We start from the raw sequence: 57,671 nt of genomic DNA, 5'->3' as shown, positions 1-57,671 counted from the left end.
TGGGTGAAAAATATCTGTGGTCGTGTTATAATACTTACCCCTTTGGTAAAATGAAGTGTTCGAAAATGGGGGGATAGTAAGTTGCTGAAATCCAAAATGGTTTTCTTGCAAAATGTAAAGGCCAAAATCTCGGCTGACATCGATACTGCCGGGTTGTTGCTCTTGTTGGTCTTGGGCTTCCTTTAGCTTCTCTGCCAGAAAGCATTTTCCATCACAGTGCAGTTCCGGTTTGTCCCTGTTGATGCATAGGTTTTCGGCGATGTACTCCTTGTTGAGGACATAGTCCATCTGGATCACTGAAAACACCATACTGTTCAGGACCACGATCATGGAAAGCCATATATGAAACAAGGATTTCAGCATTTGCGCACAAAAATAAGGATAAATTCTCTAAAAAGAAGCAGCTCTGGGGTTAAGATGGGATTAAAATCAACTAAAAGCCCAGGCCTGTCTGCAAACAAACCTGGGCCAGCACCAAATTGGGCTGTCAGAAAACGAAAAACTTGGTGTGTTTTTCCGGGATAGGGGTTGATTTATGGTGTATCCATTGCCGTTTAAATAGCTTTGCTGAAGACAAAGGTTTGGGATTTCTTACTTTTCATTCTATGGTCAAAGGCCGAACAAATATTGCGGATAAAGGCCCTTCCCAATGGCGTGACGATGATGCGGTTTTCACGCATGCTGAGCAGGCCATCTTCCTGCAGTTCGTTGAGCAGCTTGAGGTTGTCCATTTTCCAAATGATACTGGCTTCTTCTGTCGTGCCGGTGCAGATCAGGTCCAAGATGGTTTTTCGTGTTTTGATGTCCTCTGTAGTCATCAGGTGACCTTTGGAATGGGAGAAATGGCCCAGCATGCTTTGTTCCTCATACAGTTCGATGTTTTTGGTATTTTGAGCGTAGGCGTAATAAACATCACTGATGGCACTGCTGCCCAAACCGATCAACATGTGGGAACTGAAATTGGTATATCCCATGAAATTTCGATGGAGTTTTCCCGTGGCCTTGGCGGTGAGCAGCTCATCTCCCGGCAAGGCAAAATGGTCCATGCCGATTTCCTCATACCCCATGGCCATGAGCTTTCTTTTGCCGGTTTCATAAAGCTTTCGCTTTGCTGACTTTAAGGGTAGGTGCTGCTCAAAACTTTTTTGCGCCTGAAAGACCGAGGGTACGTGGGCATAGCTGTAAAAGGCAATCCGGCTGGGCATGAGCTTACTGATTTCATCCAAGGTGGTTTCGATGGTTTCTTCAGTTTGGTGGGGCAAACCATAGATCAAGTCAAAATTGATCTGTGAGAATCCTGCCAATTGAGCATGATAAGTAGCTTCTCTCACTGTCGATAGCGGTTGGATCCTATGGATGGCCTGCTGCACCTTCAGGTTCAAATCCTGAATGCCATAACTTACCCGTTCAAATCCAACTTCCTTTAAGGTCAACAGGTGTTCCAACGTGGTATTGTTCGGGTGGCCTTCAAAACTGAACTTTGCCTTTGGAACCACATCGGATGTCCCACAAATGTATTTGATCAAAGATCTTAGGTTATCAGCAGAGAAAAACGTTGGGGTGCCCCCTCCCAAATGGATGGTCGCGAGCTTAGGGCGTGCCGGTAACATTTGAAGATACATGTCCCACTCCCTTTTCAATGCCTCCAAATAGGGCACTTCCTTTTCATGGTTTCTGGTAATGTATTTGTTGCAACCGCAGTAGGTGCACAGGCTGTCGCAATAGGGCAAATGGATATAGAGGCTTATGCCTTCTTTTTGCCCAAATTGCTGATAGGCTTTTAGGACATTGTTTTTCCAAGTGGGGGCGTCCACATTGTTTTCCCAAAGCGGTACCGTCGGATAGCTCGTATAACGGGGTACAGCGACGTCATATTTAGCGATCAGGTCAGCAGAAATCTTCATAAAATCATTCGATTAATGACACAAAGCTATTGAATGCGACGACGATTAGGGGTGACGGAGGTCAGGTTGAAGACTGATAAATGTCAGTCCAGGTTGGTTTAAGGTGAAAAATAACTAAAACAGGTATTAATTTATTTTTATTGGTGATAATGTGTTTGTATTAGAATGATACAAGTAAATATCACATGAAAAATGTATATGGTAATGGCTGTTTTTGTGATAATCACCATGCTTTTTATCAGCATTTTCCTTTGTCAAGACATGCTCAAAGCATACGTCATAAGTACTACTAAATGGATACGTTTTCTTGTCTAAAAAGTAATGCCTTCAAAGGAAAAAATTGACGATGTTTTCCCATTCTTCTTCTAAGCTACAAGAGGGTTTGGTTTTTCCGGCATTACGGTACCAATATGCGGCATTCCATTCATCTCCTTCCTTTCGGTGGAGGTAGGCATGGACGTAGGCGGCATCTTGGCCACCCAAGTCATTCACAAGGTCGTGTGCATGCTCCCAATTTCCTTTTCCGTCGTACCAAAGCGCCTCCAGCATGATGCTGATGCCAGCAGGTGGTTGGGGTTGGGAAAGACTCTTTTTAAAAAAGGCAAGATCCATAGTTTGGGGATTGATAGGTGAAAAGCAAAGTTATAAAATCAGGAGAGAAATTCCAGGTGATGGCCAAGGGCAATGGTGGAAGATATGGTGTTAACGAATTTTAAGATGCTGTGCAGCAGCTTTTTGGAAAAAATCCATTTATTTGAGATATGAAGTTTTCGATGATTTTTTGGATGATTGGCTTGGCCTTGAGTGGGCCTAAAGGGTTCCACGCGATTGAGGTACCGTATGTATATGGGAAACCGGAATGGGGATGGGGCAGAATTTACTATGCGTACGGCGCTCCCTATGATTCCTCCAAACCGACTGTTTTGGTGGTTTCTGATGCCATTACCTCAATTACAGCAGATGATGCGTGGCCAGCTCCCCTTCGACTCAAATTCAACGTCGTCAGGGTAATGGGGAGGGCGGAGCAGTTTGGCTTTGGCGAAAAGCTATGGCAAAAGGACCGTATCGACTGGTCCATGGCTTACCGCGTGTTTGAAGCCGACCAACTGGTAAATGACCTGGAAGCGGTGAGGGATGCGGTGGCCAATGGCCAAAAAGTCACCTTGTTTGGGGTTTCATCTTCCGCTGAGTTGTTGCACCGATATGTCGCCAGATATCCTAAACGGGTGGATGGAGCCATTAGCATCGATCCGCTGTTGCTGGAATTACAGCATTCCATGGGGATAACCCCTAAAAAAGCCCCTGAAAGCATCTTTTCCAACATGAAGGCAGCGGCAGGCGGAAAAGCCACAGCAGTGGCGGTGGCCATCCGGTGTTTTGAGCATTTATTTGCCTTGCAGCCTATCGGAAAAGAAAGTGAGTACCCGCCCAAAAATACCGGATGGATGGGAGAAAAGGCCCTCCCGGTAATGAAGGCGTATTCACAACGTCCATTTCAGGTAAAAGGCATTCATTACGATCAGGTGGCTACGTTTGAGGGAAAATCGGTGGTTTTTTCAGGTGTGCAGGACAGTTTGACGGACCAAAGGGTGGATCAGGTGTTGGCGGCACATTATCGGGACGGAGATTTTTTTCTGTTTAATGATGGCCATGGTTTACCACATTATCGGCATTATCCTGCCTTTGTCAGGTTTGTTCAGGCATTTTTGGAAGGGGATATTGCCCAAAAGCAAGCGGTTTATAAAGTACTTTGGGACCAAGGAATGATCTATCCGAAGGAAGATCCGTGGGCGTTTTAAAAATGAAATCTTCCCATAAGGCGTGCAAGGGAAGTAGATGTTGGGCTTGCCTGAACGCGGCGCTAGCGGGTGGCCTTTGACCGCTGTCTTTGGGAACTTCTAGTCATATTTGGAATAAGTTTTTGTATCTTTTGAGGTGTTATTAAAATACAAACCGCTTATGAACGCATCATTTTGGCGCCCACTGCTTTGTTTGGGCCTGCTTCTGCAATGCTCCGTTTTAGTTGCCCAGACACCCAAAAGACCGCCCAACATCATTGTGATTTTTGCCGATGATCTGGGGTATGGCGATTTGGGTTGCTATGGCCATCCCACCATCCAGACCCCATATCTCGACCGGATGGCCAAAGAAGGGATGCGCTTCACGCAGTTTTATGTAGGAGCGGATGTGTGTACGCCCAGTCGTGCAGCACTGCTTACCGGCAGGTTGCCCATTCGCTATGGCATGGCGGGGGAGGAGCGGGGCGTTCTTTTCCCGGATTCTTCCAAAGGCCTGCCCCACACGGAGGCAACCATGGCTTCTGCCTTAAAAGCGGCCGGATACAGGACGGGCATTGTGGGCAAATGGCACCTCGGCCACTTGCCGGAATATCTTCCGACCACTCACGGTTTTGACTTCTATTTTGGGATTCCCTATTCCAATGATATGCGGCCCAATCCTCACAACCATGTACCGCCATTGCCGCTATACCGTAACGAAGAGGTCATTGACCTTGACATCGACCAACGTCAGCTGACCAAACGGTATACTAAGGAGGCGATCAGGTTTATAGAAGAAAACCAGGAAAGGCCTTTTTTCCTGTACTACCCCAATAATTTCCCCCATGTGCCTTTGTACGCTTCGTCGGATTTTGAAGGAAAGAGCAAGCGTGGAATTTATGGGGATGTGGTATCGGAACTCGATTGGAGTGTGGGAAGAATATTGGAAAAGTTAAAGGCCTTGGACCTTGCAGAAAACACTTTGGTGATTTTTACCAGTGATAACGGCCCATGGCTTTCTCAAAAGGAAAAGGGAGGATCAGCAGGGTTGCTCTTTGAAGGCAAGGCTTCTACCTATGAAGGGGGAATGCGCGTGCCGGCAATTGCCTGGTGGCCGGGCACCATAAAGCCCAATCAGATCAGTACCGCTTTGGTGGCATCCATGGACCTATATCCTACTTTTTTGACCATGGCCGGGCTGAATATGCCTCAGGATAAAACGTTGGATGGGGATAATATTTTGCCTATTTTGAGGAACGAAACAGATGAAGTACGTGAAATAATGTTTTATTATCACCGCAATAAGCTTCATGCTGTCCGAAAGGGACCTTGGAAGGCTCATTTTACAACCAAGCCCTCCTACAGTCGTGAAAAGGCTCAGGACCATGAAATTCCATTACTTTATAACTTGGAAGAGGATCCTTCAGAGCAATATAATGTAAACGAAGAATTTCCGGCAATAGTAGCCTCACTTACGGAAATCTATCAGAAACATGTGAACAGTTTCACCCCGCCTCCCTCCATCATGGAGGAACGTATAAAGTGAGTGGGTCTGATAGGTTATTTTTACCAAATACTGATACTAGTGAGCATAAGTTGTCGTTGAAATATTAAGGATTTGGAAATCCATAAGACAATAAGTCCTGATCTGGCTCAGCAAGGTAAACTAGCTTTGGAGACAGGCCAGATTGGGCACCAACTAGAAAAGGCGTTTTGGGGACGCCTTTTTTTTCGATAAAACAGGTCAAACGATGTTTCGGATCAAGCCGAAAAGTTGGGGCATTTTATACCATAATGAAAATTGGTAGTTCCCCCAGGGCAAACACTTTTAAACTGTTAATAAAGAGATGTCAGCCTGAATTAAAGAACTTCAAGGGGCTAAAAGCGATTTCCCTGATGGTTTGTCAAATGTGGCAAACGCATTTAATAATAATTTCGTGTAGATGAGCTATCATCCGTGCCGCTGGCACTCCTTCGGGAAGTTGAGGAGCGCTTAAGTTCCTGCGGATGAATCCGCAGGTTACATAATTTACCGTGCCGCTGGCACTTTGCCACGATTTGTACATTGGAAACTGCAGTAGCCTATTGTGCCGAATGGCGGAATAGGCTGAAAGAATGATTAGTTGATTTGGATCGTACAAGCCGTCCCAGCTATCTGCTCATGTATTGTGGTTGGTTTGGTTGAGGTTAAACCCTGGATATGCGCTGGTAACTGAGCATCTTGCCTAATCAGCCTTTGGCGGAGGGTCATATAGAAGGTGCAGGTGACTACCTGCACCAAAAATGATTATACACAAAGGGTGAGTTCCGTAGGAACGGCAGATATAAATGCAAATAGGAACATTTTTTTTAAAGCTTTTGCCCTATATTATCTCCACAAATTTCCTAGGCTTATCCTTTCCAGGGATGCGTCCATCCGTCCCGGTAATTCCGTTTCAGTAGGGAAGTGGCTTCTGGGTCATTTTTGATGATTTTTTTGATCGGATCATAGGAAACCGGCCTGCCCAATTCCATAGAAAGATTGGCCAGGATGCATGAAGCCGAAGAAATATGGCCTTCTTCAATATCGGCAATCGGCTTGGAATTGTTTTCAATTGCTTGTAGAAAGTTTTTGAAATGGTTTCGGGTAGCGGGAGCAGCATGCAATTCTATTTGCTCTTCGTTGAGGTCTTCAGGATACTTTTCCTTTTCGTAGACCACATCACCATGAATCGGGGATCCCTCATCATGTGGAATAAAGTCATATTGCATCACACTGCCTTTGAGGGTGCCTTTTTCGCCATGGAGGATAAACGCCCAAGGGTATTCAGGATCATCTGGATTTCCCCAAGTACGGTGCTGCCAGACACAGTTGAGTTCAGCATATTCGAAGATGGCCGTTTGGGTGTCCGCGATGGTCGATTTACCGTCTTTCTGTACGTAAATGCCCCCGGTGGAAGAGACTTTTTTGGGCCACCCGAGGTCCAGCATCCACCTTACAGTGTCCAGCATGTGTACACACATATCGCCCATGATTCCATTACCATATGCCATAAAGGTTCGCCACCAACTGCCGTGCGGGAGCTTATCGTAAGGACGAAGTGGGGCAGGGCCAGTCCAGTTTTCATAATCCAGATAATCCGGAACCGGCTGGGTGGGGGGATTACCATTGGCGCGCATGTGGTAATAGCAACACATTTCCACGTGGGAAATCTTTCCGAGCAGGCCTTTGTCCACAATTTCCTTTTTGGCCTCAATGAGGTGCGGGGTACTTTTACGCTGCGTGCCTACTTGGACGGTTCGATGGTGTTTGCGTGCAGCGGCGAGGATGGCTTCTCCTTCGAGTACGTCCACACTGATGGGTTTTTGGAGGTAAAGGTGTGCACCCGCTTCGATGGCAGCGATGGCCTGCAAGGCATGCCAATGATCAGGTGAGCCGATCAGGACGATGTCCAATTTATTTTCATCAAGCAGTTGCTGGTAATTGCTGTAGAGCTTAGGGGTTTTGCCGGAAAGCTGCCGCTGACGAACCAGTTCACCCGCCTCCCTGAGGCGAATGCGGTCCACATCACAGAGGGCCACCACTTCCACTGGAGCCACTTGGATCAGTTTAAACAGGTCGCTTTTGCCATACCAACCTGTTCCGATAAGGGCTACACGGTAGGTTTTATCAGTATTTGCAAGACTAATATTAAAGGCTCCTAACGAAGCAAGGGCAAGAGAAGCTCCAGCACCTTTGATAAAGTGGCGGCGATTGATGGTGTTGTTGGTTATCATGGTTTAGGTTTTAATAGGTTTATGCAATCAATGGAGAAAATAGGGGAAAATGGGCAGATTTCACAGATATTCATTGATTTTGTTATGGAAGGCGGCGTGGACGGGGGTAAGAAGGGAAAAATATTATCTTTAGCTATAAAATCAATATAAACTATTGAAAATAAGGCGAAAAATGAATAGAAAGATGATTTTACGTACACTGTTATTGTTGTTGGCTGGATAAAACTTACAGCAGGTTATTCACAAATGACCTCTGACCACATCGACCACCTTGTGGACGATGCCAGGACAAGGCTTGATTTTCCTGGTATTGCGGTGGGGGTAGTAAAAGACGGCGAAGTGGTTCATGTAAAAGGTTATGGTGTCAGTTCGTTGGCTTCAGGGAAGAGGGTGGACCGACATACCCAATTTACCTTGGCATCTGTTTCCAAAGCATTTACCACTACAGCCCTGGCCATTTTGGTCGATCGGGGAGAGATTTCCTGGAAGGACCGAGTCATCGATTATATCCCCGAATTTACCATGTACAATAGCTATGTCCTAGACAATTTTATCATTGAAGATCTGCTGACCCACCGGAGTGGGCTGGGACTGGGAGTAGGTGACCTGATGTTCAAACCGGATGATAATGATTTCACCATTGATGATATTTTGGCCAGTTTTCAGCACTTTGAGCCTGTGTCAGCGTTCAGGACCCAGTATGATTATGACAATTTGCTGTATATCGTGGCAGGGGAGCTGATCAAAAGGGTGACTGGCCAGTCGTGGAAGGTATTTGTCAGGGACAATATTTTAGTTCCACTGGAGATGGACAATTCCTTTTCGGAAATTTCCCTGATTACGGACAAAGGCAATTTGGCATCTCCCCATGTAGAAAAGGATGATGCTGTTTTGGAGCCCATCGAAAATTTCAAACGAACCGGCAATGGTGCTGCCAGTGGGATTTTTTCGAATGTGGACGATTTTTGCAAATGGATGCTGGTGCATTTGAACCGGGGCAAATATGGCAATGATCTGGAAAAGGAACTTTTTAGCGAAGAGCGACAAAGGGAAATGTGGAAACCGTACATCTCCTTTGTGTCCCATCCCACTGAGCCGTACTTTGTGAATTTCAGCGGCTATGGACTAGGTTGGGTGCTCACTGATGTCCAAGGCCACTTTGTGGCCTATCACAGTGGAGGCTTGCCGGGCATCAGCACACAGATCATGTTGGTTCCCGATATGGATTTGGGCATTGTGGTTTTGGCCAATCGCGGTTGGAGCGTCGAACCTATTTCCTTTGCTATTTTGGACAGTTATCTTGGTGTGCCCGACCAGCATTGGGTAGCTAAAATGGCAGAAGGAATGAAAGGAACCCAACAGAAAACGGATAGTGTCTCCCAAAACGTGTGGAAAACAGTGGCCATTTCTGCCACAGACCGACCAGATCCTAAAAACTTTTTAGGGATTTATGAAGACCCTTGGTTTGGAAAGGTAGCCGTATTTGAGAAAGGAGAACTTTTGTGGATCAAATCCTACAGAGCCCCAAAACTCAATGGGGAGCTGCAGTACTATAAGGGCAGTACCTTTGCTGTAAAATGGGAATACCAAGACATGAATGCAGATGCGTTCGTTCACTTTATATTGGATGAAAAGGGGATTGGCCAAAAAATCAGCATGGAAGGAATCTCACCTGATATCGACTTTAGTTTTGACTTTCAGGACCTTGATTTTAGTAGATGTGAATAACTTCGAAATATGCCTTAATCGGGATAAGGCAAACGCATTTAGAAAATCCAGTTTACGGCCATTCTCGAATTTGCCGTGTCCAAGTATGTGCTAATTGCAGTATAAGGGAAATTATCTCCTGTAAGGGAACTCATATAAGCCCAATGCAACACATAGGGACAAATAAACGGGTAATGACCATTTGCACCCTGTAAGTGCAGTAAAAAAATGATATGCTTAAATTGGGACGTTGCGGCAAAAAAGGTGAGCTGGGCTTTCAACCTGTTGGAGGCAATGGGACTGGGAAATACCCCAAGGCATTGCCTTGGGCTAAGGTCAGTAAGGCTTTCAGCCTTTGGCTTCTGGTGGTGTTTTGGGATAAAAACCAGGCTTGAGGACACCATCAGGCTTAGAAACCAAAATGGGGATGATTTCTTTAAATGTGTTTGCCCTGAGTATAGGGATAAAAGGTATGAACACAGATTTAGGCTTTTGAAAAGGTAAATCCGTGGTACTTGTGGCTGCGGAAGACCTTTGTCCATTCAGGATTAAAATAACCTTTCCCCACAGAATGTTGCTTGATCCGTATATTTAACCCTAGGATTGGAAATGGGTTTTAGCGGAAATTTGTGGGAGGTAGGAAAATATCTCCGGCTAAAACCAATGGTTTAGCAATGTGGCGTTTACCATGGACGATGCCCATGGCTATGATGATGATGCCCTTTCAGGGCTTGGGGTGTTTCGCTTGGATTATATTAATTTAACCCGCTTTTTGCATTAGGAATCGTTATGAGAGCTGAAACTGCAAGAAAATCAGGCTGTTTGGAGATAGAATCATCCGCCGCGGATGGTGAACCTGTCTGCCGCTAGTTAGAATCGAAAACAGCAGTTAATCGACTGATTTTGAAGTAGTTTCAGGTTTCTGTACTTGTGCACCGTGGTGTAGATAGGCTAATGCATAATGAGGGTTTAACTTTTCCGGAAAAACTTAGTACCTTTGAGACTTGGTGGCTATGTCAAATAACAAATTTTCGTCCCCCTTAACAAAACGGCATTGAACCCGCGATAAAAATAACCACACCTATCGAAAACGGAATGTCCTTCTTCCTATATGTTCTTCTTTTGATTTTATAAACAGATGAAAAAATTTGGAATATTTTTTAGTAGGGGGAGGCTTTTTCTTAATTTTGGCTTTGGGTATAATTAGAAAACAAAGGAAATAGGGTTGCCAAGATGAAATTAAAGCAAAAAAGGAAGCTGGTAAGGTATTTGGATATTTTGGACCAACCCGCCCGCTTCAACCCGTTTGTATTTAGCCGGACATTTTTACTTTGGGCCTTTCTGGGGCTGATAGGTGGAATTATAGCGGGAGGATATTGGATTGGGCTTGAATTTCTGATGCACAAGTTGGCCTATTTTACTGGCTGGCAGGTCATTCCTTTGATGGCCATCTGTGGCTTACTGGCCGGTTTGGTCATTCATTTTATCGGTGACCCTGGAGAGATCCACCTGATCGTGAACAACATTCGGTTTAACAAAGGCAAGCTTGATCCTAAAAACAACCCCTCGATGGTGCTTTCTTCCTTGCTGTGTGTGGCATCGGGTGGCAGCCTTGGACCAGAGGCTCCGCTGGTGCAAGTGACCGGTTCCACGGGGACTTGGTTGGGCAAGATGCTGCGCTTGAAGGGTGAAGAGTTAAGGTCGCTGAGCATTGCTGGAATGGCTTCTGGTTTTACGGCATTGTTTGGGGCTCCTTTGGGAGGAAGCTTGTTTTCATTGGAAATACTCCATCATAAGCATGCTGTCGAATATTACAAAGCCATTATTCCGGCATTTGTGGCAAGCTGCTTTAGCTATTTGGTGTTTGCCCTGATCGTTCATTTGGGCCTGGGGCCGACATGGGATTTGTCAGCATATGAATATTCCGGGGTATTTGATTTTGGATTTGCCGTACTGTTTGCCATCATCGGGGCAGCGGTAGGGTGGCTGTTTATTTTTTGTACAAAGTTTCTTAAATCCGCTTTCGAAAGGAAACCGATCCCGATTTATATCAAGACGTTGATGGGAGGTTTTTTGCTTGGCGTTATTGCATTTTATTTTCCGATTACACGGTATTTTGGCCATCATGAAATAAATGAACTGTTGTCAAGTGATTTTTCGTTGGCCTTATTGTTCGGGATTTTGGCCTTCAAGATCATTGCCATCGTGATCACCGTGACTTCGGGCTGGAGAGGGGGATTTATCATTCCCTTGTTTTTTGTCGGGGCTACGATGGGCCTTATTATTTACCAATTGTTTCCGAGCATCAACTTGACCTTGGCAATTGTAAGCTGTATGGCGGCCATCAACGCGTGTGTTACCCGTACGCCTATGAGCACCACCATTTTGCTGGCTACTTTGACTGGTTTTGGCCACTTTATTCCCATATTGTTTGCGAGCTTGACGGGATACTTTCTGGCTCCAAAAATACCGTTTATCGGTTCACAGATGGTCAAGGAATGAAACTCCCGTTGGTCATTTAATATGGCTGATTAGGGATGAAGTAAACTTTTTTTGCTTCCTGCCGTTGGGAGATTATAAATGACAAATGACGTGGAAAAAGAGCGAAGCAATCGGCAGGGGCATCCAATCACCATATTGACGTTGGTGGTGCTTTTGCTGTGCTCCCCTTGTAATGTTAGAAATGCCCTTCAGCAGGCGATAGGCACTCCACAGACCCAGGTGCTCAACAAGAGCAAAACTGTTCAGCCTTCCCCTTCCTGTCATGCTGCTCAAGAGCATCTTACGGTACATGAAGGGGTGGAGGTAGCCTTTGAATACACACCTGTATTGCCTGTGACGGCGGCATTGCCAATGATGACGTGGAACGGGCAGCAACAGTCTTCCATATATTCACCACATAATTTTGGGGCTGTATTGACGGTTCCCTTTTACATTTTGTACCAAAACCTGAGGCTCCACCTCTAAGGCATTTTTTAGTCATCTAAGCCTTTCGGGAAATGTATCACTTCCATTCCAGGAGTTGATGTGGCATTTTCTGTTTTTCCCACTTCCCATTTATCGACCCTTCATGTTATAGAAGGGCATTAAACCGTTGGGTTCAGGTCAAAAGCACTCTTTTAGCCATGACTCGAGCATCTATACGGTTTTCTCAAAAGGTTTTGATGACCAGTGGGTTTTGATCTAAGCCATTTTTAAACACCCTGATGCAATTGTATCTGGGGCATTCAAAAAAACTATGAAAATGAAACTTAAAATTGCCCTTTTGGCCATGGTATCTCTAATGCTGGCCGGCCAAGTGGAGGCACAAAATCACTTTAAAGAAAAGTCAAATTACTTTGTGCTGACCAGAAATATTAAACAACTGCAACCCATTTTGCTAACGGCTAAAACATTGGCCGCGTCAGACGGAGAGCAGTTTGGGGAATTTCACGTGGTTATTTGCGGCAAAGCCGTAAAAGATCTTTTGGACGAGAAAGCCTTAAGCCCCATTCTGAGCAAGGCGAAAAAATACAAGGTAACCTTATTGGCTTGTGGCTTTTCATTGCAGAAGTTTGATATAAATCCCGATGAACTGCCACTTGGAATCAGTGTCACCGAAAATGGAATCCTTTATGGATTCCAATTGCAAAAAAGAGGATTTTACACCATTACCCTTTAAAAAAGACCATTATGCTAAAAACGAACATAAAACATGATGCTGGCCTGATGTCGCTGGCACTAAGATTGGTGGTGGGTTGGACTTACTTTTCAGCCCTTTACCGGAGGACTATTTTAGCCGATAAACTTGATCCGGAAATCAGCGGATACATTGGAGAGAAGTTCAATCATTTTTTGCCCCATGCCCTTGGCATCAAGCCGATCATTCAGTATTTGGTAACCCATCCCGATCTACTCTGGTGGGCAATGGTGACCTTTACGATAGTGGAAGGGATCGTGGGCTTCATGATCATGATGGGGGCTTTTACCCGTTTGATGAGTGTAGGGGTCTTTGGTTTGGCCATGGGGATATTGCTCGGATCAGGATGGATAGGCACCACTTGCTTGGACGAATGGCAAATTGGAGTCCTGGGCATTGCGGCCGGATTTGTGCTTTTTTTGACCGGAAGTGGGAAGTATTCCATGGACCATTACGTGCTTCAGCAGCAACTGCCATTTACGAGAAAACGATGGTTCCCGTGGGTAGCCTCTGGGGAATTGCCCGTAAAGGCAGGTCATTACCCTAAATTGGTGCTTGCTGGTTCGCTGGCCATATTGGGCATTACCCTGATGACCAATCAAGTTTTCCATGGAGGTTTATGGGGGCCATTGCATAACAAGTCAGTGAAGCCAAAACTGGAAATTTCAGCAGGAAAGTTTACCCAGAAAGGGCTTGAATTTGATGTTTTCAGAACTGAAGGTGTGGATGTTTACGGTGCTTGGATCATTGGCATGGAGATAAAAAATGACACCGGAAAAGAAATCTACGCCTTGTCCAATAAAGCTATGTCCAACATGGATCCCTCCGCCATCACGAATCACTATGTGGCAAAGGTAAAACCAGGCAAGCACAGTTTGGTGGTGCCCCTTGGAGCCAAGGCAACCATTGCCCTTCGAGCACCGGCTTTGGAAGGGATAGAAAGGGGATCATACACTTTGAAAATCACAGATATCAGCGGAGCCAGCTGGAAATATCGAATGCGAAAGGAATAAGGTTGTGTTCTTGAACAAAGAAAGGACAGCGCATGGTTTAAGCGCTGTCCTTTTACTGTAAAGGCTCACCATGGGGTCCATGCCTATTTTTGTCAGGATAGAAACTAATTTTAGCGGATATTGCATATATTTTCTCCATTGCTTGCACTTGCCCCCGAACCAAGCTTAACTTAGGAGGACAAACCGTTTTTTAGTATTTATTAGTAATCGAAATTTCATGAAGTATACCAAACACTTTGGGGACAAGTTCCCAGGTCTAAAAGTCGGCACGTTCTTAATTGGAGCAGCAGTTATGTTGGGGAGCTGCCAAGAAAATAAGGATACGGTCACCATAGAAGTGAAAAATCCCGCTGCGGTGGCCAAAAGTGCTGCTACCGTGGAAATCCCAGTAAAAAAACTGCAATCGTTGATCGAAAAATACGGTACCGAAAAACTCGTAGTTACCGATAGCGAAGGCGGTACCCTGCTGAATCAGTGGGTGGATCTCGACGGAGACCAAACCATGGACCAGTGGTTGTTTCAAGTGGATTTGGAAGCAGGAGCATCAGGCCAGTATACTGTTCGTCCCTTGAAGGAAGGGGAGGTGCAACCTAGCTCCAAGCAGCAGACCTTTTCTCGATTTGTGCCTGAGCGGACGGACGATTATACTTGGGAAAATGATCGGGTAGCCTTTCGTACTTATGGACCTGATGCTCAGCGCAGGATAGAGCAGAACGAACCGGGAGGAACTCTTTCGAGTGGTATGGACTGCTGGCTAAAGCGTGTGGACTATCCGATAATCGATAAATGGTACAAAGAAAACGAAGAGAACGTCGGCGCCTACCACGTAGACACAGGAGAGGGGTATGATCCCTATCATGTAGGGTCCAGCCGTGGTATTGGCGGGATCGGCATTTGGGAAAATGACTCCCTTTATACTTCACGGAACTTCGTGGACTACAAGCGCATTGCTGTGGGGCCGATCAGGACTATTTTTGAGCTGACCTATGCTCCTTGGGAGGTAAATGGAAAAATGGTTTCCGAAACCAAGCGCATCAGTTTGGACTTGGGCAGTAACTTAACCCATTTTGAATCGACGGTGAAAAGTGATGCACCGGTACCCAATGTCACCATTGGCATTACCTTACACCAAAAAGAAGGGGAAGTCTCCATCAATGATGAAGCGGGCATTTACCGTTACTGGGAGCCCATGGACAACAGTGAACTTGGCTTGGGTGTGGTAGTCGATCCTGCTAAGGTAACCGCTTCCAAAGACCATCGAGTGGACTACCGAGATGGTAGCCAATTGTTGGTGATGGCCAAACCTGCCGAAGGGAAAGTCAGTTATTATGCTGGATTTGGCTGGAAGAAAAGTGGCCAATTTGCCAATGCTGCTGAATGGGATGCCTATTTGGAGGATTTTGCAAAAGGCCTGGAAAAACCATTGGAAGTAAGTGTAAAGTGATGGATGGTATATAAAGGAGAGATAAGAGCCAAGAGCCATGTATCACTTTACAAATACTGGTTTGTGCCGATCTCTGGGTTGTGCTGGGTCTCTGCCCCAGCACTTGCAAGTTTTGAGTCTCTGACCCAATTAAGCTGTTCCAGATTTATAACGCTCCCAGTTATTACCATAATAGGCTAATGCATTTTCCGGGGAATACCATTAAAATTGTCAAATCAAACGGCATTAATTTCGGAAATATGCCAAGCCTTGACCAGACTGTGTGGGTTTCTTTTCTCGCGAAATATGTTAGTTTTGTTTTCCAGAGACGCAAAAATAGCAGGCCCATGCTGGACAATTGCATTATTGCTTGTTTCTCTATTCTTTTTGCGGATAAGCTGAAAAGGGATATAGGAAAATGAAAAAGATTGTTTTGGTCACTTGGGTAATCGATTGCACAAGCTACATAAAAGTGAAAAAATTATTTTCTAATTATATAAATAAACAATTAACATGCATACGAACATCGTAACCAGATACGGAGCACATCCTGATGATGTCAAGAGCTATGACACCCAAAAGCTAAGGGATCATTTTTTACTTGAGAATATCTTTCAGGACGATAAGATCACCGGCGTTTATTCCATGTTTGACCGCTATATTGTTGGCGGAATTGCACCTGTAAACAAAGCCTTGGAGCTGGAAACCGTAGATCAGCTAAAAGCCGACTACTTCTTGGAGCGTCGTGAGCTAGGTGTGATCAATGTAGGTGCCCCTACCTTGATTACCGTAGATGGTACCGATCATAAATTAAATACGCGGGAAGCGCTTTATGTGGGACGTGGTGTAAAAGAGGTGATTTTTAATCCATCCTCAGAAGGCCAGGCATTCTTGTACTTCAATTCTGCGCCAGCGCACACTTCATATCCCACCAAAAAGGTAGGACTGGAAGATGCCGAAAAAGTAGAACTCGGATCCATGGAAGAGTCCAATCATCGCGTGATCAACAAGCTGATCGTAAACAGTGTCGTAAAATCCTGCCAGTTGCAGATGGGCATGACCCAACTTAAGCCAGGAAGTGTATGGAATACCATGCCGGCACATACGCATGACAGACGTATGGAGGCCTATTTCTATTTTGATCTTGCCGAAACAGCAGCTGTGTGCCACTATATGGGACAGCCGCATGAAACACGTCATATCTGGATGAAGAACCATGAGGCAGTGCTATCTCCAGCTTGGTCTATCCACGCAGGTTCAGGTACTTCAAACTATACCTTTATCTGGGGTATGGCGGGCGAAAACCTTGATTATGGCGATATGGACAAAGTGGCTGTAACCGATATGAAGTAAGGGGACGGAGTGCGACAGTCCCTAAGGCCGCTTGACAATGCTGATAGCAGTGGACGTTTTAGCAAATAACACCCTATCCAAATAACTATTAACCAATAAGCAAACATGAAGGAATTATTTGATCTATCAGGAAAAGTAGCGCTAGTGACGGGCGCCACTCATGGCCTAGGAATGGCCATGGCGAAGGCCCTTGCCAAAAGCGGCGCCACCCTGATTGTAAATGGACATACTCCGGCCAAGATGGAGAAAGCATTGGAAGAATATGCTGCCGATGGCATCGAAGCACACGGTTATCTTTTTGATGTCACCAATGAAAAGGAAGTCGATGAGAAGCTATCTGAAATAGAAGGCAAATTCGGCACGGTGGATATTCTGGTCAATAACGCCGGCATGATCCAGCGAACTCCTGCCATGGAAATGGAAGTGGCAGATTTTGCCAAGGTAGTGAATATGGACCTTGTTTCCCCTTTCTTGATGTCCAAGCGCGTAGCCAAAGGCATGAAGGAAAAAGGTGGTGGCAAGATCATCAATATCTGTTCCATGATGAGTGAACTCGGTCGTAATACCGTTTCTGGATACGCAGCGGCCAAAGGTGGCCTGAAAATGCTGACCAGAAACTTGGCCACGGAATGGGCAAAATACAATATCCAGGTAAACGGCATTGGTCCGGGCTACTTTGCCACGGAGCAAACCGCTCCCATCCGTGTGGACGGCCATCCGTTCAATGACTTTATCATCAACAGAACGCCTGCAGGCAGATGGGGAGACCCAGAGGACTTGCAGGGTACGATGGTCTTCTTGGCCAGCCAAGCCAGTAACTTCGTTAATGGACAAATTGTATACGTAGACGGAGGTATCCTTGCCTCGATTGGCAAACCACATGGCGAAGAATAAACAATTGAAAATTAACTGATGAGAGGCCTTCCCGGATGTATTTCTGGGAGGGCTTTTTTAGTACTTAAAATGCAGGACATGCTTCCCGGCATAGCGGGGAGGTTTGGTGCGGTTTTTAGTGGAAGAAGAAAGGGTACAAGAAGAATTTTTCATAAATGATCACGACTCTTGCCATAACCAAGAAAACCATTGCCTAACCCTTTTGACACTAATCAATTACATCTCCAATCAAACTTAGGCAGGAGCATATTTAAAAGTCGCTTTGACGATGCCGTGGTCGTTTGTACCGGTATTTTTATGGTCTTCATCTGCCAAGTGGTCATTATAAATTTCCATACCATCAAAGGCCCAAATCCGCTTTCGGGAGTTGTCATAAAATTCTTGGGAAACCAAAATATGGTCAAGGGATTCCCGGATATTTTGATAGATATGGGTATAATAAACGTCTCGGAGACTCCGGTATTCCTGAAGGGTAGCCACCGTGTAAAGATCCACATCCCCGCCTCCTGCATAGAGTCCATGGAGATAGCGCGGTTGGCCCGTCATGATGTTCAATGTATCGCTGAGTTGGGAATTATTGAGATCGCCTAGAATGATCACAGACTGATCGGTATCCTTAAGTTTGTCCAGGAGGATCATTCGCAGGGCCGCTGCTTCTGCGGATCTCCTAATGGTAGAAAGGGTATATCCGAGCGTTTCAGAATGTTTTTTATAATAATCATATTCATCCCTATACCACCCTTCTCTGTAAATGGCCGTGGGTGCCTTGGACTTTAGATGGGCAACAAACACTGAGACGGCATCGCGGTCTTCCCTGGGTTTTATCCTAAAATGAAGTACCGGTCGGGAAAAGCTGCTGATTTTTACCGAAATATCAGGGGTTTGGGGATCATCCCCCGCACTTTCCAAAATAAACTTTTCGGGGAAGGTCTCTATCCATTCCGGTGTTTCTTCTAGCAGCCCTTTTTTGACCGCTCCGGCACAGATGATTTTATTGCCATCGTGATGGGGAGGAGTGAGGATGTCGTATGCTTCCAACAGACCTGCTCGCTCGAAGGCAGCTGTCAATGCATCCTCGTGCCAAAGTTCCTGAAAGCCAAAAATATCCGGCTGTAGCAGGTGGAGCATATAGGAAGTCCAAACAATTTTATTTTCATACTGTTCGCTGCTCCATCCGTCATAATCGCGATACATGGAATGCCCCGGTAGGTTGAGATTATAGAGGTTAAACGTAACCAGGCTGAAAGCTCGTAAATTGGGCATGGCGAAGTGAGTTTAGCAAAACAAAACACTGTTAAAAGGAGTAGTAGTTTCTTTTTATTCACTTACAATACTGAGAGCAAGGTACGAAGACTAATGCATATCCGAAATACCGTGATCAGGGTATTTTGTATTAAGTGATTGTTGATCAAGGGTTTGTGCGAAGCGGGAATTGTTGGAGAACCTTTACGTTTTCTTGCCGTTGATACCAGTCATTATACACCAGCTCTAGGTTATTGATGGTGAAGGTGCCAAAATGAGTCGCTCTGTTCTTTTCTAATACCTGGATAAAATCGGAAATGTTTTTTAAGGGTTGTGGGTAGCGCATGATGGTGCTGTGGGCGGTTTGGATGGCATAGCGCTTGTCCAAGCTCTGCTGGAGGGTGGAGGATTTAAAGTGCTGGCGTAAGGAATCCCTCAACCGCTCCAACGCGTCCGTGGAGGGGTATCCTTGCAGAAGTACTCCCGCTTTACTGAGCGTAACTCCCTTAAAGTGGATCTCAAAGGGAGGGATTTGGGATAGGCTTTCCCTAATGATGGCAGCATAATCGTCTATATTGATGTGTTCCAGCTTAAATTCAGGATAGCAGGAAATAATGGACATCACCGTGATGTGCAGGTCGGTGCTTGGGTAAAAGTACTGATAAGGATCGATTTGGTGTAAGGTTTCCAAAAAGTCAACAATATGGGATTTGCAGCGATCGTCAGGGCGTGCCAAAAGGGTAATGCCCCGTCTGCTATCACTTGGATCGTTGATTTTTTTATCCACCTCATTTCCTTTTATGATCAGTTCTTGGCGGGCTTTTGTGAAAAGTGAGTGGTAATGTGCTTGTAGGTCCATGAAAAGCAGTAAAAATAATTGTCAGTAAGAAGTGATTATAAAGGTAACATAGGAAGCCTTTGGGGTCAAGTTTATGTGATAATAACCTTAAGCCTCGTTTTTTAATGTATATACATGAATTTTAAGTTTAGTGATTTTGTTGATAAAAAGTAATAACGCTTCTTTTTGTTATGAAAGAAGAGAAAGGCTGATATAGATGAAGAATTTGAATGAATTTAAACGATTTGCAGGGGACTTGCAGGAAAAGGATACCTTGATGCCAGTAGTATTTATCGGACATGGATCACCTATGAACGGGATAGAGGACAATGTGTTTTCGGATTATTGGAAGCAACTTGGTCAAAAGATTCCAAAGCCGTCAGCCGTTTTGGTGGTTTCTGCCCATTGGCTAAGCCGTGGTACGCGAATTACCGCCATGGATTTCCCAAGAACCATCCACGATTTTGGTGGGTTTCCAAGGGAGCTTTTTGAGGTCAATTATCCTGCGCCAGGTCAGCCTGATTTGGCTAAATCGACGGCCGAAAACATTTCCACTGCTCAAGTGGCCCTTGACCATGAATGGGGGCTGGATCATGGAACTTGGACAGTCGTACGGCATATGTACCCGGCCGCTAATATCCCTGTGCTCCAACTGAGCATCGATTATGGGCAATCGCTCTCTTACCATTATGAACTTGCCAAAGAACTTCACCACCTTCGCCAAAAAGGCGTATTGATCATTGGCAGTGGCAATATGGTTCACAATCTCCGTATGGTCGCTTGGGACAAGCTGAATGAACCTGAATATGGATATGATTGGGCCATTGAGATGAATGAGCAGTTTAAGGAGTTGATTGTAAAGGGTGATCACAGGGCCTTGATGGATTATCATAAACTCGGAAAACCTGCACAACTGGCCATCCCCACTCCGGATCATTATATCCCTTTATTGTATACGTTAGGGTTGAAAAGTGAAGCTGAACCGACGGCATTCTTTAATGACAAGGTGGTCGGAGGTTCTTTGACCATGACTTCGGCAGTTTTTGGGGAATATAAATAGTGATTTTTCTGCCTCTGGTCACTTTAAAAAAATGAACCAGAGGAGCAGCGATATGGCTTTTCCATAACTGTTCTTTTGGAGTGATCATAAACCCAAAGCAGATGCGATTTGTAATCCCTTATGGCCATTTCATCTTCCTATTAAAAAAAAAATTCAATTTTAGCAGGACCTACTGACATAGGGCTGTCAGTGGTGGGTGTTTTCTTTGTTATAGAAATTGATCTTAAACCTTTTAAAGAAACACCATTATGAAAACCGAATCAGTTGCAACCAGTCAGGAATTGTTTATTTCCACAGAAGCCATGTTGGCACATTGGCAAGGTCACCGGAACCTCACCAGAAGGACCATTGAGTTGTTCCCTGAGGACAAATTGTTTGATTATTCCATTGGAGGCATGCGGCCATTTGCCCAGTTGGTCATGGAGATGATCGATATAGCCTTACCGGGAGTAGAAGGACTGGCCTCTGGAAAGTGGGAAAAAGTCGAGGAATTTGACCATACCAAGTCCATGCCCAGCACTAAGGCAGGCCTGCTGGAACTGTGGGACAAGGTCACCAAGGTCATCGACGAGACCTGGCCGCGCATCACTTCCGAGCGTTTTCAGCAAGTGGAAGTTGCCTTTGGCCAATATGAGAACAGTAATTATGCTACCTTGCTGTACTTTGTGGACAATGAAATCCATCACCGTGGTCAGGGATATGTCTACTTGAGGAGTTTGGGCATCGAGCCACCATTCTTCTGGGAGAGGTAATATGAGTTTGGAGTAGTCAGTATAGCGTATCGAGCATAATCCATTTGTTGCTTTTAAGGAAGCGACAGGTGGATTTTGCTTTGTAGCCATCGTCCAAGTCTTTAACGTAGTGGAGACTTGGACAATTACTATTACCAGTCTTCAGACTGGGGTGATATTTAAAGTCTGCAGCCTTTTGCAAGTTTAGGTCCGAGTCTGCAGACTCGGACCTGATTATTTTTTGGTTATTAAAAAAGAGAAAATTTTAATAATTCCACTCGATTACCGCCATGACAGGAAAGTGATCCGAAGGGTAGAGGTTATGGTAGGTATCGGTAAGGATACCATATTTTTTGACATTTAGAAATTCACTGACAAAAACATGATCGATTCGTCTATCTGTGCTTTTGGTATTGTCAAAGCTATTGAAGGTACCGTTATTGGCGTAGCGCAAGTCAGCGGCTTCATAACAGTCCTTAAGCTCGGATGAATTTTCCAAAAGCAGGTAAGCAGGGTTTTCCTGGTCCACGTTGAAGTCGCCGGTAAGCATCACCGGTATTCCGGCCTTATCGGCTTCTTTGATTTTGCTGAGGATCAGCTTACCACTTTCTTGCCGGGCTTCTGTGCCCACATGGTCAAAGTGGGTATTGAAGAAATAAAACTGCTGGCCGCTGGCTTTATCCTCCAGTTTTGCCCAAGTACAGATTCTAGGGAGTGCCGCATCCCAACCTTTGTTGGGCTGGGTGGTGTCTGTGGAGAGCCAGAAGGTGTTGCTTTCGAGCACGTTGAATTTTTCCTTATTGTAAAAAATGGCGGAATATTCGCCTTTTTCCTGGCCATTGTCCCGGCCTACACCAACATAGTCAAATGTAGGGAGGTGTTCGTCCAAATATTGCACTTGATGGTGCAGTCCTTCCTGTATGCCAAAGATGTCAAATCCGTGGAATTGGATCAAGTTGACCACCACTTCCTTACGGTGGTCCCAGTGATTGGGAGCATCGCCCGGATTGTCATAGCGAATGTTAAACGTAGCGACGGTCATTTGTTCATGTTGTGCTTGAGCATTCAGGGACAGGAGAAATGCTCCCAACAGGGCACAGGCAGCTATCAAATAGGTTTTAAATCGGTTTCTGGTCACGTCGTAAGATTTTTAGGATTTGGATTAAGGTTTGATTGTATGAGTAAATGGATAAATGGCCGCGAAAATGACCGGCTTGGTAACCCGCCAATTCCGCGACCAATTTACTGGTTATTTTTTGATTTACCAGCCTGGATTTTGTCCCAATGCAGGGTTAATCAGCAAGTCATTTTCAGGGATGGGGTAGAGGTCCTACGGTACTTCCAGAGGTTGATGAAAACCTCCTGCGCCAAGTCCTGGGCCAAATCAGGACATTTGGCTTTGGCAAGCGCTATCTGGTATAATTCGTCCCAGTAACGATCAAAGATGACGTTAAAAGCCCTCTGATCGTTACGTGATGCCATCAGTCCTAAAAGTTCGGTATCACTTGACCTGCTGTTTGCCATGGGGAAATTATTTACTCCAAAAGTAGCGTTAAGAACCACTCGACGATTAGGAATTCAATTAAGAAAAAGTTAATAATTTAAGTGGATGGTAAATTCTCCCAATAATAATAGATGGGGAACCAAAAGAAAAAGTTACCTGTCGATATTACGTTTATTGGTTTGCTAAAATGGTTTAGTTATTTTGATTCTTGGATCGGAAGATATATATTGGTAACATGAAACAGGGATAAAATAGATTTTAAATCTTTTGTTATACCCTTAACCAAGACACCCAAAATGACCTTTTCGGATCAAATTAAACCGTTAAATGGAGCCCAATCGACTACTCGTAAGCAAGGTTCGGCAACAGCCCTTTCGAATGAACCTACAGAATCAACCCTTTGGTTGGAGTTTCAGCAGGGGAGTGATGCTGCATTGGCCACCATTTTTGAGCGATATGCCCATAAACTTTTCCATTATGGAAAGCAGTTTACCAAGGATGCTGAAATCATTAATGACGCTGTCCAAGACGTTTTTTATCAGGTCATTAGAAGTAAACATAAATTGGGGTTGGCCATTTCCATAAAGTATTATCTTTTCAGCAGTTTTAGGCGGAGATTGTTACGGTTACTCAAGCAGCGAAAGCGAATAGTCCTCGATGGAGATTTTGAGCAGACCCATGGCTTCCAGTTGTGGATTGATCCGGATTACCATTCCATCAGCACCCAATTCACCTTGGATCAACGTAAAATCTTGGAAGAAGCCTGTGATCGCCTTCCTGTGAGACAGCGGGAAATTTTGGCACTGTACTTTTTTGAGGGATTGTCCTACAAGGAAATCGCACATATCATGGGCTTTTCCCAGGTGAAATCAGCTCGAAAATTGCTCTATAGGACATTAGACAACCTTCAGGGAATGTTGGGCAAACACAAAGAGGTCCTGCGATTGCTTCTGATGCTAATGGGAACGTAAGGGGAAGAGCGTACATGCACTATTTCTAGGGAAAAGTGGAGCAAGCGGAAAAGTCGGGGGCTAGTCTATTCCGATGGGTAAATTCATTCCTTGCTACCGGTGGTCTCTATTTGGCCTAGGATGAGCCCTGATAAATACAGATAGGAGCTTGAGTCATTGCAAATCTGCGTTCATTCCTTTTATGTGGGACTTAATTGACTTTTGCCCGATTTATGCATTAGCCTATTTTGACCGCAGTGTACAAGGTTGAGTAATTGTTAGCTGGTGTGAAGTAGCCGATGACACTTGTCTCATGACAAACATTCATTTCTTGATGCTTTTTAAAGTTCTTTTATCTCTACACTGCTTTCAAGATGGGAAGAATAGTTTCCGGTATAGGTACCGTCCACGGGTAACGTAAGGTGGGGAAGGAAACTGGCAGCAAGTGGTATATAGCCAGCATCCGTCAGTAGTCCTAAGCTTGGATCCAATCCGATCCATCCAGCACCTGGGCAATAAGCCTCTACCCAAGCGTGCAGCTCGTGATTTTCTTCCAAGTCAGGGTTATAAGCATAACCACTTACAAACCGGCTAGCTATTCCTACTCCCCGAAGAATGGTGATGAGGAGCCAGGCCAGGTCACGACAAGACCCTTTCTTTTCCGAGAGTGTTTTTTGCGGGGACCATATCCCTGGATCTTCTCGGATGATGTGGGTGCACAAATGGTGAATATGTGCGGTGATTTTTACGAGAAAATCTACCGCATTGGTACTTTCGCCCATGAATTGGCGAGCAAGGTCACAGATGTTTCCCGAGCTGTCATGGGTTAGGAAAGGCCTAAGGTAGGCTTGCTTTTCCTCATCATAACGAAAGCTCAGTTCGCCTGCTTCATTTCGTTTTTCGAAGCTTTTCTCGATAATGAATTCAAAAGGGTTGACGGGAAATACGGTCAGTTCCATTTGGGTGTTGATCTCAAATTTTTCCACTTCCTGGTCAAACCAAACCTGTTGGAATAGATTTCCCTCCATGTCCAGCCGTTGGTTAATCCCTTTGGGTGCTGGTGAAAAACTGGTATGGACCGAATGCACTTGAAAATAGCGTCTGTTGGAAGGGGAAAGCAAAATCTTTTGTGGACTGAGCTTTACCTTTCCAGCATACCTGTAGCAGGTGTTATGAATGATTTGGAGACGTTTTTCAGAATTCATCTATCGGTGATTCGCTATCCTGTAATGCTCTATTTAAAATGTCAGCAGGAAGATCAGAAACGGCCTTTTTTAACCTGCTATTCCAGAAATCTGAAATATGCAGCAATTCATTCTGCTCAAACCGGTTTTCGTGAATATGAAATGCCCCGTTTTCCATCGTTACCGTATCGATGGGGAAATCTACGTCATTTGCAGAAATACGGGTGGCATCGAATGCCAAAAAAGCACTTTTGATGGCAAAATCAAGGGTTTCTTCATAGGTGATGGAACGGCGGAGCACCGGGTTCCCAAAACCCGAATTCCCGATGATCACAAAGGGCGTTCCCCGGCGGATCTCTATCCAGTTTCCTTGGGGATAAAGCAAGTACAGCTTGGGCTCGGAATCCTCTTCAAGTTGTCCCCCGATGATGGCATGGAGGTTAAAATCCAATCCGGATTCGTCTAAATCCTTTTTGTCTTCCTTGGCCACTCGTTTGATTTGGTTGCCCAATTCATTGACCGTTTTATAGAGTTTGTTGAACTGATCATCCTGTTGTTCAATAACCTCCGTAAAATAAGTAATGGCCTTGTCCCTCACCGAACGGAGGCCTGAAGTCATGACAAAAAAGGAATGCTTCTTTTTATTGACCACATATACTTTCTTGGAGGTGGTCGTTTCGCTTCCAGAGGTGATTCTGGTATCGGAAAGCCCGACAATACCGTGCTTGGTCTTTATTCCTAAACAAAAGGTCATTACTGTGATTGGTTTTGGGTAAAGGGTTCGTGCTTAATCTGGAAGAAATTTAACTCAATTTTTGACGAAATAATATTTATTTTTTGTTGAATTTCATCGATCGACTCGTGGAGGCCATCCTTGATGATATCAGAAATATCACTAAATGCCAGTTTTGAGCGCAAAGCTCCAATTTCTTTTTCCGCACTGTTTTTATAATCGTAATTTTGGCTGTCAGAAATCATGTGTAGGCAATCTTCAGCTTCTTTGATACAGAAATAAATGGATCGAGGGAATCGCCTGTTGAACATTAGGAACTCCAAAAGGCCACTGGATTCGATGTTTCCGTAAAGCCTTCTGTACGTGTTGAACGCCGATACGGATTTTAGCAAGGCCGTCCAATGGAGAAAATCCAACGGGCTGCCGACTTCTTGTGGAGAGGGAAGGAGCATGTGGTATTTCACATCTAGGATCCTACTGGTTTTGTCACCCCTTTCCAGGTACATGCCCAAACTCCTGAAGTACCATGCTTCGGTTCGGGCTACCGTGCTGTCCGCCAATCCGTAGAGCAATTGAATTTGATATTTGATGTTTTCAAAAAAGCTTCTAGGGTCTTTTTTGCCCCATATTTTTCGTTCCGAGGCATTGTTGAGCATGTGGTAGAGTTCATTGATCTTTTCCCATGTTTCTTTGCTGAGGTGCTCCCGGACGATTCGCCCATTTTCACGGGCGTAGGTAATCGTAGATAGAATAGAGTTAGGATTCGAGCGGTCCAATGTCATAAAATAAATGACGGACCGTTTGTCAAAATCCTGATGGCTTTTCAGGTAAAGGGCTTGGTCCCCAGTAGCGAGCACTAACGGTTCCCATTGAGCCTTTAGACCAGGAGGCAGGTCTAGCATCAGGTTAAAGTTTACGTCAATGAAACGGGCGTAGTTTTCTGCCCGCTCGAGATATCTTCCCAACCAATAAATTGAATTTGCAACGCGACTTAACATAGTGGTTTTTTTAATAAAGTACCCAAGTATCCTTGCTTCCGCCCCCTTGGGAGCTGTTTACGACCAGCGACCCTTTTTTTAAGGCCACCCTTGAGAGTGCTCCGGGCACTACATCAATTTCCTCACCATAGAGGACGTATGGGCGCAGGTCGACATGCCTGCATTCCACACTGTCTTCTATCAGCGTGGGAACGGTGGAAAGGTTCAAAGTGGGTTGGGCAATGTAATTGTTGGGGTTTGATTTGATTAAATTCCTGAATTTTTCATGTTCTTTTGGAGTGGATTTCGGACCGATCAACATCCCATATCCTCCTGCGGCATTGGTTTCCTTGACCACCAGCTCCTCGATATGGTCAAGTACATATTGGCGATCTTCCGGCTTCCTGCAGAGATAGGTGGGGACATTGTTCAGGATAGGGGTTTCATTTAAATAATACTTAATGATCTCCGGCACATAGGCATACACGGCTTTGTCATCTGCTACACCGGTTCCGGGAGCATTGGCCAGCGCGATATTTCCGGCCTTATATGCTTCAAATAGCCCGGGTACGCCCAAGAGGGAATCGGGATTAAACACTTCTGGATCCAGAAAAGTATCGTCTATTCGCCGATAAATTACATCGATCTGCTCGAAACCTTGAGTGGTCTGCATGTACACTTTTTTATCCTTTACGATCAAGTCTTCTCCAGTGACCAGTTCGGCACCCATTTGCAAGGCCAAATAGGAATGTTCGAAGTAAGCCGAATTATAAATTCCAGGGGTGAGGACTCCGACAACGGGCTTTTCTTTGGTACTCAGGTTTTGGAGCATGTCAAGAAGCCTGGCAGGGTAATTTGAAACCGGCATCACACCGGCTTTGTTGAGGATATTCGGAAATGCCCGTTTGATAATCTCTCGGCTTTCCAGCATGTAGGAAACTCCTGAGGGGCACCTTAAATTATCTTCCAATACAAAATATTCTCCGCTTTTATCCCGGATCAGGTCAGTTCCCGTGATGTGGCACCAGATCCCTTTTGGAGGGGTGAGCCCCATGCAAGGTTTCAAAAAATCCTTGCTGTTTTCGATCAGGTCCCGGGGCACAATACCATCATTAAGAATGTGTTGGTCGTTGTAAATGTCTTGAATGAAATGGTTGAGGGCGTTGATGCGTTGCTTAAGCCCTGCTTCAAGCTGGAGCCATTCCGAATTTGGGATAATCCTCGGAATAATGTCCAAGTGGAGGATCTTTTCCAATCCTTCTTCATTATGGTAAACATTAAAGGTCATGCCCATGGCCAGCTGGCTCTTGTTGGCCGAAAATTGTAATTGTTTAAGTTTCTTGGGGTGTGTTTTTCTCAGTAATTTTTCGAAAGGATGATAGTGGGCTCTACAAATGCCATCTTCTTGAAACATTTCATCGTAAAGTCCCATGCATTGGTAATTGCTTAAATCCATTAATGAATTGTTTGAGTTGGTAAAAAATGTAGCTATAATTTAACTAAAATTAAATAAAATGCAAAATCTATTTCGTTTTTTGTAATAAATCGGCAGGAGGTTTTTGCTTTTATGGTGATATTTGTGTGTTTTATTTGGTGTTTTTAGGTGTTTACTATTAGGTATAATTGTTTTTTACTAGTCTGGCCAGGAGCAAATATTGGCTTATCGGAAAGGAAGCTTGCATTTATTTTTAAAAAATATATTTCATGGTGGGGTCACTTCTGAGGGGGCGGTCTCTTTGTATATAGCATGTAGGCAATAAACCAAATTTCCCCATGAGCTTTGAGCCAAAAGATGAAGCAGACCTTTTAAAGCACCCGCTTTTTATAAAGTGGATATCCGGTTCCAGTGTCGAGCTGGATGACTATTGGAACAACTGGCTGAAGAAAAACCCTGAGAAGAAAGTCTTCTTAATAAGGGCCAAGGATCTGGCAGAATCCCTTTCATGGAAGGAGCAACACCGGATGCCTACGGAAGACTTCAGCCGGATCAAGGACAACCTGATGCTGTATCATGCAAAGCAAGCACAATATCAGGAAATTGATCGGAGTCATTTTAGGCATTCAAACAGTATGAAAAAGTGGTGGCTGCCAATGGCTGCGGCGGTGCTGGTCATGGGCCTATTGGTATTGAGTTATTTCGAAATAGGGGATGCAGAACAGGGGAAGTCGCAGCAGGTTGATGAATGGATCGTCAAAAAAGTCCCCAAGGGAATGAAGAAAGTATTTAGGCTTCCGGATGGCTCCCAAGTGACGGTAAATTCTGACAGTGAAATCCGGTTTCCTTCTAGTTTTGAAGGAGCGCGCACGGTGGAATTGGAAGGGCAAGCCTTTTTTGAAGTGGTAAAGGATCCAGACAGGCCTTTTCGTGTAAAGAGCGGTCAGCTGTATACCACGGTTCTAGGAACTTCCTTTGACATCGGGGCATATCCGGGAGACAAAGGTTTTCATGTGGCAGTGGTGACAGGAAAGGTAGCTGTAAGGACTGACAATGGCGTCTCGGCCACTATTTTTCCGGATGAAGCGACATTTTTTGATATAGATGACCAGTCCCTCACCAAAGGAACCTACGACTATGACCAGCTGATCGGCTGGAAAGAGCGCATCCTGAAGTTTCGGGAAGAATCCTATCAACATGTTTTTGACCGCTTGGCCAGGTGGTACAATGTGGATTTTGAACTGGCAGAAGGGGTGGAGTTTCCAGGGAAATATAGCGGTGAGTTTAAAAACGAAAGCTTGGAAAACGTGCTCAAGGGCATGGAGTATTCCTTAAAGTTTACATATGAAATACAAAATGGAAAAGTAAGAATCAGCAATAAAACAAGTAACCGACCCGGTGTCGAATAGTATTCACTAAATAATCCCAAAATAATGAAACAACAACTACTCGTTTTCAGGAGGAAGCTGCTGATGCGTTGTTTGTTCCTCTTGATGTGTATGACAGGAGGATTGGCCCATCAGCACACTTTCGGAAGTCAGCAAAAAGACCTGGAAAGTGTTTTCGTAACCTTGTCGATAGAGGATGAGCCTGTGGAAAAGGTGCTCTATGTCATCGAACAAAAAACGGAATTTAGGTTTGCCTATGACTTGGATCAAGTCAGAAATTCAGCGATGGTAAGCATCGAAGCCAAAGAGCAATCCCTGCTTTCGGTACTGGAAGCTATTTCTTCCAAGACCCAGCTAAAGTTTAAACAGATCAATAACACGATCCATGTTTCTAAGGCTGCCCCAACTACCAAATCCAAGGTCGGCCCCGTTCAGCTGGAGATAGTGGAGGTCACGGGCAAAGTACTGGACGATACCGGGGCTCCTTTGCCCGGGGCATCGGTGGTCGTGGAAGGGGAACCCAGTAGAGGAACCGTGACGGATATGGACGGCAATTACACGATTGATGCTCCAGAAGGGGCTACGTTGGTGTTTTCCTATATTGGTTTTGAGTCCAAGAAGGTCGTCGTCGGTTCCCAGTCTTCCATCAACGTCACCTTGGCCATGAGCACCTCCTCGCTTGAGGAAGTTGTAGTGGTGGGTTATGGTACACAGAAAAAACTCAGTGTGACTGGAGCAGTGGACCAAGTGGGCCAAGAAAAGCTCGAAGGACGCCCTGTGGCCACGATGAGCCAAGCCCTTCAAGGTGTTTCGGCCAACTTGATCGTGCAGCAGCGAAATTCTGAGCCCGGCGCGGGCATCAACCTCAATATCAGAGGTATCAGCACCTTGGGCGATAATAGTCCATTGATTGTGATTGACGGAGTGATTGGGGGGGATATAAACCTGCTGAATCCTTCAGATATCGAAAGTGTGTCTGTGCTGAAGGATGCAGGGAGTGCCGCTATTTATGGTTCCCGTGCCAACAACGGGGTGGTGCTGATCACAACCAAGCAAGGCAAGAAAAATACCCGCCCAAAAGTCACGTACAATGGCTTGGTAGGCGTCAATACCCCGCAGTTTTTTACCCAGCCGGTTCACGGCTATCAAAATGCCATGCTCCGCAATGAGTCTGCTTTCAATGCAGGCAGGAGTGAGGCGGTATTTAGTCCTGAAGAAATTCGACAAATAAGGGAAAATGGCGATACCGAGTGGTTTGCGAAGGAAATTTTTAAAAATGCCCTGCAGCAAAATCATAACCTCTCGGTTTCCGGAGGCAGTGAAAACTCCACTTATCTGGTATCGGCAGGTTATACCGACCAACGCAGCAACTTTGTAGGGCCTGAAAAAGGCTATACCCGCTACAATTTCCGCATGAACCTTACCAACGAATTTGGAAGGTTCAAGATGAGTTCCCGGTTAGCCTATACCAGAAGATTGATCAAGGACCACAGCTTTTCCAGTGGCACCTTGATGGCAGATGCCAACAGGGTTCCGCTGTATTACACACAGAAAGATTCATTGGGCAGGTACCTGACCAATGACATCCTGCAGCAATTCAATCCCCTTGGGATTTTGGAAAAGGGCGGTTTTCGGGAGCATACGGACGATAATGTCTTTGGTAACCTCAGCGGTGAACTGAAGCTGACCGATGACCTTACCATGCGAGGGGTGTTTGGATTTAACATGTATTCCAACAATATGTATGCGAGGACCCTCCAAGTGGATTTTTATCCAAGAGGGATTTATGGCGGTGATCGCAATACCAGGGACGAAAATAGGAAAGGCCTGGACCTTAACTCCCAGCTGATGCTGCAATATAATAAGGTGTTTTCCGACCGTCATGAAATAAATGCCCTTGTAGGGGTTTCCAATGAAAACCACACCGATAGGGGAGTTGGGATTTATAAGCGGCTCACAGATCCAGAATTGGGAACTCCCATTACTGAAACCATTATCAATCCGGATTCTTATAACTCCAACCAAAGTTCATCAGAAAACAGCTTAAATTCCCTTTTTGGCCGGGTTTCCTATGATTTGGATAAGAAATATTTTGCCGAGTTTAGCTTCCGGTATGATGGGTCTTCCAAATTCCGCGAGGACATCCGCTGGGGATTTTTCCCATCCGCCTCCATCGGCTATCGGATTTCAGAGGAGGATTTTATGCGCAATTACCGCGATCGATTTGGCGAGGTGAAAATCAGGTCTTCTTATGGGGTGCTGGGAAACCAGAATGTGGGAAATTACCAGTACCAAACCACCTTCTTCACCTTCCAGAATGCCTATGGCTTTAACAATGACGCGGTGGGAGGCACAGGGTTTAATTATGCCAACCCCAACATTCAGTGGGAAAGAGCCGCCACTTTCAATATCGGTGCAGACCTGGACTTTTTGGACGGTGCGCTGACGTTGAGTTTGGATTATTTTGATAAGGTGACCTCAGATATTTTGGTGCCGCCAGCTGTCCCTGGTGTCTTCGGGACCTCTTTGCCGGATTTTAACAACGGAAAAGTGGGCAATAAAGGCTGGGAAGTGACCACCACCTACCGCCATCGGGGAGAACTATTTGAGCATACCTTCTCCTTTAACCTTGCTGATTCCAAAAATAAAGTGCTGGATTTTCAGGGAGAGGAAAGGCTTACCGGCGTGGAAGAACTACAAGTGCTGCTGAAGGAAGGTTATCCGTTCAATTCCTATGTAGGGCTGAAAAGAGACGGTTATTTTCAGACCATCGTTGAAGCAGAAAACGGCCCCAAGCCAGAAGGACTCAATGTCCAGCCCGGTGATAACCGCTATGTGGATGTGGACGGAAATGGAATCATTAACGACGAGGATAAATACGTTTTTGGAAATCCCTTTCCAAGGATGACTTTTGGTCTGACCTATAATGTTCGCGTGAAGGGTTTCGACCTGAATGTCTTCGCCCAAGGGGTCGGCAGCAGGACCATGATGATCCGTGGCGAGATGGTGGAGCCGTTTCACTATAACTACGGCATGACCATGTACGAGCACCAGCTCGACTATTGGACGCCCCAAAACCCCGATGCCCGGTTTCCCCGCTTGGCGGATAATGGCAGCCAGTCCAATACCAATAACTTCAGAAGGGGATCGGACATGTATTTGTTTGATGCGGCATATTTACGGTTGAAGAATGTACAGGTGGGCTATACCTTGCCAAAGTCCCTTGCTGACAAGCTGGGCATGCAAAATTGCCGGGCTTACCTGTCTGGCCAGAACCTCTTTACGCTTTCCAAAGTGGACTTTGTGGATCCGGAATTATCGGAATTTGACAACAGCATGAGAAATGGAGGAGCCAACAGTGCCCGCGCATACCCGACCATGGTCTATTATGGTTTTGGATTGGACATCACCTTTTAAAGCATCTAAAAATGAAAAAACTCACGAACTATACCATCATGATATCGGCGTGCTGCACCTTGCTTTGGACGGGATGCAAAGACTTGGACCTGGCGCCGGAAAATACCTTTACGGACTTGACCTACTGGACATCTGCCGCCAAAGCGGAAAGCATGTTGAATACGGCTTATTCACAGATGTTTAGCAGTAATCGCTTCTTCTATAATGAAGGAGCCTCTGATAATGCCTATAATGGCCGGGGGGACAATGCCGGTGCGGCATCCTTGGCAGCAGGTACCTATGATCCTTCACTGGGACGCCTCCAAAGCCAATGGGACAATAATTACAGCGCTATCAAAACCTGTAACATCCTACTCGAAAACATCGATCGGGTGGAGGATATCGATGAAGGGGAGCGAGAGCGGATGAAAGCGGAGGCCCGTTTTATCCGAGCATATCAACACTTCCAGTTGATGACCTGGTTTGGGGATGTGCCTCTATTGGACCAAGACATATCCATCGAGGATGCCCAGACCATCTCACGAACACCCAAAAGTCAGGTATTGGAGTTTATCCTGAGTGAGTTGGAGGCGGCCAGCGAGGTGTTGCCTACCCAGCAGGAACTGCCGGAAGCAGAACGAGGTCGCATCACCAGTGGAGCGGCCATGGCCCTCAAAGCACGCGTTCACCTCTATGAAGGCCAATGGCAAGAGGTAGTCGCCACTACCGAGCCATTGATCATGGGAAATGAATATGGCAATTATGGTCTTTTCCCTGCGTATGAAGGCTTGTTTATGCCTGAAAACCAGTACAGCCAGGAAGATATCCTCAGCCTGCAGTATGTGCCGCAGTTGCGCACATGGGGCGAGTTTTTTGACATGGCACCTTTGTCGGCAGGAGCACGGCTAAATGCCTTGGCACCGACCCAAGAGCTGGTAGACAGCTATTTGATGGAAAACGGATTGCCGATTACAGATTCCAATGCGGGTTACGATGAAAATGATCCGTATGATCATAGGGATCCGCGGTTGACAGCGACCATCGTTTATCACTTATATGAATGGGAAGACAATGGCGATACCCACACCATCTATATCAAGCCGGGGACAGATCCTGATGAATCAGCAGCGGACGAGTATGTGCCGGGGTCTTCCTCTACGACGACGGGTTATTATACCAGGAAGTACTTTGATCCTTCACGCAATACGGATTTTGCATCAGGGCTAAACTTAATGCTTTTGCGCTATGCCGATGTGTTGCTGATGTATGCCGAGGCCAAAAACGAATTGAACCAAATGGATCAGGCCACATGGGACCAAACCATCAGAGCGCTTCGTGAACGGGCCGGATTTGAAGCGCCAGCGGCATTGGATTTTGATGCTGATTTGGGGCAGGATGGTTTACGGGAAGTAATCCGAAATGAGCGCAGGGTAGAACTGGCCATGGAAGGCTTACGGGTGTTTGATATCCGTAGATGGCGCATCGCCGAAGATGTTCTCAACGGCTGGGCACATGGCGCCCAGTTTGGGCCACCTTCCGAGGACAATGGCTACCTGCGGGTAAACTTGAGGTCCTTTGATCCCGCCAAACATTACCTATGGCCTATCCCTCGAGATGAGCGTAACCTGAATCCTAATTTGACCCAAAACCCTGGATGGGAATAAACCTGAACAATAACCTGAAAACAATACGTACCATGAAAAATACAAGCTATAAATTCCTTTCGCTGGTGATGATGCTGGTGGCCTTTTGGGGCTGTCAGGAAGATGCAGAAATGCATACCGAAGTGACTTCGGTAAAGACCCTTTACTCGCCAGAAAACAATGCATACATGAACCTTGGCGCACAGAGTTCGGCCATTTTTGAATGGGAAGCCGCCAAAGCAGCCGATAACGGTGTGGTGCTCTATGATGTGGTGTTTGATGAAGAAGATGGAGATTTTTCCGATCCACTGTTTGTCCTTCCGTCAGATGGAAGGGGAATGCAGCGGAGGTTGACATTGCCCTTTTCGGAGCTGAACAGAATCGCCGAGATGGCAGGCATCCAGCCGGAAGGAGTGGGGAAACTCCAATGGTCCGTGCAATCTTCCAAAGGCATCAATGTGCAAGAAATTCTGGACATCAGGACCATCGAAGTGGAAAGGCCTGCTGGTTTTCCTGCTCCAGATGAATTGTACCTGACAGGAACCGCTACGGAAGCTGGAGAGGACCTTGGGAATGCTATTTTGATGAAAAAAACCAGTGCCAATACCTTTGAAGCCTACACTTCCTTGAAAGCTGGATCGTACTTCTTTGCAGAAAGAAATGCTGGAGAGCCGGACACCTATTACATCGACGGGGACAAACTCCGGGCAGATGGAGAAACAGCCTATGATGGGGAGGAAAAAGTTTACCGAATCCGAGTGGATTTTTCCAATGGTACTACAGAAATCCACGAAATCGGTGCGGTGGAGCTTTGGTTTGCTCCGAATGGGGAATTCCTTACGGATTTGCCTTATACGTCAAACGGTACTTGGATGGTGGAAGACTATCCGATTGAGTTTAAGCAAGAGAGCTGGGGTAGGGACGAGCGCTATAAGTTCCGCTTTATGGTAATGGATGCAGCAGGCAACTCCACCGAAGAATGGTACGGAAGCACCAATGGAGACAACCAACGACCAAATGAGTCTACAGGTCCTGCTTATTGGTATATGGTGCCCGTCACCAATGACCGCTGGAACAACTGCTTTAAATTTGCCACAGAGGTGGACAATGCTGCTGCTGATATCCAAATAATTTTCAATGCCGACGTTTCCAATTACACTCATTCCGTGAGCGTGGAATAAGGTTGAAAAATCCGTCATTGCGATCGCAGCGATAGCGCAGAGAAGCAATCTTTCCTTTGATTGAGAAGATTTCTTCCTTCCGCCGTAGCTCCTTCGCAATGACGTTGGATTTGAAACCCCTTGACACTCATTTCACGAGAGCAAGGAGAAGCACGAAAGAAATTGACCATTATAGGAAAAATAAACATGATGAAGACATATAAAGTAGTACTGTCACTATTGGCCATAAGCGGCATGTTTACCGCTTGTATAGAAGATGATTTGGGGCCGCTACGGAAGGATTTTGATCAAGTCGAGGAGGTGCAATATGATTATGCGGCAACAGCGGATTCCATGCAAAACAGCCTCTACTCCCTTTACATTGCCCAAGATGGAGTTTTTAACTTTAATCCGGGCGGGAACTATGGAAATTACTGGCCAAATGCCCATGCGCTTCATGTGTATGTGGATGCCTACTCCAGGACGGGAGATGGCTCCTACCTGGACAAAATGAAAAAATTGCTGCACGGGATTAGAGATCGGAATGGGGGAACCTATTCGAATGTTTTCAATGATGACATGCTCTGGCTGGGCAATGCCTGTGTCCGGGCTTATCATGAAACAGACGATGCCGAATACCTGCAAGTGGCGGAGTTTCTTTGGGAGGATATTCTAGAGAGCTATAGCGACGTTTTTGGAGGAGGGATTACTTGGAAGAAAGATACCCCGAACCTTAAAAATGCGGTGTCCAATGGCCCCACCATCGTTTTGGCCACCAGGCTATACCGCGTGACACAAGATGAAAAATATTTGACTTGGGCAAGGGAGCTTTATGATTGGCAAAAAGCTAACTTGGTCGATCCACAAACCGGTTTGGTTTGGGACCATATCGAACTGATCGAAGGGGAGCCAACCGTGAAAAAGGATTGGATATTTACCTATAATGCCGGCACCTGGATCGGGTCAGGGCTGCGGTTGTATCAAATTACGGGTGAAACAGGCTATTTAACGGATGCCCTGCAAACCGCCGAATCGGCCATGACCAGGTCTGAATTGTCCACAGAAGGGATCCTGAAAAATGAAGGCCAAGGTGATGGTGGGCTGTTTAAAGGGATCTTTGTGCGTTATTTTACCGAACTGATCCAAGAACCCGCGGTGTCCGATGGGGACAAAGGAGATTTGGTGGCCTTTCTTAATTTCAATATTGAAACCTTTTACACGAGCGGCCTAAGACGCCCCGATATGCTCTGTGGTCCTAATTGGCGACAATTGCCGGGCGATCAAGTGGACCTCTCCACCCAACTGTCTGGGATCATGCTGATGGAAGCAGCGGCCTTGTTACAAGAAGAAGGAGTCTTGGAATAGGGGGGTATCTCCTTGAGGAAGAATGGCCGTCGGTGTTTTTATCAAAGGACACCACGAGCCTTTCAATAAAAAATAGTCAAATGGATTGGTAAGCTGCACATCCAGGTTTGCAAAATGGATGCCTGCTGGAAAGGATTTATCATCCTCATTTGCCCCAGGTTCCTTTAGTGCCGATCCTTTAGGTAAAATTCTTTGTTTGATAACGCTAAATCGATTAATTTACGCAAAAATTCAATCAATAACCTTAAAATTATGTGCGTCATTTAGTGCTAAGCAGGACGCAAAACAACCCTAAAATAATGATCAGAAGAGATTTTATAAAAACAAGCGCAGCAGCTTCATTTGGATTGGCGATGGGATCAGGCATGTCCTTGGCTGCAGGAATTCCCTTTAAAGAGACCAATCGCCCCCCAAAAGCCCAACGGAATTTCACCAGCAAGGCTGTAGAGAATACCATTGATGAAATTAAAAAAAACATCAAGGACAAGGAACTGGCTTGGTTGTTTGAAAACTGTTTTCCCAATACCCTGGATACTACAGTGGAATACGAGGTAAATAATGGGGAGCCAGATACATTCGTGATCACAGGAGATATCCATGCCATGTGGTTGCGGGATTCTTCAGCGCAGGTTTGGCCTTATGTTACCTTGGTGAACAAGGACAAAAAGCTGAAAAAGCTTATTCAAGGGGTCATCAACCGCCACAACGAGTGCATCATCATCGATCCTTATGCAAATGCCTTTAACAATGGCCCGGCTGGAAGCGAGTGGGAGAGTGACCACACCGATATGAAACCCGAGCTACACGAGCGCAAATGGGAAATTGATTCCTTATGCTATGCTGTCCGCTTGGCCAATGGCTACTGGAAGGAAACGGGTGATACCAGCATCTTCGATGACCGATGGGAGAAGGCCATGAAGCTGGTCGTCAAAACCTTCAAGGAACAGCAGCGAAAAGAGGACAACGGACCATACCATTTCCAAAGGACCACGCCAAGGGCTACGGACACCTTGTCTGGCAAGGGTTACGGGAATCCTGTAAAGCCGGTTGGTTTGATCTGTTCGGCTTTCCGGCCGTCTGATGATGCCACCATTTTTCCATTTCTCGTGCCTTCAAACCTGTTTGCTGTTCAGTCTCTCCGGCAGTTGGCGACCATTTACAGGGACGTGAAGGGGGATGTTGCTTCTGCCAAGGAATGTGAGGAACTTGCAAATGAAGTGGAAGGGGCACTCCACAAATATGCGGTAGCGGAGCATTTGGATCATGGGAAAATCTATGCTTTTGAAGTGGACGGATTTGGAAACCAGCTCTTCATGGACGATTCCAATGTACCTTCTTTGCTGAGCATGGGGTATTTGGGATGTTTGGAAATAGATGATCCCATCTATCAAAACACCAGAAATTTCGTTTTGAGCGAGGATAATCCCTACTTCTTTTCAGGAAAAGCGGCCAAAGGCATCGGAGGCCCACATGTGGGCATGGACTATATTTGGCACATGAGCATCACCCTACAGGCCATGACTGCGACGGATGATGAAGAGATCAAGCAGTGCCTGGAGTGGCTGAAAACCACCCATGCCGGGACAGGATTTATGCATGAAGGATTCCACAAGGATGATCCGGATAATTTCACCAGAAGTTGGTTTGCATGGGCCAATACCTTGTTTGGTGAGCTGATTTATACCTTGTACAAAGAAAAGCCGCATTTGCTGGCCTAATGAACTATTACAATTCTTGCAGGGACGCCAATCAGCCAAGATTTGCATGTCTCTGCGAGAATTTTATTTGATCAAGCCCCGTGGTAGTGTACCGTACATCTTATGACTAAATACTCAACACTCAATACTCAATACTCAATACTGATTACTCAATACTAAATACTTGATACTTTTTAACCTACTCATTACTATCAACCTATTAAATAACCTATACTTATGAAGCGTTCTTTGTCCTTTAGCTTACTGATCATCTTAGCCTTGCATTTGGTGGGCTGTGGTGCTGTTTCGAAAGAGGAAGCAGGCTTATCCCGCTACGTCAATCCTTTTATTGGTACGGCACCTTTGACAGATCCAGCGCAGATTGGCTATACACCGCCAGAAGGATGGCGGGTCTGGGCTGGTTTGACCTATCCGGGGTCCTCTCTTCCCAATGCCATGGTGCAGCTGAGCCCCATCACCCAGTTTGGGTCTGGCGCAGGATATGAGTATGAGGATACCGAGATCATTGGATTTACCCATACCAACAAAGGACATTGGAATCTCTGTAATATTCCCATTTTACCGATCAGTGCCGATGCGAAGGCACCTTTCAAATCCACGTTTAGCCATGACCGGGAAAAGGCCTCTCCGGGGTATTATGAAGTTTACCTGGAGGATTATCAGGTAAAGGCAAGGCTGACCAGCACCTTACGTGCCGGCGTTCACGAGTACACTTTTGAAAACAATGAAGGCAGAACAATTCTCTTTGATTTGGCGAAGGCCAATAACGGAGTGTCCGACTGGGAAATTTCCAATCCTTCGGTCAGGACCCTGCAAGGTTTTCAGCGGGTGGGACGGGACAAGGTCCACTTTTATGTAACCCTCAGCCAAGATATAGCAGCGATGGACGTCATCCAGGAAGGCAGCAAAGAAGGCTATGCCAAAATCCAATTGGCCGATGGAAGTTCAGCTCCTGTCGTGCTTAAGATCGGTCTTTCATATGTCAGTGAAGCGAATGCAGCGGAAAACCTGCAGCAAGAAGTGGGAGACAAGTCCTTTGAAGACATCCATCAGTTGGCAGTAAAGACGTGGGACAAGCTCCTGGGGCATATCAAGGTGAAAGGGGGAAGCGACAAGGAAAAGACCCTGTTTTATACCTCACTTTACCGGTCCTTTCAGTGGCCTGCACTGCGCAGTGACGTGAATGGGCAATTCGCGGATGAACGTGGAAAAACCAAAAAAGCGGATTTTCGCTATTATACCTTGCCATCGCTTTGGGATACTTATCGTAACAAGGTGGTGCTGCTGAGCATCATGCAGCCAGCGGTGACGGCCGATGTGATCCAGTCCCTTGTCGAAAGGGGCACTCATTCAGGGTTTATCCCCACATTTTTTCATGGTGATCATGCGGCCCCTTTCATCACCGGGGCATACCGTAGGGGCATTACGGATTTTGAGGTAGAAAAGGCCTATGAATACCTGCTGAACAATGCCTACAAAGAAGGCGGCACCCGTCCGTATATCAAGGAGTACATCGAAAAAGGGTATATTTCCGATCCGGCAGTAGAAAATCCCCACGTAGAAACCAAGGCCAAAGCCGGGGTTTCCAAGACCTTGGAATTTGCTTATGACGATTATTCGCTGGCGCAGTTTGCCAAAGTCATGGGGGATAAAGAGCATTATGAAGACTTGATCAAGAGAGGGCAAAATTACAGGAATGTGTTTGACCCGTCGGTAAATTTTATGCGGGGAAGGTTGGAAAATGGGGATTGGATCAGCCCGTTCAACCCAACATATCCCTACTACGAATACATGTATCGTGAAGCCAATGCGTGGCAATTGTCCTTTTATGTGCCCCATGACATGACAGGCTTGGTGGAGCTTTACGGAGGAGCTGATCCGTTCGAAAAGAAATTGGATACCTTGTTTTCCAAACCATGGAACCCGGAGTACATTGCGCGGAATGTCAGTGGGTTTATGGGACAGTATTGCCATGGGAACCAGCCTGATCATGAAGCACCCTTTTCGTACTATTTTGTCGATAAACCTGAAAAATCCCAAGCGATAATCGACAAGTTATTGGCGGATTATTATGGTATTGGCGAGCATGGACTGGCACTATCAGGAATGGACGATGCCGGAGAAATGTCCTCCTGGTACACTTGGAATGCCATGGGGCTTTATCCGCTCAGTCCAGCAGATCCGGAGTATTTGGTGACCATACCAGTATTCGAGGAAGTGGAGTGGACCATGCCATCAGGGGAGAAATTGGTGATAACCAATCCCTCAGGAGGAAGAAGTTTGAAGGGGATTGAAGTTGATGGAAAGCAAATAGATGGTTATTTTGTGCCGCATGAGGTATTGGAGCGGGGAGGACAAGTGACTTTAATTACTGAATAAAACAACATGAGAGAGCATAAATCAATTGTATTAGGCGTAGACGTAGGAGGGTCCCACATTACGGTGGGGGTAGTGGATTTGACGACCCGCGCCATTGATAGGGAACGGCTGGTGCGTCACCCGGTAGATTCCAAGGGCAGCATGGAAGAAATTTTGGAAGCCTGGGCGGGAGCCATCGCCCCTTTTTGTGGCGAAGGAGTACGGTCTACTGTCCAAGTGGGCATTGCGATGCCCGGGCCATTTGATTACGATGCCGGTATTAGTTTTATTGACAGCACCCAAGACAAATATGAGGCGCTCTATGGAAAAAATGTAAAGGAGCTGCTGGCCAAGAAGCTGGGGATTTCCAATGCCCAAGTGCGGTTTAAGAATGATGCGGCCTGCTTATTACAAGGGGAACTCTTTGCTGGAATTGCGAAAGGGTATAAAAGGGCCATTGGCATGACCTTGGGAACAGGAGCGGGAACGGCCTATTATCACGGTACTGAAGCCCATGATGCAGCCCGTTGGGGAGAGGAGTTTGGAGACAGCATCGCAGAGGAATATTTTTCCTCCAGATGGTTTGCCAAGAAATACCTGGAAATAACGGGGAAAGACCTCAGCGGTGTAAAGGAGTTAGTGGACATGAAAGAGGAAAGCTGGGTGAAGGATATATTTGAAACGTTTGGCTGCAATTTGGGAAGGTTTTTAAGCAAATTTGCCTTTGAAGAACATGCTGAGATCATCGTGCTGGGAGGAAGTATTTCCCATGCATCGGATTTATTTCTTCCCGAGGCAAAAAAAGTCCTGGCGCAATCCCTCCCAAACGTTTCCATAAAAAAGAGTATATTGGGCGAAGAGTCAGCCCTTATCGGTGCGGCAAGCAGCTGGTATGAAGGATGAGGTTTAGTATCATGCAGCCAGACGAAAGCATCAAGATTGATGAGAGAAAATAGAACCAATAAGGAAGAGAAATTTTGTAACCTTCCAATTTCCCAACCTTTCAATAAAAACCCATGATGATCGTGCCTAAAATTAGCCTTGCCACCTTTTTAATGCTGATGACCTTTACTGCCGCTTTGGCCCAAAAGGCACTTAAAACGGAATACCTGATAGATCCGCTGGGCTTGGACACTTCGCGGCCAAGGTTGACCTGGCAGATGGATGATGACCGGCAGGGGGCAAAGCAAAGTGCATACCGTATACTGGTCACAAAAGACGGAGCAGGATCCGTGTGGAATAGCGGAAAAGTATCAAGTGACCGCCAGTTGGTAGCATATGACGGGAAAGCCTTAGAGCCTTTTGCTGCCTATTTTTGGACTGTGGAGGTGTGGGATCACGAGGGGAATTCCCTGGGAATCTCCAAAAAGGCACACTTTGAAATGGGCATGATGGATGAGGCCAATTGGCAAGGCGTATGGATTGGGGACGGCCAGGGAACTTCGGTAAAGCCAGCCCCTTATTTCCGGAAGGAATTCGCCATATCCAATCCCATTAAGAAAGCCACGGCCTATATCGCGGTAGGCGGGCTCTATGAGCTACGCATTAATGGTAAACGCATTGGGAATCATCGGCTGGATCCTGCTTACACCCGTTTTGACCGAAGGGTACTGTATGTGACGCACGATGTAACTGAGGCCCTCCAAAATGGCCAAAATGCCTTGGGGGTCTTATTGGGAAATGGCTGGTACAATCACCAGTCTACGGCCGTTTGGAATTTTCACCATGCACCATGGCGAAATCGCCCCACTTTTTGTCTGGACCTGCGGATTACCTATGAGGATGGTTCAGTGGAGACCATTCGCACGGAAAAGGGATGGAAGACTGCTTTAGGTCCAGTGATTTTTAATAGCATTTATACCGCAGAACATTATGATGCCCGAAAGGAGCAGCCTGGATGGGATAAGCCGGGTTTTGAGGCCGGTGATTGGAAAGAAGTGATTTATCGATCCGCACCAGCCAAGGAAATTACAGCGCAGGCCATGCCTCCCATTCGGTATAACGAAACGATTCCCGCAGCGACAATGGATAAGATCAATGATTCGACCTTTGTTTTCGACGTGGGCAGAAATATAGCAGGAATCAGTGAAATCAAGATCAAAGGTGAAGCGGGCACAGTTTTGCGTTTGAAGCATGGAGAGCGGCTTCACGAGGATGGACGAGTGGACATGTCCAATATCGATGTGCATTATCGTCCCACAGATGACGGCGACCCTTTCCAGACCGATATTTACATCTTGAGCGGGAGGGGTGAAGAGACTTTTAGCCCAAAGTTTAATTACAAGGGCTTTCAATATGTGGAAGTTACGGCAGATCGGCCTATTTCCCTTACCAAAGAAAATCTGACAGCCTATTTCATGCACAGTGATGTCGAACCGGTCGGTACCGTCAGTTCTGCGAACGCTACCTTAGATGGCATTTGGTGGGCCACAAACAATGCCTATTTGTCCAACCTTTTTGGCTATCCTACGGACTGCCCACAGCGGGAGAAAAATGGCTGGACAGGAGATGCGCATATCGCCATCGAAACGGGGTTATATTCATTTGACGCGATCAAGGTTTATGAAAAATGGTTGGATGACCATCGGGACGAGCAGCAGCCCAATGGAGTTTTGCCTTCCATTATCCCCACTTCCGGCTGGGGCTATGAATGGGGAAATGGACCGGATTGGACAAGTACCATTTGCTTGATACCATGGAATGTGTACTTGTTTTATGGCGATAAGCGTATCCTTGAAGAGAATTACAAGTCGATGAAGCGATATGTGGACCACCTTACGGCCATCAGTCCTGACGGGTTGACCGCTTGGGGTTTGGGAGATTGGGTTCCGGTAAAATCCAAATCTCCAGTGGAATACACTTCTTCTGCCTATTACCTTACTGATGCCAGGATTTTAGCCCAAACAGCTAAATTACTTGGTCATGAAGCCGAGGCAGAAAAGTACACTGAGTTGGCCAATAAGATCCGGACTGCCATTAATGAGAAGTACCTGAATCGGGAAAAAGCCGTTTATGGAAGTGGTTACCAGACAGAAATGAGTGTGGCATTACAGTGGGACATTGTTCCCGAAGAGCTAAGGGGCAAAGTGGCGGCAAACTTAGCCAAAAGGGTAGAAGCAGACGGATTCCACTTGGACGTGGGCTTACTCGGAACCAAGGCAATCCTCAATGCACTGAGTGATAATGGTTATCCTGATATCGCATATAAGGTAGCGGCTCAGGAAACCTATCCTTCATGGGGCTGGTGGATAGTTAATGGAGCTACCACCCTTTATGAAAACTGGAAGATCGATTCAGAGCATGACATTTCCATGAACCACATCATGTTTGGTGAAGTAGGGGCCTGGATATATAAGGCACTTGGAGGGATGAAGCCTGATCCGGAACATCCAGGCTTTAAGAATATCCTATTGGAACCACACTTTGTGGAGGGATTGGAGCATTTTGAGGCCAGTCATGATGGGCCTTACGGTAAAATCATTTCTTCTTGGAAACGAGATGAAACCGGTGCGGTACAATATACCGTTAGAATCCCAGCTAACACCACAGCTACGTTAATTTTACCAAAAGGCACGCGGTTTCTTAAGGGAGAATCACCTGCAAACGTTGAGGTATCGTTGCAAAAGACCGCTTATTCCATAAGCTCAGGAAGCTATCAATGGATCATCAAGTGAGTGACGACAAAGGGGAGGTGTTGATGATGAGTAGCCGGATTTTAAAACAGGTTTTGAGGTAAATGGCTGAAATATAATTTTGAGTTTTTGATAACCTGTGTAATTATTAGGGGTATTCCTTGTTTTTTATAAATCATTTATGTTCTTTTAAGAAAAGAAGGCTCTGCAGCCTTTTTTATTGAGTAAATAGCTAAACCGATTTAGTTTATTTATTAGTTTTTGTGATGACCATGAATAACCCAATAACCCTCGAACATACCGATTCCGATCTTGTAAAAAAGGTCAAAGAAAGCGACGAAGTAGCATATTATCATCTCTATGAACGATATGCTTCCAAGATCTATCATGTAAGCAGAAAGATGGAATTGTCACATCACGATGCGGAAGAGGTCGTTCAAGAGGTGTTTTTGTACCTATGGAAGAAGCGGAATGAACTAAGATCAGACCTGTCCATCAATGCTTATATTTTTTCTATTGTTCGGAGTTTGGTGATCAATCGATGTCAGAAAAAGGCACGTTTTACGGCCTTTCAGCAATATTCGGTTCCGATGAACAAGGATTTTTCCAACGTGACCGAGGATACGGTCATCTATCGGGACCTCCATGCCTATGCCTCGAAAGCCATTGATACCTTGCCCGTAAAACAACGTGAGGTGTTTATCATGAAAACGGTTAACCACATGACCGCAGAAGAAATCGCCGCCCAGCTCAACCTTTCTGTTCGAACCGTCGAAAATCAGCTTTATAGGGCCACCAAGTCCCTTCGCCATCGATTTAATGCTGCTGAAGAAGTTCCTTTTGGTCTTATTTTAATGCTGTTGGGTTTGATAAGTTAGGAGGAATGTGGAAATTACGGCATTGTGTTGACCAGTATTTCTTAACCCTTGCCCCGACCCATGCAGATAAAATACCTTTTAATCAGTTTGATAGGTTTGATGATGGCATCTTGCCAATCCGGCCCATCCACCGAGGACCAACTCGAAACACTTAGGAATCAGATCACCGCTCACCTTTCCGAGGTACAAGGTGATTTTGCTGTAGCCTTTAGATCCTTGGGATCAGACACCCTTTCGTTAATGATCAATGAGAAGGAGTCGTTTCATGCGGCCAGCACGATGAAGACCCCGGTAATGATTGAACTTTATAAGCAGGTGGCCTTGGGAAATATCTCTTTGGATGACTCGATTACGGTGGTGAATGAATTTAAGAGTATCGTAGATGGCAGTCCTTTCAGTATGGATTTATCTGTAGATAGTCAAGAGGGCCTGTACGGGAAAATAGGCCAGAAAAGCACCTACAAAGCGCTCAATTTTCAGATGATCACCATGAGCAGCAATTTAGCGACCAATATCCTCATCGATAAATTGGATGCGAAGAAGGTTACCCAGACCATGCGGGACTTAGGGGCGAAGGATATTGAAGTGCTCAGGGGGGTAGAGGACCTGAAAGCGTATGAACAAGGACTGAGCAATACCACCACGGCCTATGACCTGATGGTGATCATGGAAGCCATAGCAGCGGGAAAAGCAGTCAGTAAAGAAGCTTCAGCAGCAATGTTTGAGGTACTGAAAGCCCAGCATTTCAATGAGATAATTCCGGGCTTGCTTCCTGAAAATGTGACGGTGGCGCATAAAACGGGTTCCATTACGGGAGTTCGGCACGATTCTGGAATAGTAGAATTGCCATCTGGGGAACGATATGTGCTTGTATTGCTGTCCAAGAACCTCAAGGCACCTGAAAAGGGCATTCAAGTAATGGCCCAGATCAGTAAACTTATATATAAATTTGTGGAAAATAAGGAGGGGTGACTACGCTTAAACCTCCTTCAGAAAGCCTATTTAGACCTTATGTCCAGATAGGTTTTAATAAAACTAAGAGCAGATAAGTTAATTATTGTGTGGATGATTAAGCCTTTAGTCCCCCCTTATTTTCTGTATTTTGTTTTCTGATAAATGGTAGGATTTTTCATTTTGAATTATATAAAATGATTTTTGTACTTTTTAAAATGTTGTTAACAAAGATATTTTAAATTACTTGAAATCAAAATTATCCGTAATTGATTGTCGAATTAGAAGCTGAAAATATTTTTTGTTAGGGAATTTGTAAATTATATAGGCTTATTGTGCGGTAATCTGGTGATTATTAATGCTGGGTTTGAAGAAAATCCCTGAATGCTTCCGTATCAAAATTACTCATGCCTTCCTGTCTGAAAAGAATTTTTCCTTTAGGGCTGATCACCAAAGTGGTGGGAATAGAGGAATGTTTCAGGGAGGCATTGAGCCCGTAAGTGGCATGGACCACAGGAAAAGTAAAGCCTTGGGCTTTAATGTATTTTTCAGGTTTTTCAACTTCTTTGTCCAAGCTGACCATGAGAAAAGCGATGTCCTTTTGGTCTTTTAATTTTTCATATAAAGAAGCAATATGAGGCATTTCAGCCCGGCAAGGAGGACACCATGTGGCCCACAGGTTAATAAAAACCGTTTTGTCCCGGAAGTTTTGCATGTCCACGAGATTTCCCTCAAGGTCCGTAAATTTTACACTATAGTCGAAATCATTGCCCACTTCATAGCGCTTTTCCACATTCGGTTTGATGAGCCCAGTGGAGAGGATGATGGATTGGATTTTACCTACAATCGGCGCATACCATCCCATTACATAAAGTAAGGCGAATACCCCGAGTATCACGCTCCAGCTTTTTATTTCTTTCTTCCAATTCATTTTTCGGTATATTAGAAAGTGCTGTTGATTTGAAAATTAAGGTTTGTAACTTTTTTAGCGTACGGGAAGTGAAGTGCAAAGTTATGTTTTGATTTACAATCCTTTATTGTCCGTGGCCTTAATAAAACAGGATTCCCCTCAGAAAACTCTTCCAGAAGCTTTAAATTGCAGCTTATAACGCATGGCAATAGTAACCTAATTTTATGAATATCAACCATTATCTAAAAATAGCCGAGGAGCTAAATATCAGGCAGAAGCAAGTGTCTGATACAATTGAATTATTGGATGAAGGAGCTACTGTTCCCTTTATATCCAGGTATCGGAAGGAAGTGACCGGTTCACTCGACGAAGTACAGGTAGCTGCTATCCGTGATCGTGTACAGCAACTTCGCGATTTGGATAAAAGGAGAGAGGCGATATTAAAGTCCATTAAGGAACAGGAGAAGCTTACTCCAGAGCTGGAAGGTAAAATCAACGACGCCGAGACCATGGCAGCCTTGGAGGATTTATACCTTCCCTACAAGCCCAAAAGGCGGACCAAGGCGACCATCGCCCGTGAAAAGGGGCTGGAGCCGCTGGCGGAGAAAATTTTCGGACAGGAATCTTGTGACCTGGAAGAAGAAGCCAAAGCGTATATTGATGAGGAAAAGGAAGTGGGGAGTACAGAGGAAGCCTTGCAAGGAGCTAGGGACATCATTGCTGAATGGGTCAATGAAAATGCGGAGCTACGTAAAAAAATGCGGGACCTTTTCATCGAAGAAGGGAAGTTTGTGTCCAAGGTGATTCCAGGCAAGGAGGAAGAAGCGATCAAATATAAGGATTACTTCGAATGGTCGGAGCCCATCAAAACGGCACCATCCCACCGGGTATTGGCCATGCGAAGAGGGGAGAAAGAATTGTTTTTGATGCTGGATTCTTGCCCGGAAGAACTGGATGCTTTGGCGTTGATGGAGAAAATGACCGTCACGGCTCAAAACACCAGTTCCGAGCAAGTAAAGCTGGCCATAAAAGACTGCTATAAACGTTTGATGAAGCCTTCCATGGAAACAGAAGTAAGGCTGTACACCAAGAAAAAGGCAGACGAAGATGCCATTAAGGTCTTTGCGGAAAACTTGAGGCAATTACTCCTAGGGGCTCCTTTAGGCGAAAAATCAGTGATGGCCATCGATCCTGGCTTTAGGACAGGTTGTAAACTGGCTTGTCTTGGCCCACAGGGGCAGGTGTTGCACTATGATGCCATTTATCCCAATGAGCCTCAGCGCAAAAAGGCGGAGTCCGCAGCCTTGGTGAAGCACTTGGTGGAAAAGCATCAGGTGGAAGCCATTGCGATTGGAAATGGGACGGCCAGTAGGGAGACAGAGCAGTTTTTCAAATCCATTGGCTTGCCCCAGAATGTCTTGATCGTAATGGTAAATGAAAGTGGAGCCTCCATTTATTCGGCTTCTGAAGTGGCCCGGGAGGAATTTCCGGATCTAGACCTTACGATCAGGGGAGCGGTCTCCATTGGCCGCAGGCTGATGGATCCGTTGGCGGAATTGGTGAAGATTGACCCTAAATCCATCGGGGTAGGCCAATACCAGCACGATGTGGACCAATCTGCCCTTAAAAACTCCCTTGATGATACGGTCATGAGCTGTGTTAACGGGGTAGGGGTAGAAGTCAATACGGCTTCCAAGCAGCTGCTTACCTATGTCTCAGGATTGGGCCCGGCACTGGCACAAAACATCGTCAACTTCAGAAATGAAAACGGCCCTTTCAAAAGCCGTGAAGATATCCGTAAGGTGCCAAGATTGGGCGACAAGGCCTATGAGCAGGCGGCAGGTTTCCTCCGCATCCAAAATGCCCCCAATCCCCTGGACAGAAGTGCCGTGCACCCGGAGCGCTATGACCTTGTACAGCAAATGGCCACTGATTTGGGTTCCAATGTGTCAGACCTGATCAAAGACGAAGAGCTACGGTCTAAGGTGGTGTTGAAGAATTATGTCACGGAAACGGTAGGTTTGCCGACCTTGCAGGACATTATGGAGGAACTGGCCAAACCGGGAAGAGATCCCAGGGAGACCTTTGAAGTGTTCAGCTTCCAGGAAGGCGTAAATGAGATGAAAGACCTCAAGGTGGGCATGAAGCTGCCGGGCATCATTACCAATATCACAAACTTTGGAGCATTTGTGGATGTGGGCGTTCACCAAGATGGATTGGTGCACCTGAGCCACTTGGCGGACCGCTATATCTCCGATCCCAACGAGGTGGTCACCGTCAACCAAAAAGTAGAAGTTACCGTGATGGAGGTAGACCTGAACCGCAAGCGTATCGGACTGAGCATGAAATCCGCCCCATTTGCGGAGCGGAGCAAAGGAAAATCCGGTGGTGCCAAGCGTGAAAGAAGAAAAGAAAAGGAACCCGAAGGTGACCTGGCCGCCAAGCTGGCCATGCTGAAAGGGAAGTTTGGGAAGTGATAAAGCATAAGAGCAAGTAGTTTGTTCTTGACTTGTTACAGACTGAAAAGAGATTTCGATTTCTGACGATCTTAACTTAATAAGTTCTTACAATCAAACTATAGTCAAAATTTGAATATAAATTTTGACTATAGTTTTCAAAGTTCTCTTCTTTCAAAAAAATATCGAATAGCAATCATCTTGATGAGACAATGAAGTCATGAATAAGTCTATGATGGAGGTTAGAGATTCTACAGAATTATATTATGTAATTAGGCAATTTAGAACAAGAGTGTTCAATGAAGAAGAACTTAGTAAAGAACAAAGGTTACAGTTGCTGTCCATAGTTGAATATTCTTATGCATTGCATGAATATTTAGTAGAGGACGGTATTTCGGCTATTTCTACATTGGTGCCTACTTTGAAAGAAGCGGAATGAGATTATGCGAAAGTGATGACTGTGATAAAGAAAAAGGAGGTAGTTATAAGTTATCAAAAAAGGATGATTTGGAAGGGGGAGGAGGATGTTCTGTTAATTGGAGGAACGTTTGGGCGGGTGCAGTCGTTGGATTAGTAACGGGAGCGACGACAGGAGCCTATACTGAACCAACAGCAGGTACAGTGACTTTTCCAGTAGTAGGGGCTGTAACAGGAGGTGTTAGTGGGGGAGTTGTTGGAGGAGCAATAGGCTTTGTCACTGGGGGAGTTAGTGCCACAGCGGCTGAATTACTCACAACCTGAGTTCGATTAATAATTCCCCATAAATTGTCCGCCAAGAAACGTTCAAGCAAGAATAACACAAAAATTAATGTTAAAATTTATTTTATAAAAAAATTCACATATATAGATAATATTTTCTATGTATTTAATTAAAAACTATAATTAGAAACATAGAAAAAGCCATGTTTTTTCGTTATATTAAAGTGTTGAAGTTCAATACATTAACTACTAAAACATGACCTTAACTGACTCCAAAATTACCGAAATTTTCTATCTTATCGATGAATTCTGCATCCAATTTGAAAAATCCACTGAAAAACATATTCTTGGAAACAGGCCCAAGAGAAGGCCCAGAATGAGCCTGAGCGAAGTCATTACCATTATGGTGATGTTCCATACCGGGGGATTCCGAAACATGAAACACTTTTATCTCTATTTTATCAAAGTCCATAAAAAACACCTTTTCCCCCAGACCGTTTCCTACAACAGGTTTGTTGAACTGATGCAATCCGCCACCCTTCCGATGACTATATTCCTGAAAACCTGTTGTTTAGGAGAGGGGACAGGTATTGCGTTTATCGACTCAACTCCGATCAGGGTATGCAAAAACAAAAGGATAAAAAGGAACAAGGTTTTCAAAGATATTGCCCAGGTGGGCAAATCCACCATGGGATATTTCTTCGGCTTCAAGCTCCACCTGGTCATCAATGACAAAGGGGAGCTGTTAAACTTTGTGGTCACCCAGGCCAATGTTGATGACAGGGAGCCGCTTAGGAACAAAAGTTTCGTAAATAACCTAAAGGGGAAATTATATGCGGACAAAGGCTATGTTTCAAAGGATTTGACCGAATTGTTGTTTTCAGACGGGCTTCACCTAATTGCCAATATTAGGAATAATATGAAGAATGTCCTTATGGAAATGAAGGACAAAATCATGCTCAGAAAACGATCTGTTATTGAAACGGTAAATGATGAATTGAAAAACATGTGTCAGATCGAACATTCCAGGCACCGCTCTTTTGGAAATTTCATCACCAACATGATTTCAGGACTCATTGCCTACTCATTTTTCCCTAAAAAGCCCGCAATCAAATACCAAACAGTCCAAACTAACCAAATAGCCCTGTTTTAAAATCGAACTCAGGTTCACAAGTTGTGGAAGATAAAATTCTTGGTAGCTATGAAACTATTCATCAATAAAAAACATAAGGCCAGATTTTGGATATCATGGCTGGTCATGGCATTAATTTTTATGTGGTTAATGCCCTATGGATCATTTAATCCAACTATAATAGGGTTTTGGATGAGTGTTTTAACTGCGGGGATTATAGCAATCCTCACCTCAGTTTGTATTGCTTCTTTTAAAAAATAATGGGGGATCAGATTCAGTAATGTGTTTCTTGATATAAGAAAATTGAAATCACTTTGTTTTAGGAACCACATAGTTACATAAGGACACATAGCACAGCGAAGGCCCTATGTTGTCTATGTCCCTATGTGGTTCCACTACACTTGACGAAAGATCAATTATAGTTTAAAAATTGTACCGTGCACTAAATAGTGCAATCCTGCTTTCCCACTCCGCTCTGAATTCCTGGTAGAAATCATTGGATTGGTTGTAGCCACCGAAGTTTCGGGTATTGAAGACATCGCGGACACTAAGCGATAGCTGCAGTTTGTTGTCCATCAACTTTTTCAGTAAAGTGGCGTCCATGCTGTATCGAGCAAAATCCCGTCCTTGTGCTTCTACTTCAGGAGACTCATAATCACCCACCAGTTGAAGGGTAAAGGCATAAGGAAGGGTAAAATCAGTGGTGATTTTAGAATTCCAGGAGAACCCTTTGCTGACAAACTCCTCACCGACATTGGAGCCATCTACTTTGCTTTGGAAGAGCGAGACACTTCCATTGATGTTCCACCAGTCGGTCAGCTCGGCCATCCCGATAAATTCCAATCCATACGCTTGGCCTGTATTCAGGTTGGCTGGCTGTTGATAGGAAATGCCATCTTCCACCAAGGTGATATAGTCCAACACCCCATCGACATGTCTATAGAATAAGTTGGTGGTCAAGCTGGCCTTTTCCATGTTGATCATGTGTCCTACTTCCAACGAGTTGATCATTTCGGGTTGGAGGTTGGGATTACCTCTTCTAACGCTGAGGGAGTCGGTGATATCTGGAAAAGGATTAAGCCTCCAAGCAGTCGGTCTGTCGATTCTCCGGCTGTAGGTAAATTTCAGGCTGTTTTCCTCATTCAGCTTGTACAGGGCTTGGACACTGGGGAAGAGGTTCAGGTAATCCTGTTCGTTCAGTTCATTGGTGTTGTATAGCAATCCTTCCACATGGGTCTGTTCTGCCCTTGTCCCCAAGGAAATGTCCCACTTTTCTCCGGATCTGGAATAGATGAAATAGGCCGCGTGAATTTGGTCTTTGTAGAGAAAGTGATTGCTGATATCAGTATTTTCTACGAAGTCGTTTTCACTTTCTGACAACTGGTAATATTTGTAGTCGTTGTCAAATTTTCTAAAGGTTGATTTTAAACCCATTTCCAGTTTTACCCTTTCATTTACAGGATGGATATAGTCGGCTTGGATGACAGAGGTGTATCGTTTTTCATCCGTCAGTGCCCGTTCTTGACCATTAAGGTTTTCCGGTGTAGCTTCTGAAGTATTTCGGTAAATGTTGATGTTCTGGGTTTTGTACTGGTTCTGATAAGAGTTGTTTGCACTGATTTTCAATTCGCGGTTCTTATCATCAAACGTCCGCTCATAGATCAAGGCATTGTCATAGCCATCATCCGTTTCAGATTCGTTATTTTGCCTCACGTATTGGAGCAATAGGTCATCGGTTTCACTATCGGTCATTTTGGAATACAGGGAATTGTTTTCCGAGTCTTTCCCGGTGAAATATACCCCTTGATAGCTCAGGATGTTTTTGCCAAAGTAATAGTCAGCGCCATAATTAAAATTATGGTTTTGGCGCCTATCGCGATTATTTCCTTGTTGGTTGAGGAGTTCGTTGTCTTCATATACCTCTCGGAAAGTGGAGCGTTCACTCACCCCTTTCCAATCTCGGTAATTGTAACCTGCATACACATTGTACTTCGTAGTGGTATGGTTAAACCTGGCACCGGTATTTAGCCGGTTACGTGTGCCATAGGTTAGTTCCGCACCGCCGTGAGTACCCATGTCTTCACCACGTTTCAAGATGATGTTGATGACACCACCTTCGGCTTCGGCATCATAACGGGCATTTGGATTGTTCACGACTTTGATCTGCTCAATTGCGCTGGCCGGGATCTGATCGAGGTTTTGCGTTAGGGAAGAATTCCTGCCGTTTATCAGAATGTTGGTGCCGGAGCTGCCCCTAAGGGAAATAGAACCATCATCGGATACACTGATGGAAGGAGTATTCCTCAAAATGTCCAATAAGGTACCTCCAACATTGGCCAGGTTTTGTTCAGGCGTGATGACCAGTCCTTCGACATCAGTCCGCATGGGAATGGTGTTGGATTGGACGACCACTTCATCCAGCTGCTTTCCTTCAGAAGTCAGGGTGATTTTACCAAGGTTGCGGTCTTCGTTTATTTGAAGGTTTTCGATTTTTTTATTCTCATAACCGATCAAAAACACTTTGACATCATAAGTGCCGCTTTCCGTTCCGAGGGCGAAATCCCCGTTTTCATCAGATTGGGTATAGGTGATGGTTTCCTCACCACCAGCTTCAAAAAGTGCCACTTGAGCAAAAAGCAGGGGCTCATCATTCTCGCCATCCACAATTTTTCCAGAAACGGTCAACTGGGCAGATGCTATCAACGGCGATAGGCATAAAAATAAGAAAAGAATGTAGTTAAATGGTTTCATCGTTTGTCAGGTTTATACTAATGATAACCAAAATTAGGTTGGATGGGTTTAGGATTAAGGATGCTTTTGGATCAATGGGGAAATGAGCTGATTTGCGGTACCTATAAAGGTAGCAGGAGGGCGATAATCCATTGTTATACCGGAAAAATGGAGTTGCATGATGAAGGATGGAATTATTGTGACAATTAGCGTCATATATTAGTTGTTTATATGAACTTAATTTTGTTTATATTAGTAACATCAATAGATTAGCGGTTGTAATCGTAATCATAATAGACACTTAAGGCATATGGAAAAGTCTCCCAAAATCAGAATCGTAAGCAAGCTTCTTGCTTCTGGAAACCATCAGGTAAAATTCTTCGTAGAAGATGAAGTGCATCCACGTTATGGCTATTTGTTGGTTCATGGGGATCGGGCCGTTTCTGATGTTATCGAGGAAATCCGTGAGCGTATGGAATCGATGGAGCGATCGAAAATGGATTTAAACCGGTTTTCGTTTAAAAGCCAGTGGAGGGATGATCATAATTTTTATCTTTATAGTGCTTAACAATCACTAAAAATGCTACTAGGGAAAAACCTAAGATATTTAAGGAAGCAAAAGCAAATGACCCAAGAGAACCTATCGGATCAATTAGGGATCAAAAGGACGATGATTTCCGCTTATGAAGATGGGAGGTCTGAACCTAAATTGGCTACGCTGAAAGTAATAGGAGATATCCTCTCAGTTTCCATCGACGAATTGCTGTTTCATGATATTGAGGAAAAGGGGAGAAGAGCTTCCCAAAAACGGGACATCAAGGTGTTGACGGTATCACTGGATCAAGAGGAAAACGAAAATATCACGATGGTTCCCCAAAAAGCCTCGGCGGGCTACCTTAACGGTTATGCCGATCCAGAGTACATGCAGCAACTCCCGCAGTTCCATTTGCCCAATCTAGCCAAAAACACCACTTACCGTGCCTTTGAAATTAGCGGGGACAGTATGTTGCCCTTGCCGTCAGGGACGGTGATCGTGGGGGCATATATCGAGCAGCTTTCACAGATCAGAAGTGGTAAAACCTACATTCTTATTACGGCCTCAGAAGGTATTGTTTATAAAAGGGTCTTTAACTACCTTGATGAAAATGGCAAGCTGTTTTTGGTTTCAGATAACGACATGTATAAGCCTTATGAAATTCCCGGTGAAGAGGTAGAGGAAGTTTGGGAGGCCAAGGCCTTTATCAGTACGGATTTCCCTAATCCGAAGGATAAGAACAAGGCCGTCACATTAGAGGATTTGGCAGAAATGATTTCACAATTAAAATACAGCATTACGAAATCCGGTTAAGTTTGCCGGATTTTTTTATTGACCAGGTGAAGTGATCATGCATTGTTTTTTGGATCAAGCGGAAAAGCTGGGGACTGCCAGTTTTACTTATTGGCAAAACCACGGAAAAAAAACGTCACAAAGACATCAAGGCACCAAGTGCATGTTGGCTTTGGCGGCGTATCATTGCTCTGAAAACTAAATTCATCATCTGGTCCGCATTTGAAATGTGGACTGCAGAGAAGGGCATTTGTCATGCCCTCGCATAAAGACTTCATGATTATCACTTGATCACATTTTATCCATGGTATATTCTGAGGAGAGCTGAAACACAAGATATAAGGTGTTTTGTAGTTAGCATTATGTCTGATATACGCTCGAAAGCCAGAGGCTGTCTCATAAATAAATAATCTGTCATCACGAGCGGAGTGAAGTGATCTCGATGTGTTTGCATTGCACGTATGAGGAGATTGCTTCTTCCGATATCCATCGGAATCGAAATGACGAGGAGTTATGAGAAAAACTCGACACATTCTTAGCCATGGGTGAAGCTCATGGTAAAGTTGCCCATCCAACGTTTCCCGTTTTAGCGGCATGGGCCTAACTATTCCGCATAAATTCCCGCTAAAACCCATTCGAGCGGATAGCGGAAAACCATCGTTTTAGCGGTGTGAAATTTCCTTTAATAAAAACATGTCGAAAATCATCCCCCAGAAATATTACGTGATACTAAATCAAACGGTTAAAGAGTAGTTAATTGATTTGATGAAGAGGAGCAGTTGATTTTTTGTATCATTAACCAGGTCGAAAATAGGGTGGGAGGTATTTTCGTCTTTGATTTAGACCGATTCAATAAGTTATTTATCAAAAAAAATAAACAAAGAGCGAATATATGTTTAAAAATATTATATTTATGCTCTTAGATTTTGAATAATATGCTGAACAGATAAAAGGCAATGTAACCAGGTGATCAGCGTTCTTTTGATATTGATTATTTAAAGGGTGCATTTCGTTATATAAAATTAGGGAACAAAATTAAAGATATCATAAACTAAAACCTGAATAATGAAAAAGACAACACTGAGCATTTTCGCATTGGCCACATTGATGGCGGCTTGCGATGGCGAGAAAAAGGAGGGTGCAGTAGAAACAGAGGTTTCCGAGGTAAAGGCTTCCGATGTAGGAGCTGAAGCCAAGGACAATACCCTTACTGAAGATGAAAAATCTGCCGGATGGCAGCTGCTGTTTGATGGGCGAAGTGCCGAAGGGTGGAGAGGCTATGATGCTGAAGAGCTTCCTTCCGGGTGGATTATCGAAGATGGTAACTTTATTGCTTTAGGAAAAGGAGGAGATATCGGTGGAGATGTGGTTTACGGGTCTGAAGAGTTTGGAGAGTTTGAATTGATGGTAGACTGGAAAATAGCTGAAGGAGGAAACAGCGGTATATTCTATCATATCGTGGATGAATCTACCCATGAAGCTCCTTATAATACCGCTCCAGAATACCAAGTGATCGACCAGATTGGTTTTCCGCAGAAATTAGAAATGTGGCAATCCATCGGTGCGGATTACGGGATGTATACACCGGATTTTGAAGGAGCCGTAAAGCCGGCAGGAGAATGGAATACGACCAGGATCGTTTTTACTGAGGACAAAGCGGAGTATTATCTTAATGGTAAAATGACCGTTTCATTTGATCCTTGGTCTGAGGACTGGGAAAAGAGAAAATCAGAAGGAAAATGGAAGGACTATCCTGATTACGGTGTG

At 45.1% G+C, this 57,671-nt stretch carries 46 protein-coding genes (2 of these 46 running past the window's edge); 32 read left to right on the top strand and 14 right to left on the bottom strand.

Annotated elements, in window-relative coordinates:
• The 3 genes from ECHVI_RS19540 to ECHVI_RS19530 form a co-directional block, all read right to left on the bottom strand.
• Positions 1-363 carry the 5' portion of a hypothetical protein gene (locus tag ECHVI_RS19540; RefSeq protein WP_015267764.1) on the bottom strand. Its footprint begins 30 nt before the window's first position, so only the first 363 of its 393 coding nucleotides appear in the window; its start codon is at positions 361-363; its stop codon lies beyond the left edge, outside the window.
• A gap of 191 nt (positions 364-554) precedes the next feature.
• Positions 555-1,904: an oxygen-independent coproporphyrinogen III oxidase gene (gene hemN / locus ECHVI_RS19535; RefSeq protein WP_015267763.1), complete on the bottom strand. Its 1,350-nt coding sequence runs from the start codon at positions 1,902-1,904 to the stop codon at positions 555-557.
• A gap of 327 nt (positions 1,905-2,231) precedes the next feature.
• Positions 2,232-2,516 carry a hypothetical protein gene (locus ECHVI_RS19530; protein ID WP_015267762.1) on the bottom strand — a complete coding sequence of 95 codons (285 nt, stop codon included), beginning with the start codon at positions 2,514-2,516 and terminating at the stop codon, positions 2,232-2,234.
• Between the two features lie 149 nt (positions 2,517-2,665).
• Here ECHVI_RS19530 and ECHVI_RS19525 point away from each other — a divergent pair, with 149 nt between their 5' ends.
• Together ECHVI_RS19525 and ECHVI_RS19520 are read left to right on the top strand one after the other, a co-directional pair.
• On the top strand, positions 2,666-3,703 hold the full coding sequence (locus ECHVI_RS19525; RefSeq protein WP_015267761.1) for an alpha/beta fold hydrolase: 1,038 nt from the start codon (positions 2,666-2,668) through the stop codon (positions 3,701-3,703).
• A 160-nt stretch (positions 3,704-3,863) separates the two neighbouring features.
• A complete protein-coding gene (locus ECHVI_RS19520) occupies positions 3,864-5,228 on the top strand; it encodes a sulfatase family protein (RefSeq protein WP_015267760.1) in 1,365 nt (454 codons plus the stop codon).
• 845 nt (positions 5,229-6,073) lie between these two features.
• Here ECHVI_RS19520 and ECHVI_RS19515 read toward each other — a convergent pair.
• The gene (locus ECHVI_RS19515; RefSeq protein WP_015267759.1) at positions 6,074-7,438 is read right to left on the bottom strand and encodes a Gfo/Idh/MocA family oxidoreductase; all 1,365 of its coding nucleotides are present in this window, start codon (positions 7,436-7,438) and stop codon (positions 6,074-6,076) included.
• Between the two features lie 246 nt (positions 7,439-7,684).
• Between ECHVI_RS19515 and ECHVI_RS19510 the strand changes: the two genes are divergently transcribed.
• The 8 genes from ECHVI_RS19510 (at position 7,685) to ECHVI_RS19470 (ending at position 17,507) form a co-directional block, all read left to right on the top strand.
• The gene (locus tag ECHVI_RS19510) at positions 7,685-9,166 is read left to right on the top strand and encodes a serine hydrolase (RefSeq protein WP_015267758.1); all 1,482 of its coding nucleotides are present in this window, start codon (positions 7,685-7,687) and stop codon (positions 9,164-9,166) included.
• A 1,212-nt stretch (positions 9,167-10,378) separates the two neighbouring features.
• Positions 10,379-11,647 carry a chloride channel protein gene (locus ECHVI_RS19505; RefSeq protein WP_015267756.1) on the top strand — a complete coding sequence of 423 codons (1,269 nt, stop codon included), beginning with the start codon at positions 10,379-10,381 and terminating at the stop codon, positions 11,645-11,647.
• A 90-nt stretch (positions 11,648-11,737) separates the two neighbouring features.
• On the top strand, positions 11,738-12,112 hold the full coding sequence (locus tag ECHVI_RS19500) for a hypothetical protein (protein ID WP_015267755.1): 375 nt from the start codon (positions 11,738-11,740) through the stop codon (positions 12,110-12,112).
• Between the two features lie 277 nt (positions 12,113-12,389).
• Positions 12,390-12,806, top strand: coding sequence for a DsrE family protein (locus ECHVI_RS19495; RefSeq protein ID WP_015267754.1), 417 nt, complete (start codon positions 12,390-12,392; stop codon positions 12,804-12,806).
• 11 nt (positions 12,807-12,817) lie between these two features.
• Positions 12,818-13,837, top strand: coding sequence for a TQO small subunit DoxD (locus tag ECHVI_RS19490; protein ID WP_015267753.1), 1,020 nt, complete (start codon positions 12,818-12,820; stop codon positions 13,835-13,837).
• A 217-nt stretch (positions 13,838-14,054) separates the two neighbouring features.
• Positions 14,055-15,281, top strand: a complete 1,227-nt coding sequence (locus tag ECHVI_RS19485; RefSeq protein ID WP_015267752.1) for a DUF4861 domain-containing protein — start codon at positions 14,055-14,057, stop codon at positions 15,279-15,281.
• Between the two features lie 492 nt (positions 15,282-15,773).
• Positions 15,774-16,613 carry a 5-dehydro-4-deoxy-D-glucuronate isomerase gene (kduI, locus tag ECHVI_RS19475; protein ID WP_015267750.1) on the top strand — a complete coding sequence of 280 codons (840 nt, stop codon included), beginning with the start codon at positions 15,774-15,776 and terminating at the stop codon, positions 16,611-16,613.
• 105 nt (positions 16,614-16,718) lie between these two features.
• Positions 16,719-17,507, top strand: a complete 789-nt coding sequence (locus ECHVI_RS19470; protein WP_015267749.1) for a gluconate 5-dehydrogenase — start codon at positions 16,719-16,721, stop codon at positions 17,505-17,507.
• A gap of 234 nt (positions 17,508-17,741) precedes the next feature.
• Here the strand turns inward: ECHVI_RS19470 and ECHVI_RS19465 are convergent, their stop codons facing one another.
• Together ECHVI_RS19465 and ECHVI_RS19460 are read right to left on the bottom strand one after the other, a co-directional pair.
• Positions 17,742-18,770, bottom strand: a complete 1,029-nt coding sequence (locus tag ECHVI_RS19465) for an endonuclease/exonuclease/phosphatase family protein (protein WP_015267748.1) — start codon at positions 18,768-18,770, stop codon at positions 17,742-17,744.
• Positions 18,771-18,915: 145 nt separating this feature from the next.
• On the bottom strand, positions 18,916-19,608 hold the full coding sequence (locus ECHVI_RS19460; protein ID WP_015267747.1) for a 2'-5' RNA ligase family protein: 693 nt from the start codon (positions 19,606-19,608) through the stop codon (positions 18,916-18,918).
• A 196-nt stretch (positions 19,609-19,804) separates the two neighbouring features.
• Between ECHVI_RS19460 and ygiD the strand changes: the two genes are divergently transcribed.
• Both ygiD and ECHVI_RS19450 read left to right on the top strand, forming a co-directional pair.
• Positions 19,805-20,647: a 4,5-DOPA-extradiol-dioxygenase gene (gene ygiD, locus ECHVI_RS19455; protein ID WP_015267746.1), complete on the top strand. Its 843-nt coding sequence runs from the start codon at positions 19,805-19,807 to the stop codon at positions 20,645-20,647.
• Between the two features lie 248 nt (positions 20,648-20,895).
• Positions 20,896-21,399, top strand: a complete 504-nt coding sequence (locus ECHVI_RS19450) for a DinB family protein (RefSeq protein WP_015267745.1) — start codon at positions 20,896-20,898, stop codon at positions 21,397-21,399.
• A 244-nt stretch (positions 21,400-21,643) separates the two neighbouring features.
• Here ECHVI_RS19450 and ECHVI_RS19445 read toward each other — a convergent pair whose 3' ends face one another.
• A complete protein-coding gene (locus ECHVI_RS19445; protein WP_015267744.1) occupies positions 21,644-22,516 on the bottom strand; it encodes an endonuclease/exonuclease/phosphatase family protein in 873 nt (290 codons plus the stop codon).
• Between the two features lie 158 nt (positions 22,517-22,674).
• Positions 22,675-22,902, bottom strand: coding sequence for an RNA polymerase sigma factor (locus ECHVI_RS19440; RefSeq protein WP_015267742.1), 228 nt, complete (start codon positions 22,900-22,902; stop codon positions 22,675-22,677).
• Between the two features lie 276 nt (positions 22,903-23,178).
• On the opposite strand from ECHVI_RS19440, the gene ECHVI_RS19435 reads away from it, so the two are divergent.
• Complete coding sequence (locus tag ECHVI_RS19435; protein ID WP_015267740.1) at positions 23,179-23,853, top strand: RNA polymerase sigma factor; 675 nt, start codon at positions 23,179-23,181, stop codon at positions 23,851-23,853.
• A gap of 320 nt (positions 23,854-24,173) precedes the next feature.
• Here the strand turns inward: ECHVI_RS19435 and ECHVI_RS19430 are convergent, their stop codons facing one another.
• The 4 genes from ECHVI_RS19430 to ECHVI_RS19415 are packed head-to-tail and all read right to left on the bottom strand — an operon-like array spanning position 24,174 to position 28,182.
• Positions 24,174-25,037: a transglutaminase family protein gene (locus tag ECHVI_RS19430; RefSeq protein WP_015267738.1), complete on the bottom strand. Its 864-nt coding sequence runs from the start codon at positions 25,035-25,037 to the stop codon at positions 24,174-24,176.
• Positions 25,027-25,770, bottom strand: a complete 744-nt coding sequence (locus ECHVI_RS19425; RefSeq protein ID WP_015267737.1) for a proteasome-type protease — start codon at positions 25,768-25,770, stop codon at positions 25,027-25,029. The genes ECHVI_RS19430 and ECHVI_RS19425 overlap by 11 nt, the downstream gene beginning before the upstream one ends.
• On the bottom strand, positions 25,770-26,747 hold the full coding sequence (locus ECHVI_RS19420; protein WP_015267736.1) for an alpha-E domain-containing protein: 978 nt from the start codon (positions 26,745-26,747) through the stop codon (positions 25,770-25,772). Before ECHVI_RS19420 ends, ECHVI_RS19425 begins: the two co-directional genes overlap by 1 nt.
• Before the next feature lie 10 nt (positions 26,748-26,757).
• Entirely contained in the window at positions 26,758-28,182 is a 1,425-nt protein-coding gene (locus ECHVI_RS19415; RefSeq protein ID WP_015267735.1) for a circularly permuted type 2 ATP-grasp protein, read from the bottom strand.
• A 317-nt stretch (positions 28,183-28,499) separates the two neighbouring features.
• Here ECHVI_RS19415 and ECHVI_RS19410 point away from each other — a divergent pair, with 317 nt between their 5' ends.
• The 11 genes from ECHVI_RS19410 (at position 28,500) to ECHVI_RS19360 (ending at position 46,671) form a co-directional block, all read left to right on the top strand.
• A complete protein-coding gene (locus ECHVI_RS19410) occupies positions 28,500-29,570 on the top strand; it encodes a FecR family protein (RefSeq protein ID WP_015267734.1) in 1,071 nt (356 codons plus the stop codon).
• A 24-nt stretch (positions 29,571-29,594) separates the two neighbouring features.
• Entirely contained in the window at positions 29,595-32,966 is a 3,372-nt protein-coding gene (locus tag ECHVI_RS19405) for a SusC/RagA family TonB-linked outer membrane protein (RefSeq protein ID WP_015267733.1), read from the top strand.
• A gap of 11 nt (positions 32,967-32,977) precedes the next feature.
• A complete protein-coding gene (locus ECHVI_RS19400) occupies positions 32,978-34,609 on the top strand; it encodes a RagB/SusD family nutrient uptake outer membrane protein (RefSeq protein ID WP_015267732.1) in 1,632 nt (543 codons plus the stop codon).
• Between the two features lie 32 nt (positions 34,610-34,641).
• Positions 34,642-35,769: a SusE domain-containing protein gene (locus ECHVI_RS19395; RefSeq protein ID WP_015267731.1), complete on the top strand. Its 1,128-nt coding sequence runs from the start codon at positions 34,642-34,644 to the stop codon at positions 35,767-35,769.
• 186 nt (positions 35,770-35,955) lie between these two features.
• Entirely contained in the window at positions 35,956-37,113 is a 1,158-nt protein-coding gene (locus ECHVI_RS19390; protein ID WP_041740050.1) for a glycoside hydrolase family 76 protein, read from the top strand.
• A 299-nt stretch (positions 37,114-37,412) separates the two neighbouring features.
• Positions 37,413-38,831: a glycoside hydrolase family 125 protein gene (locus tag ECHVI_RS19385; protein ID WP_041738939.1), complete on the top strand. Its 1,419-nt coding sequence runs from the start codon at positions 37,413-37,415 to the stop codon at positions 38,829-38,831.
• Positions 38,832-39,047: 216 nt separating this feature from the next.
• Entirely contained in the window at positions 39,048-41,210 is a 2,163-nt protein-coding gene (locus tag ECHVI_RS19380) for a GH92 family glycosyl hydrolase (protein WP_015267728.1), read from the top strand.
• 6 nt (positions 41,211-41,216) lie between these two features.
• Positions 41,217-42,092, top strand: a complete 876-nt coding sequence (locus tag ECHVI_RS19375; protein WP_015267727.1) for an ROK family protein — start codon at positions 41,217-41,219, stop codon at positions 42,090-42,092.
• A gap of 116 nt (positions 42,093-42,208) precedes the next feature.
• Positions 42,209-44,863 carry an alpha-L-rhamnosidase gene (locus ECHVI_RS19370; protein WP_015267726.1) on the top strand — a complete coding sequence of 885 codons (2,655 nt, stop codon included), beginning with the start codon at positions 42,209-42,211 and terminating at the stop codon, positions 44,861-44,863.
• A 230-nt stretch (positions 44,864-45,093) separates the two neighbouring features.
• A complete protein-coding gene (locus tag ECHVI_RS19365) occupies positions 45,094-45,699 on the top strand; it encodes an RNA polymerase sigma factor (protein WP_157501536.1) in 606 nt (201 codons plus the stop codon).
• Between the two features lie 60 nt (positions 45,700-45,759).
• Entirely contained in the window at positions 45,760-46,671 is a 912-nt protein-coding gene (locus tag ECHVI_RS19360) for a serine hydrolase (protein WP_015267724.1), read from the top strand.
• Between the two features lie 334 nt (positions 46,672-47,005).
• Here the strand turns inward: ECHVI_RS19360 and ECHVI_RS19355 are convergent, their stop codons facing one another.
• Positions 47,006-47,581 carry a TlpA family protein disulfide reductase gene (locus ECHVI_RS19355; RefSeq protein WP_015267723.1) on the bottom strand — a complete coding sequence of 192 codons (576 nt, stop codon included), beginning with the start codon at positions 47,579-47,581 and terminating at the stop codon, positions 47,006-47,008.
• A 203-nt stretch (positions 47,582-47,784) separates the two neighbouring features.
• On the opposite strand from ECHVI_RS19355, the gene ECHVI_RS19350 reads away from it, so the two are divergent.
• The 5 genes from ECHVI_RS19350 (at position 47,785) to ECHVI_RS19330 (ending at position 52,108) form a co-directional block, all read left to right on the top strand.
• Entirely contained in the window at positions 47,785-50,037 is a 2,253-nt protein-coding gene (locus ECHVI_RS19350) for a Tex family protein (RefSeq protein WP_015267722.1), read from the top strand.
• Positions 50,038-50,236: 199 nt separating this feature from the next.
• Positions 50,237-50,455 carry a hypothetical protein gene (locus ECHVI_RS19345; protein WP_041738935.1) on the top strand — a complete coding sequence of 73 codons (219 nt, stop codon included), beginning with the start codon at positions 50,237-50,239 and terminating at the stop codon, positions 50,453-50,455.
• Entirely contained in the window at positions 50,452-50,757 is a 306-nt protein-coding gene (locus tag ECHVI_RS23555; protein WP_015267720.1) for a hypothetical protein, read from the top strand. The genes ECHVI_RS19345 and ECHVI_RS23555 overlap by 4 nt, the downstream gene beginning before the upstream one ends.
• Positions 50,758-50,971: 214 nt before the next feature.
• A complete protein-coding gene (locus ECHVI_RS19335; protein ID WP_015264071.1) occupies positions 50,972-51,868 on the top strand; it encodes an IS982 family transposase in 897 nt (298 codons plus the stop codon).
• A 48-nt stretch (positions 51,869-51,916) separates the two neighbouring features.
• Positions 51,917-52,108 (top strand): hypothetical protein, encoded by a 192-nt coding sequence (locus tag ECHVI_RS19330; RefSeq protein ID WP_157501535.1) that lies wholly within the window; start codon positions 51,917-51,919, stop codon positions 52,106-52,108.
• 162 nt (positions 52,109-52,270) lie between these two features.
• On the opposite strand, the gene ECHVI_RS19325 is transcribed toward ECHVI_RS19330, so the two are convergent.
• A complete protein-coding gene (locus tag ECHVI_RS19325) occupies positions 52,271-54,598 on the bottom strand; it encodes a TonB-dependent receptor (RefSeq protein WP_015267719.1) in 2,328 nt (775 codons plus the stop codon).
• Positions 54,599-54,887: 289 nt separating this feature from the next.
• On the opposite strand from ECHVI_RS19325, the gene ECHVI_RS19320 reads away from it, so the two are divergent.
• The 3 genes from ECHVI_RS19320 to ECHVI_RS19310 form a co-directional block, all read left to right on the top strand.
• Complete coding sequence (locus tag ECHVI_RS19320; protein WP_015267717.1) at positions 54,888-55,145, top strand: hypothetical protein; 258 nt, start codon at positions 54,888-54,890, stop codon at positions 55,143-55,145.
• Positions 55,146-55,157: 12 nt separating this feature from the next.
• Positions 55,158-55,925: an XRE family transcriptional regulator gene (locus tag ECHVI_RS19315; protein ID WP_015267716.1), complete on the top strand. Its 768-nt coding sequence runs from the start codon at positions 55,158-55,160 to the stop codon at positions 55,923-55,925.
• Positions 55,926-56,969: 1,044 nt separating this feature from the next.
• Positions 56,970-57,671, top strand: partial view of a DUF1080 domain-containing protein gene (locus ECHVI_RS19310; RefSeq protein ID WP_015267714.1) — the 5' portion only. 78 nt of this gene lie beyond the right edge of the window; 702 of the gene's 780 nt are visible here — the first part of the coding sequence; it begins with the start codon at positions 56,970-56,972; the stop codon falls past the right edge of the window.

Origin of the sequence: Echinicola vietnamensis DSM 17526, assembly GCF_000325705.1 — a bacterium.
GTDB classification, from domain to species: domain Bacteria; phylum Bacteroidota; class Bacteroidia; order Cytophagales; family Cyclobacteriaceae; genus Echinicola; species Echinicola vietnamensis.
Note: the sequence above shows the minus strand (reverse complement) of the source record. Positions and strands in the feature narration are given on the sequence as shown.

Excerpts from the sequence above, each read along its gene's own strand:
- ygiD (WP_015267746.1), top strand. The coding sequence starts at position 19,805 with ATGAAGAATTTGAATGAATTTAAACGATTTGCAGGGGACTTGCAGGAA.
- ECHVI_RS19410 (WP_015267734.1), top strand. The coding sequence starts at position 28,500 with ATGAGCTTTGAGCCAAAAGATGAAGCAGACCTTTTAAAGCACCCGCTT.
- ECHVI_RS19385 (WP_041738939.1), top strand. The coding sequence starts at position 37,413 with ATGATCAGAAGAGATTTTATAAAAACAAGCGCAGCAGCTTCATTTGGA.
- ECHVI_RS19490 (WP_015267753.1), top strand. The coding sequence starts at position 12,818 with ATGCTAAAAACGAACATAAAACATGATGCTGGCCTGATGTCGCTGGCA.
- ECHVI_RS19350 (WP_015267722.1), top strand. The coding sequence starts at position 47,785 with ATGAATATCAACCATTATCTAAAAATAGCCGAGGAGCTAAATATCAGG.
- ECHVI_RS19345 (WP_041738935.1), top strand. The coding sequence starts at position 50,237 with ATGAATAAGTCTATGATGGAGGTTAGAGATTCTACAGAATTATATTAT.
- ECHVI_RS19495 (WP_015267754.1), top strand. The coding sequence starts at position 12,390 with ATGAAACTTAAAATTGCCCTTTTGGCCATGGTATCTCTAATGCTGGCC.
- ECHVI_RS19460 (WP_015267747.1), bottom strand. The coding sequence starts at position 19,608 with ATGGACCTACAAGCACATTACCACTCACTTTTCACAAAAGCCCGCCAA.
- ECHVI_RS19430 (WP_015267738.1), bottom strand. The coding sequence starts at position 25,037 with ATGAATTCTGAAAAACGTCTCCAAATCATTCATAACACCTGCTACAGG.
- ECHVI_RS19355 (WP_015267723.1), bottom strand. The coding sequence starts at position 47,581 with ATGAATTGGAAGAAAGAAATAAAAAGCTGGAGCGTGATACTCGGGGTA.
- ECHVI_RS19520 (WP_015267760.1), top strand. The coding sequence starts at position 3,864 with ATGAACGCATCATTTTGGCGCCCACTGCTTTGTTTGGGCCTGCTTCTG.
- ECHVI_RS19450 (WP_015267745.1), top strand. The coding sequence starts at position 20,896 with ATGAAAACCGAATCAGTTGCAACCAGTCAGGAATTGTTTATTTCCACA.
- ECHVI_RS19365 (WP_157501536.1), top strand. The coding sequence starts at position 45,094 with ATGAATAACCCAATAACCCTCGAACATACCGATTCCGATCTTGTAAAA.
- ECHVI_RS23555 (WP_015267720.1), top strand. The coding sequence starts at position 50,452 with ATGAGATTATGCGAAAGTGATGACTGTGATAAAGAAAAAGGAGGTAGT.
- ECHVI_RS19360 (WP_015267724.1), top strand. The coding sequence starts at position 45,760 with ATGCAGATAAAATACCTTTTAATCAGTTTGATAGGTTTGATGATGGCA.
- ECHVI_RS19405 (WP_015267733.1), top strand. The coding sequence starts at position 29,595 with ATGAAACAACAACTACTCGTTTTCAGGAGGAAGCTGCTGATGCGTTGT.
- ECHVI_RS19515 (WP_015267759.1), bottom strand. The coding sequence starts at position 7,438 with ATGATAACCAACAACACCATCAATCGCCGCCACTTTATCAAAGGTGCT.
- ECHVI_RS19435 (WP_015267740.1), top strand. The coding sequence starts at position 23,179 with ATGACCTTTTCGGATCAAATTAAACCGTTAAATGGAGCCCAATCGACT.
- ECHVI_RS19510 (WP_015267758.1), top strand. The coding sequence starts at position 7,685 with ATGACCTCTGACCACATCGACCACCTTGTGGACGATGCCAGGACAAGG.
- kduI (WP_015267750.1), top strand. The coding sequence starts at position 15,774 with ATGCATACGAACATCGTAACCAGATACGGAGCACATCCTGATGATGTC.
- hemN (WP_015267763.1), bottom strand. The coding sequence starts at position 1,904 with ATGAAGATTTCTGCTGACCTGATCGCTAAATATGACGTCGCTGTACCC.
- ECHVI_RS19380 (WP_015267728.1), top strand. The coding sequence starts at position 39,048 with ATGAAGCGTTCTTTGTCCTTTAGCTTACTGATCATCTTAGCCTTGCAT.
- ECHVI_RS19525 (WP_015267761.1), top strand. The coding sequence starts at position 2,666 with ATGAAGTTTTCGATGATTTTTTGGATGATTGGCTTGGCCTTGAGTGGG.
- ECHVI_RS19440 (WP_015267742.1), bottom strand. The coding sequence starts at position 22,902 with ATGGCAAACAGCAGGTCAAGTGATACCGAACTTTTAGGACTGATGGCA.
- ECHVI_RS19485 (WP_015267752.1), top strand. The coding sequence starts at position 14,055 with ATGAAGTATACCAAACACTTTGGGGACAAGTTCCCAGGTCTAAAAGTC.
- ECHVI_RS19415 (WP_015267735.1), bottom strand. The coding sequence starts at position 28,182 with ATGGATTTAAGCAATTACCAATGCATGGGACTTTACGATGAAATGTTT.
- ECHVI_RS19465 (WP_015267748.1), bottom strand. The coding sequence starts at position 18,770 with ATGCCCAATTTACGAGCTTTCAGCCTGGTTACGTTTAACCTCTATAAT.
- ECHVI_RS19375 (WP_015267727.1), top strand. The coding sequence starts at position 41,217 with ATGAGAGAGCATAAATCAATTGTATTAGGCGTAGACGTAGGAGGGTCC.
- ECHVI_RS19390 (WP_041740050.1), top strand. The coding sequence starts at position 35,956 with ATGATGAAGACATATAAAGTAGTACTGTCACTATTGGCCATAAGCGGC.
- ECHVI_RS19335 (WP_015264071.1), top strand. The coding sequence starts at position 50,972 with ATGACCTTAACTGACTCCAAAATTACCGAAATTTTCTATCTTATCGAT.
- ECHVI_RS19470 (WP_015267749.1), top strand. The coding sequence starts at position 16,719 with ATGAAGGAATTATTTGATCTATCAGGAAAAGTAGCGCTAGTGACGGGC.
- ECHVI_RS19505 (WP_015267756.1), top strand. The coding sequence starts at position 10,379 with ATGAAATTAAAGCAAAAAAGGAAGCTGGTAAGGTATTTGGATATTTTG.
- ECHVI_RS19400 (WP_015267732.1), top strand. The coding sequence starts at position 32,978 with ATGAAAAAACTCACGAACTATACCATCATGATATCGGCGTGCTGCACC.
- ECHVI_RS19315 (WP_015267716.1), top strand. The coding sequence starts at position 55,158 with ATGCTACTAGGGAAAAACCTAAGATATTTAAGGAAGCAAAAGCAAATG.
- ECHVI_RS19370 (WP_015267726.1), top strand. The coding sequence starts at position 42,209 with ATGATCGTGCCTAAAATTAGCCTTGCCACCTTTTTAATGCTGATGACC.
- ECHVI_RS19420 (WP_015267736.1), bottom strand. The coding sequence starts at position 26,747 with ATGTTAAGTCGCGTTGCAAATTCAATTTATTGGTTGGGAAGATATCTC.
- ECHVI_RS19395 (WP_015267731.1), top strand. The coding sequence starts at position 34,642 with ATGAAAAATACAAGCTATAAATTCCTTTCGCTGGTGATGATGCTGGTG.
- ECHVI_RS19320 (WP_015267717.1), top strand. The coding sequence starts at position 54,888 with ATGGAAAAGTCTCCCAAAATCAGAATCGTAAGCAAGCTTCTTGCTTCT.
- ECHVI_RS19330 (WP_157501535.1), top strand. The coding sequence starts at position 51,917 with ATGAAACTATTCATCAATAAAAAACATAAGGCCAGATTTTGGATATCA.
- ECHVI_RS19325 (WP_015267719.1), bottom strand. The coding sequence starts at position 54,598 with ATGAAACCATTTAACTACATTCTTTTCTTATTTTTATGCCTATCGCCG.
- ECHVI_RS19425 (WP_015267737.1), bottom strand. The coding sequence starts at position 25,770 with ATGACCTTTTGTTTAGGAATAAAGACCAAGCACGGTATTGTCGGGCTT.
- ECHVI_RS19530 (WP_015267762.1), bottom strand. The coding sequence starts at position 2,516 with ATGGATCTTGCCTTTTTTAAAAAGAGTCTTTCCCAACCCCAACCACCT.